Origin of the sequence: Chryseobacterium sp. BGARF1, assembly GCF_001677955.1 — a bacterium.
Lineage (GTDB): Bacteria > Bacteroidota > Bacteroidia > Flavobacteriales > Weeksellaceae > Chryseobacterium.
The window spans coordinates 57,672-115,342 of sequence record NZ_LELA01000092.1 but is presented as its reverse complement, the minus strand read 5'-3'; the positions used below and the strand labels follow the sequence as shown (position 1 = coordinate 115,342).

Here is a 57,671-nt window from a genome sequence, read left to right as displayed (position 1 = left end):
AAAAAAGACGGTACGTTCGAAACTTTATCTAAAAAAGAAAGATTACAGGTTGACAGACAAAGAGCTAACTTAGAGAAAAACTTAGGTTCTATCTCTGACATGGTACGTCTTCCTTCTGCGATTTTCGTTGTAGATATTATGAGAGAACATATCGCTGTAACTGAAGCTAAGAAATTAGGTATTCCAGTTTTCGGTATTGTTGATACTAACTCTGACCCTAGAAAAGTTGACTTCGTTATCCCAGGAAATGATGATGCTTCTAAGTCTATCGATATGATCTTGAGCGTTGTTTCAGAATCTATCAAAGAAGGTCAGACTCAAAGAAAAGCTGATAAAGAAAAATCTAAAGAAGAAGGTGAAGTAGTTTCTGCTGATAAAGATGCAGATTTCGACTCTGCTGAATAATCTAAAGATTATCTTTAAAATAATAAAACCGCTGAATGTATTCAGCGGTTTTTGTTTGTTATAGCTTAAAAAGAGACTATTTTTTCTTCTTTTTTTTAGTCATCAAAACTTGTTTATTTTGCGTGTTTTCTAAATTTTTGCCGGGTTTGTTTTCAGCAATTAGATCTTTAGTATCTGTTGCTTTGAATCCTGGATTTTGTAAGACGACAACAAGACTTTTATTAACATCTTTTGAGCTTTTATATTTTACATCACAAAGGTTTCCTGAAAAGCTATAAGTATCTTTATCTAAGACAATGAAATTTTCTCCTCTCGCCGGAACAGCAAGGTTGTAAAATTTCTTTCCTGATATTTCTAAAACCAAATCGCAGTCAGAATTATTTTTGAGCAAAAGAATAATCTCATTATTGCTAATGTCTTCATTAAACATGTTATTGAGGAGCATTTTTGTCTTTTCCTTATGTTCTTCTGAAGTTTCAGATAGAAGCTTTCTGAAAACTTCCTGATTAGCTTCACTGTCTTTCTTATGACTTAAAGCATCGGGTAATTCCATGAAAACAGGTCTTGCTTCCATTGGTTTTGCATTTTTCGCACCTTTTGTCCACTCTGCATTTTTCAATGCGATGACATGCTGTTTTAGAATTCTTTTTTTCGGATCTTCAGGATGTGTTTTCCCGAGATATTCTTCAATCTCATTGATATTTGTACTTTTCAGGATATCACCTTTGGCAGTACTATTACTGGCGCAGGATGAAAAAATGAGATTAAAGAAGAAAAAAGCAAGTGTTTTTTTCTTCATCAAATTGTGTTTTAATAAATTCTGACTACTAATCAAAACTTTTTGTTAATCACAAAGTTAAACAATTATTGTAATAATTGTTTAGTTTGATAATTTTATACTGAAAGAATTTGTAATAAACTTTGTTTTCTCATACAGGGAGTTGCAAAGCATTCCTGATAAGTTGTAATTCTGATTTTTTGGGACCATTGCTGCACCTGTTTTATGAGCTGCAATAGGAATTTTTTTGAAATAATTTTTACCACTGATCGTTAAAACCATATTGCAGTTCGAATTATTTTCTACAGAAATCGAAACGGTTGGACTGTTTGAAGAATCATTCAACAGACTGTTTAAAACTTCTGCAGTTTCAGGTTTGTAGGTCTTTATTAATGCTTGAAACTCTCTTTCTGTTTGTGCATTAGGATTAATATGTATGCCGCTATTTGGATTGACTGGAGAAGACTTATATATTGGTCGTTTGGAATTATAATTTGTAATGCTGCAACTATTGAGAAATAGGATGATAAAAAGAGAAAAGAGAAGAAGCTTTTTCATGTTAATATTTTCTGGAAGTAAATTTAAACTTTTTATTAAACTCAGAAAAGCTTGCTTTATTGTCGTAAAAAAAGCTGCAAAATAACTTGCAGCTTCAATATCGATTTAATTGATCTTAAATTTTATATAAGTAATTGTTTTTCCTTTTGCTGAAAACAATTCTTCATAATACGTTCGGATGTCTCTTAGATGAGGCGTGTTGGGCTCGTATTCTAAAGCTCCGTAGATGTCATGATGCGCTGAGATAATTTCGTAGCCTGCCCCTTGTAAATATCCCAAAGTATAACCGTGCAAAAATTCTGAATCGGTTTTTAAATGTACAATTCCTCCTGGTTTTAAAAACTTCTTGTATCTCTCAAGAAAGTCAGGGTGGGTTAATCTATGCTTGGTACGTTTATATTTGATCTGCGGATCTGGAAAAGTAATCCAAATTTCATCCACTTCATTTTCGGCAAAATAATATTCAACCAATTCAATTTGAGATCTTAGAAAGCCAACATTGTTCATGCCGTTTTCTGCCGCTTCTTTAGCTCCGAACCAGAATCTTGCGCCTTTAATATCTATCCCGATAAAGTTTTTATCGGTAAAAGTTTTTGCAAGACCTACTGTATATTCTCCTTTTCCACAACCTAACTCCAAAACAATAGGTTGGTCGTTTTTAAAGAAATCTTTTCTCCAGTTTCCTTTAAGTTCAAAACCGGTAAGGGCTTCATCTCTTGTCGGTTGAATGACGTTTGATAATTTTTTATTTTCAGCGAATCTTCTTAATTTGTTTTTGCCCATGAAATATATATGAAATGCTGCAAAATTACGAAAATTATGCAGCATTTAAATTTTTAATTGAAACGAAAAGTAACAGATTCCCAGATCTATTTTGATGAGCTTCCCAATGCTACCAATAGTGGCTTCTGAATTGTTTTTTGTGAGGCATATTGTGCTCCGCAAACAATACTTGTGAATAGGTAATCTCCTTTTTCTACCACGATAGAATTGTCTCCGTGAGCCGGAACCGGAAGCCTGTATTTTGTATTTCCGATACCTTCAATCCTTACAATGATATTACAGTCAGACTTATTTTCAATCATTACGATGCATTCTTTTGCATTAGGATCATTGTCAAATAAAGAGTTCAGGATTTTTACTGTTTTATTTTTATGCTCCAGAGGGTTTTCTCCCATCAACATATTAAATTCTGATGCTTCTGTATCTGCAATCACTTTAGTATTCTTTGCTCCCGAAGCGGTAACATATACACTTTGGGCAGAACTGCGTGTATAGACTATTGCTGATTGACCAACTTGTAATTGCTTTTGATATTTTAAAATTTGTTTCTGCTTGATTGCAGCATTCATCTCCTCGAAAGAGACTTTTGTAGACGGTCCGGTTTTTAGCCTTGCAAGATTTTCTTGCATCTCGCGTACTTTTTTATCGCCCGGTGGAGCATTTTTGATATACTCTTTCATAAAATCCATTACTCTCGGTTTTAAAACAGATCGGCGAGGGTCGTCTGGATGGGCATCTCTCAGGAAAGCATTGATTTCATAAATATTCTTGCTTTTAAGGATGTTACTGTAATCTTTAGCCTTATTCTGCGCCGAAAATGTAAGAAATAGTAAAGTAGTGAAAAGTAAAAAGAACTTTTTCATTGAATAATAAATTTAGTTTTTACGGTTTGAACCAACTTTTAAATTGTTTAAACTCGTGATGAATAGACGTTTTTTGTAAAATTAAACAAATTTAAAAAAAGACTACTGCTTAAAATGTTATGTTTTTTTGTTAATGATTTTTTTTAACGGGAAAACTCTTTACAATATTATTTTACAATATCTTGAAGATGAGAATTTTTTAATCTTCTTTGATAAATTGGAAGATATTTTTCGATAGGTAATTTTATGGCTTCAAAATTTCCTGCTTGCACATATACTTCAATGTTTTCGGAAGTATAGATAAACTGTAAAAAGTTATCAATAAGATTTTCAGGAATTTTAAGCCTTGTAAAATAATCAGTACCCAAGTAGTTTTTAATACTGGTTACAGAGTTATTCATTCTTTCATAAGCCACCAGTCGCTGCTTTTTCTTACGATCACCCGAAAGAATATCAAATATACTTTCAAGACTAAAGGTAAGACCTCCGTCTCTCAGGCCTGCAACAGGAAGAACAGGTGAAGTACCATCGCCTTTAGGCTCGGGAAGGCCAATTACCTTTTTTAAGGCAAGAGCTTTATCTTCTTTGCGGATAGAGTTGACATCATATCTCAAATTTCCGGTAGGTCGGAATCTGCTGATAACAACTTCCTGAATATCGTAATATGCTACTTTTAATTCAACTAGGTTTTTAGTGGTCAACATTTGTGGCGTTAGTTTTACATCTTTTCTTTCGGTAATAATTGATGTAAAGCGAATGATATCTCCGGGTTCTGCTTTTATATTAAATTCTCCGCTATAGCTAGTTAATACTGTTTTGAGTGTGGTAAGATTGGTGACATACACCTGATTAAGGTAAAGCACGGAATTGTCTCGTAAAAAGACTTCACCGGAATAATTCTGTGCATTCATCTTACTTATAATAACCAACAATAAAATGATAAAAAGTTTCTTCATATGTCTTGCAAAATTACATAAGAATTAGGTGAGTTCTTATGTGAGATTTATCAATACGTGGTTAAAGTTATATTAAACTTTATATTAAACTGTTAATGTATGTTATAGAATATCGTTTTTTAGGATTAAAATTTTTAATTATTTGTCCCAAAGACTGTTATTTCTGTGTTTCACCAATAACCAACTCGAGTATTTTACACTCGTTACATTGCCAAGCTCTGTCCAGCTAATGAAATACCAATATGTTGCTGTAGAAACAGGTCTTCCTTTCATGTTCCCATCCCAAGTAAATTTATTGGAAGGCGTACCACGGAAAAGTTCAGCGCCATATCTATCGAAAATTCTAAATTCAAGATTGTCTTTACCCATTAATGCGGAATAATCTATTTCGTCATTTCTGCCATCACCATTGGGTGTTATTGTATTAATTAAATTAATGATGACGAAGTCTTGTTTCACTATACCGCAATTCAGAGAATCTCTCACATAGATGGTGTACGTTCCTCTTTTTACATTGGTAAATATATTAGACGGCTGCCAAAAAAAGCCATCTAAAGAATATTCATAAGCAGGTGTACCGCCCGTCACCGTGATTGTTATGGTAGATCCGTTAATATCAATTAATGTAATTACAGGTAATGTAGAGGCAGAAACATTTACAAATTGTCTGTAAACGCAACCGTCAAAAGTAAGTTCAACCCAATAATTACCAGCTGGAACATTGGAAATCGATGGTGTTGTATCTCCTGTGCTCCAAAGATAGGCGTCAAAACCAGAGCCTGCGTCTAAGGTTGTGGTGGTATTTGGGCACACTACTTTATTTAATAAAATGTCAGATTTTTTAGGGGTTTTAAGAGTGATTCTTAGTGTTGCTACATCGGGGCAGAAACCACTTTTTTCAAATCTTATGTAGTACACATGAGATCCGGTAAGTGTCACAGCACTACTAATTGGTGCAACATCATTTTGGGCATCTGCAAGAGTTGTATGATAGCTAACTCCTACCAAAGGGTCTATGGTAAACTGATTTAAGAAAAATGATAAATCCATTGGTTTTACTCCATCTAAATCATCATCGCAAAAAGTAGTGGTAAGCGTATTTCTAATTAAAGTAAGCTTTGTTCCTACGGTAAAATTAACCTGCTGAATCACCGGTGCGCATCCATCGGGAGAATCTACTCGAATGTAAATTGTAGTATTGGTGTTGTAACTCCAGTTATTGGGAAGCGTAGCAGCATTTCCTAAATTGGCATCGGCTAAAAGGGCATAATATCTTACATTGGTAAAATAGGTAGGGTTATTTAATATCAATTGTGTAATGTCTGATAGTACGATATTTACGGTTCCATCCATATTTTCATCACACTGATTTCCCATATTTGCAGGAATTACTATCGCTAAAGGGAATAAATTTAAAGTAATCTGTGCAATACTTTTACAGCCTGTAGCATTTTTTACTACAGCATAAACGATAGTTCCATTCGGAGCAGAATAGGTAGTGGGAACAGCTATTAATGCAGTTAAATTTTCATTTTGTGCGTCAAGTAAAGATGGATAATAAGTAATGGTTACCGGTGTGTTTGTGGTAACAATCGCTGAAGTAAGATTAAAAGTTCCGTTTCCGTTTATATTACAAGCACTTAATGTTGCATTATTTACGGTTACCGGACGAATATTAAGGGTTACAGTAACCGTTTCGCAATCCGGAAAGTTAGGATTATTTCCGCAGAAGGTGTAAACAAGAGTGTCTGTTCCTGTAACAGAAGGATTGGTTACGGTATAGGTGATAACTCCTGTAGTTGTATTAATGGTTGCGGTTCCTAAAGTTGGTGCGGTGGTAATGGCAACCGTTGAGGCAACTGGAGTTTGTGTAGAAGTCGTAAATACAGGGGTAATAACTTTTGTCTCACAGATATCATAAGTGACAGCCGATTGCTTCATACAGTTTAAAACCTTGAAAGGTGCTGTAATCAATGGAGCACAGGTTCCCATAGTTACCGAACAGGTGTAATTTCCAGAGCCGGTAGGAGTGTAACTAGGTGAGTTGGCTCCCACAATAAGAACTCCGCCTACATACCATTGATAAGAATCATAGATAATCGGGTCTACAGTAAGTACAATCCCAGGTACACAATCTCCACCAGATTTTAAAATGATGGGTTGTGTTGAGAATCCTGCAAAGAATCCACCATATCCTACGGCATCACTTCCTGCTGTAATTCCTGCTGTAATTGCTTTTGTTGAATTTACGGTAATTGTTCCGGTTGTATTGGGAATACCGTAGGTTACCCAGTTGGTGGTACCTGTCATATCAAAAGGGCCTGTTCCTGCTGGAGGAGGAGCTCCATTTACAAAAACGGTAGCACCTCTTTCGGTAATAAGATTTAGTTTTGTCGGAATTGCTAGAATTCCTGCAGGATTAACATTGGTATGTACAAAGTTTTCGTTAATAAGCCCAATCTCATCGATTTGCTTTGGAAGATAGCAGTTAAGCGCTGGAATGAAATTAAAACCACCAGTTGCGACCTCGTTTCCTGTAGTAGCTGCTCCGGCAAGTATTTGGTAAACGTAAGCATTTTTGCTTGTGACAACATAAAGATTGTAATGAGAAGTTCCCTGAAGTTGGTATTTTGTATCAGGTATTACAAAATACTGTCCGGTATTCAGGTTGGCAACGGGTGTTAATTCATTATTTACATACACTAGAGTATTGTCTTGGGTGGCTATTACCAATGCGCCTTCCATATTGCTTCCGATATTTCCGTTACCTTTTACAAGTGCAAAAGTAGTCCCAAGCTGGCTGACCGGTATCGACTGATCCATCAAAATATCAGAACTGGTAGGATTGTTTCCGGCATATTGTCCGTTGAAGTTTCCGTTGGTGATGTTAACTGGTTTTGTGGCGACAATTTTAGCTCCAATAAATCCGTCAAAATTTCCGGTAAGATCACCAATACCATCAATGATATAAGACTGACCTTTGTTTAAAGTGAAAGTAAGAGTAGGGGTAGTTGCTCCTGTTGTCCCATTCGAAAACTGTACTGTGTTTTTGTAGCCGGATATGGTAACTGTTGTATTGTCTTCAGTTGCCAAAACACTCGTCATAAAATTAAGAATACTATTAGCCACGGTAATAGGAGCTGTTGCAACATGAAAAGTAGTGCCGGTAGAGGCGATTCCTTTTGATGTAATAATCTCGGCGTGATTAAAAACCGAAAATCTTAGATTGACATAAAAAGGAAAATCTGCCTTTACATATAAACCTTTTGAGGTTGGAGTAAACAGATCTGTTTGCTGAGTCGTAATAATGTAATCTCGAAGGACATCAAATTTTTGCGGATTATTTTTACTAATGGTCACTGTACCAATAACAATGTTGTTATTGTATATTGTAACAACAAATGGAGTCGTACGATTGGTTGATAGATAAAGTTTTTGATAAGGATTTGGGTTTCCTGTACGATCTACCATAGGAGCAAACCAATGTTCCCTATCCAATTGAGCAAGTGAAGTAGAGAATATATAAAAAATAAGGAAAAAAGATAGAATTTTCTTCATTTTGGACTCGATTTTACCACAAATTTAATAATAAAATACGTTAATAGTTTTAAAAATAAACAAAAACCACGATAAGCTATCGTGGTTTTTAATAATATTTGATTTAAAAAATTGATTATTCTCTGTTTTTTACTAAAATCCAGCCTGAGAATTTAATTGGAGTTTTGGTTTTTGGCTCATTCCAAGTAATACTGAACCAGTAATTTCCTGTAGAAACTTTTTTGGTTTTATTAATTGTTCCGTCCCATTTATAACCGGTTTCTTTATTTCCTTCAAAAATTTTCACTCCATAACGGTCAAAGATTCCTAATACCAGATTAGATTTATTCGCAAGGGCAGAATAATCTAAGATATCATTTACTCCGTCTCCGTTTGGCGTAATTACGTTAACGATGTTAGGGATTGTAACTCCTACTTCAATCGGGATACATTTATAGGTATCTCTTACATATACTTTAATATCACCTCTCGGAAGATCTGTAAATATGTTTGAAGGCTGAAAATCGATATTGTTTATTGAATATTCGTAAGGAGCAACACCTCCTGTAGCATACACTGTAATGGTTGTACCAGAAACTTCAATGTTTGTAATAACTGGCTGCTCAGAAGCATAAACTTTTACCGCTTGTTTTGTCGTACAGTCTCCTGTTTTCAATTTTACCCAGTAGGTTCCTACTCCAACGTCTGAGATTGTTTGTGTAGTAGCTCCTGTGCTCCATAGGTATGATGCAAACCCTGGCCCCGCGTCTAATACTGTTTTGTCTTCGATACATATTATTTTATCAACCAATATAGCAGACTCTACAGGTGCTAAAACTACTAAGGTTACTTTTGCCACACGATAACATCCGTTTGCATTAGTTACTCTGATGTAAACGACACCATTTGGAGCAATATAATGATCAGGAACCAAGATTTCATTCGTTTGGTTATTAGCATCCGTTAATGATGGATAATATGTTTTAGTAATTCCAAGTTGACCGGTTACGTTAGCATTTGTAAGATTAAACAATCCTGTTGCGATATTTTCTTCTAAGAAACAAGTTCTTAATGTAGCATCATTTACCACAGGGCTTTCTGTTACAGTCAGTGTAAGGGTAATTTCTTCACAATCTACAAATTCTGGATCGTTTCCGCAGAATTTATAAACAATTGTATCTGTTCCTACAAAGCCATTGCTTGGAGTATATCCTATTACTCCAGTTGTAGGATTGATGATTGCCGTACCATTGGCTGGTGGGGTAATAATCTGAACGCTGCCTGGTGTAAATAACTGTGAAGACGTCGTAAATTGTGGAACAATATTTAAATATCCTTCACACACAGTTCTAGTCTTAGCAGTTTTCTCAAGACAAGTGAATACTTTAAATACAGGAGTAATTGCCGGAAGACAAGTTCCTACTGTAATTTTTACGGTGTAATTACCTGAAGTAGGTGGGGTATACGTATTCCCATTGGCTCCAGGAATTGCAATGTCGTTTTTGTACCACTGATAAGTATCATAACTGTCATCTACTTCTAAAATCAATCCAGGGATACATTCTCCTGTTTGTCTTGCAATAAGCGGAATTGAAGAGAAACCTGCAAAATATCCTCCATATCCTGCAGAGTTATATCCTCCATTAATTCCTGCAGTAACTGCTTTTGTAGAAGTAATCGTTAGGTTTCCTGTAATGGGTTGTATTGCATACGTTACCCAGTTGGTGTTTCCTGTAAGTGGGAATGGGCCTTGTGCGGCAGTAGGAGTTATTGGTGCACCACCATTAGTAGAATAAGTAACAACTGCCCCTGCTTCGGTAAGGATATTAAGCTTTAAAACAATTGGTCCTGATGAGCCAGGCATTTCTTGTACTTTACCAATCTCATCGATTTTTCTTGGCAAAAAGCAGTTCAATGGGGGGATATAGTTATAACCTCCTGTTTCTGTACCTGTTCTTCCAACTAATTGATATAAATAAATATTTTTAGTTGCTTTTATATACATGTTGTAGTGCCCGCTTGTACCCTGCTGTACATAATTATTCTCTAGAATTCTATAATAGTCTCCTTCAGCTAGCGTTGCTACTGGCGTTCCATTCCCATTAAGGTAAATTTCGGTATTGTTTTCGGTTGCAACAATGATACCTCCTTCAGTATTGAATGAAGGAATCGGAGATAAACTTCTTACCATGGCAAACTCGTCTCCAAGACGGTCTACGGGAACAGATTGATCCATAATAAGATCGGAGCCGTTACTTGTTTGTCCTGTAGCATACATTGCATTTGCATTTCCATTGGTTACGGAAATTGGTTTTGTGGACACAATTTTTGATCCAATAAAACCATCTCTATTTGCTACAACATTGGCTTGTCCTGCTAAAATATAAGACTGTCCTTTATTTAAAGTGAACGTTAATGTAAGTGGAGGGGTTGTATTATTTACAAACTGAACATTTGCGTCATATCCCGAAACTGTTACTGTCGTAGCATCTTCGGTTGCCATAATTCCGGTTGTGAAATTATGAGTGCTAGATGTGGTTGTGATAGGAGCCGCCGCTGCATAAAATTTTGTTCCTATTCCTGCTTTACCTTTTGATGTGATAATTTCACCATGTGCACCCATAGCAGCTCTTAATGATGCAAAATAAGGCTTGGTACCTTTGGTATAAACTCCCATATTGACTGGAGTAGATGCATTACTGTCATTATCTGTCCAAATATACTGTGCTGGTAGAGGAAATGATTGTGGGTTATTTTTACTGATTGTAACTGCTCCTATCTGGGTATTGTTATTAAAGATTTTTACTTCAAAAGGGGCGACTGCATCTGTAGAAAAATAAAGGGTGTGAATGTATGGAGTGCTGTTTTGACTATCAAAATAGGGCGCAAACCAGTGGTCTGTATCTCTCTGAGCAAAAAGTATATTGCTGCTAAAAAGCATTAATAAAAAAGTGAGTAAAAGTTTTCTCATAATGTAGAATTAGGATTTTTACAAAAATAATAGAATAATTTAAAAGGACTGTAAAAAAAACATGAAAAATAAAAAAATAATTAAGAAATAGGCAAAAAAAAGCCACAACCGTTAAGTTGTGGCTTGATATTAAAAAATGATTCTTATTCTCTATTCTTTACTAAAATCCAACCGGTATATTTAATTGGAGTTTTTGCTTCGTTAGGTTCATTCCAGCTGATGTGGTACCAATAGGTTCCGGTAACAATCTTTTTATTAGCATGGGTTCCGTCCCATCGGTAATTATTAGATTTATCCCCTGTGAATATTTTGTTACCATATCTATCATAAATTACGAAGATAAGATTATCCTTATATGCTAACTCTCTGTAGTCAACGTAATCATTTACGTTGTCTCCGTTAGGGGTAATTGCATTCACTAAATTAGGTACCGTAACTTCCACAGAAATAGGGGTACAATTGAAAGAATCTTTTACATAGAATGTATGCTGTCCTCTCGTAAGATTGGTAAACACATTAGAATCTTGCCAAGTTACTCCGTCTGCTGAGAATTGATATGGAGCTACTCCTCCAGTTACAATCACGGTAGCTGTATTGTTAGAAATCTCAATTGAAGTAATGACTGGGTCTTGCGCCTTCTTCACGCTTACAAATTGTTTTACAGAACATCCAGAATCTTGAAGAATTACCCAGTAATCACCTACGGCTAATCCTACGATTGATTGTGTAGTTGCCCCAGTGCTCCAACGGTAAGATTGGTAACCAGGACCGGCATCTAGCGTTGTTCTGTCATCAATACAAATGTATTTATCAACCAATATCGGTGATCTTTTTGGTGGAGTCACTTTCAGATTGATTTTAGCGATTGCATAGCAGTCATGCGAGTTGAAAACTCTTGCATACACTGATCCGTTTCCAGAAATATAAGTGTCAACTCCTACAATTTCATTGGTTCCATTGCTTGCATCTACCCATGTAGGATAGAATTTTTTTGTAACTGGTAATTCAGCAGTTATATTAGCACTCACTAGATTAAATCTACCTTTGGTTTCGTTGTTTTCTAAGAAACATTCTGTTAAAGTATCTTCTTTAACTACCGGAGTAGGGAAGAAATCTAAAGTAATTTTAGCATTTCCTACACATCCTTCAGCTGTTAAAACCCTTACATATACTGAACCTAAACCTGAGAAATAATTTGTTGGATTAGTAATTTGATTTGTATTAGCTTCTAAGTTTGCTAAAGTAGTATAGAATTTTTTTGTTGTTGGTACTACATTGTCAGTAACATTTGCGGTAGTTAAATCAAAAAATCCGTTTCCTGCGTATTGACATGCATAGATAGTTCTGTCTGTAAGTACAAATGGAACTACGTTTAAATTTAAAGTTATTTGCTCACAATCTACAAATTCAGGAGCATTACCACAGAATTTATAAACAATTTGATCAACTCCTATAGATCCTACATTTGGAACATATGTTATTACTCCTGTAGCTGGATTAAGCGTTGCTATTCCTTTTGTAGGTTGTGTAATAATCTGAACTGTACTTGGTACAGGAACCTGAGTTGAGTTTGAAAATGCTGGAACAATTGCTTTGGTACCACAAATATTGATATTTTTTGTAGTTTGCGCCAAACAATTGAAGACTTTATATATTGGTGTTGTTAGCGCTGGACAAGTTCCCATCGTTACTTTCACAGTATAGTTTCCAGCAACTGTTGGAGTGTAGGTGTGAGAAGTTGCCCCTGGAATTGCTACTCCATTTAAATACCATTGATAGCTGTCATAACCGTCATCCACTTCCAGAATAATTCCTGGAATACATTCACCTACTTGTTTAGAAATAATCGGAATTGATGAAAATCCTGCAAAATATCCTCCATATCCGGATGTACTGTATCCACCATTAATACCGGCAGTAACGGCTTTTGTAGACTGAATGGTTAAGTTGCCCTGTACGCCTTCAATCGCATAGGCTTCCCAAGCTGTATTTCCTTGGAGCTGGAAAGGTCCTTGCGCAGCAGTAGGAGTTATTGGTGCACCGCCATTAGTCGTATAAGTAACAGTAGCACCAGCTTCTGTGATAATGTTAAGTTTAATTAACATATCCGTAGGTGTAGGGCCACCGGGAAGTGGCATTTCGTTAATTAATGCTATTTCATCAATTTTTCTAGGAAGGAAACAGTTGAGTGGTGGAATATAGTTAAAACCACAAGTAGCACTGTTGTTAGTTACAGAAACCAATTGATATAAATAAACATTTTTAGAAGTACTTATGAACATATTAGCGTGAGTTCCTGTACCTTGAGGAATATACTGATCTCCTAGGATTCTGTACCATTGTCCTTGTTGTAACGTTGCCACTGAAGTAGTAGACCCGTTAAGGTAAACTTCAGTATTGTTTTCTGTAGCTACAATAATACCTCCTTCAAGATCGGGGGCGGTAGATCGTGTTCTTATCATTGCAAAAGTATTCCCTAATCTTTCTGTGGGAACAGATTGATCTAAAATTGCATCAGATCCTGAACCCGTACCAGTGTCTCCAAAATTACCGTTTACGTTTCCGTTGGTAAGAGTTATAGGTCTGTCTGCAACAATTTTTGCTCCCATAAAAGGAGCATTGGTTCCTGCATTACCTGCAAAAATGAAAGATTGGCCTTTATTTAATGTAAAAGTGTGGGTATTAGTAGGAGCAGGATTAGTAGGAGCTCCAATAAATGTTATAGCGCCATTCCATGTTGCGGTGACAACAGTATTGTTTTCAGTTGCCAAAACTCCGGCAGTAAAACCATTAGATGTTGCAATAGATGGAGTATTGGCTACAAAAAATTCTTTTCCAAGACCCGCCTTTCCTTTACTGGTAACAATTTCAGCATGTGTTTGGCCGCTTACCATTCTTAATGTACAGTAGAAAGGTTTTGCTCCTTTAAGATATAATCCTTTTGTGATTACATTAAATGTCTCAGACGCAGCATTCGTTGAGATATTTGTTACTGGGATTGGAAAGCTCACCGGATTGCCTTTACTGATTGTAATAACTGTCCCTACGGGTACAATAGAAGCATTATTGCTGAGAATCTCAACATTGAAAGGTATTACTGAGTCAGTAGATAGATATACAGCTTGTGTATAGCCTGTTTTATAATGAAACGGGGCTATCCAATGTTCTGTATCTCTCTGCGCATGCAGAGACGTAAACATGCTGAGTATTAATACTAAGCTAAGTAGAAATCTTTTCATAAAATTATGGAATTAGGATTTGTACAAAATTAAAATAATATTTAATATATTGTTAATAAATCATAAACAAAATTTAATATTTACTCTCGATTCTTTATTAAAAGCCACCCAGAGTGTGAAACTGGTAATTTTGTATCAGGCTCAATCCACTTAAGAATATACCAATATGTCCCTGTTGATAGATTTCTTCCACTAGATTTTCCATCCCATTTGTAATTGTTGCCAGAAGATTTATAAACGGCTGCTCCATATCGGTCAACTACTTCAATGCTTACCTGCTCTTTTATTTTTAAATCTGAATAATCTAACATATCATTTCTTCCGTCTCCGTTTGGCGTGATGGTATTGATTAAATTTAAAATTAAAAAATCTTTGATAACAGGTTGACAAGCATCTCTTCCAATGACATACACTTTGTATGGGCCTCTCGTTAATCCGGTAAATACATTAGAATTTTGATAATCTGAACCATTTAAAGAATATTGATAAGGTGCAGTACCTCCTGTAACATTGATTGTGGCACTGGTTCCTGTAACGATAATGCTTGTAATAGTCGGAGTTTGTGCCGCAGTTACCGTTACGGTTTGTCTGTAAACACAGCCGTTAAAACCTAAATCTACAAAATAAGTTCCTACACCTACTGTAGTGGTAGAAGTTGTAGCGCCTGTACTCCATAGATAAGATGTAAATCCGTCACCAGCATTTAAAGTTACTTTGTCATTTGAACAAATCACCTGATCTTTCAAAACAGTAGATTTTTTTGGATTTCTTAAACTGATCTTCAATGTTGCAGTATTCGGACATCCGTTATTACTCGTGAATCTAATATAAAATGTAACCGGACTTGTGATGATCGGGTTTACTGCTAATCCATTGATTCCTGATTGTGCATCAGTCAAAGTTGCATGGTAAGTTAATGTCACAGAAGGGTCTGTAGTAAACTGATTTTTATAATCATTAAGATTAGCACTTTGCGAACCGTTTAAATCATTATCACAAATTTCAGCAGTAAAGTTTGTAGCTAATAAAGTAATTTTATTACCGATTTTAAAATTGATTTGTCCGAAAGATGAAGGGCAAACCGTACTTGATCCGTCTACTCTTACATAAACAGTCGTGTTTGCTGTATAGGTCCAGTTGGTTGGAAGTGTGTTGTTATTTCCTGCATTTGCATCAGTTTGATTTAAATAATATCTTACTGTAAAACTTCCTGAGTTTGCTACAATTTGAGGAGTAATAGTAGAGAAATTTACATTTACAATTCCATCCAAATTATCATCACAAAGATTACTATTAAAATTCGCAATATTGATGGTAGGTACAGCATTCACTTTGATTGCTAAATTAGCAGTATTAAAACACTGTGTTGCATTCGTAAATCTTAAATAAAAAGTTCCCGTTGTTCCATTATTGATGGTTTGTGTTGTAGGAATTGCGTTGGCACCAGATTGTGCATCTGCCAAACTATTGTGGAAGGTAACGGTGGTTACAGGATCTGTGGTAAAAATATTTTTATAATTATTTAGATTGACTGTTTCAGATCCATTCATATCGGTATCGCAAATTTCTAATACGTTCGTTGGAGTTAACAAAGGAACTTTGTTTTTAATAACAAAATTAATTTGTCCAAATGCAGGAGGACATCCGTTGGTACTTTCAACTCTTACATAAACTGTTGTATTCGAAGTGTAGCTCCAGTTGGCAGGCAATGTATTGTTATTTCCTGCGGTTGCATCAGTCTGATTTAAATAATATTTTACGGTAAAATTTGCTGAATTGGTAACAATCTGTGGCGTAACTGTTGCAAAGTTTATATTAATAACTCCAGAAAAATTATCATCACAAAATTCTGCATTATAAGTGCTTGTGTTGATGTTTGGAGCTGGATTCATAATCAACGTAATCTGGGCAACTTTAGAACATCCGTATGCCGAAGTTACATTGGCATAAATAATTCCTGCAGGGCCTGTATAATTGGTTGGATCAGTAATTTGACCTGTTAAATTTGCATTGGTAAAATATGTAATATTGGCTCCGATAGCTGATGTGATGTTTGCAGCAGTTAAATTATAGGTTCCATTTCCTGTAGCGCTATTACAAATGCTTATTGTGGCATTGTTTACCTGAAGTACGTCTGTATTAATTATAATTTTAAAATATTCAAAAGCAAAAGGGTTTCCGTTTCCTTGGATATAATAAATAAATTGGTCTGTTGTATTTACATTCGTCGCATTGGGTGTATAAGTAATCTGTCCTGTGGTTGGATTTACTGTTGCAGTACCATTCGTTGGCTGAGAAATAATTGCAGTTAATGATGGAATAATGGTTTGTGTAGAAGTCGTAAATACCGGAGTGATCACTTTGGTGTTACAAGACCCGATTGTAAAAGTTGTGGTGGAAATTGGCGGACAAAGGGTATAATTGTATATTGTTGTCAATTTTGTTTCACAGTTGTTCTTAGTAACTGAGCAAGTATAAGCTCCTGCACCATACAATTCAGGATTAATAGAAAAAGTAGTTGCTCCCGGTATTGCAACTCCATTTAAATACCATTGATAACCATCGTAATTATTATCGACTTGCAAAAGAATTCCTGCATAGCAATCACCGGTTTTACTAATTGCCGGAACGGAAGAAAATCCAGCAAAATATCCACCATATCCTACAGCACCGCTTCCTGCAGCAATTCCTGCAGTCATTGCCTTCGTGGAATTTAATGTTACATTTCCAGTAACATTTTGAATAGAATAACTTACCCAGTTAGGATTTCCTGTCACAGGATAAGGTCCGTTTCCGGCTGTAATAGCTCCTCCGTTTAAAGTTACCGTAGCTCCTGCTTGGGTAATAATATTTAATCTTGTAGCAAATGTTTGACCTCCAATTCTGTTGATAAATCCTATTTCGTCAATTTTATTAGGGAGAAAACAACTTAATGGCGGGATGAAATTCATTCCTCCAGAAGCGTATTCATTTCCGTTGGTAGCACCCGATAGAAGCTGGTAAACATATACATTTTTGTTTGAAGAAATATTCATATTATAATGACCATTTCCTTGATTTTGGTATCGTGCACTAGGGACTAAATAGTATTGTCCTTCATTAAGAGTCGTTGTAGCTCCGGTTCCATTAAAGGTAATCTGTGTATTATTTTCTGTCGCAATAATCAAAGCCGTTTCCATTTGAGAAGTCACCGTACCATTTCCTTTTACAACAACAAAATCTTTTCCTAAACGATCTACAGGAACCGCCTGATCCATCAAAATATCATTATTGGTAAGGTTTTGAGAAGTATAAGCTGCATTAAAGTTCCCATTAGTCACAGAAATTGCTTTTGTAGCAACAATTTTTGCTCCTACCAGCCCTGTTTTATTGATATTTGAGGACGAACTAACGACGTCTAGAATATAAGACTCCCCTTTATTAAGTGTAAATGTTCTTGTTGGTGAAGATATTCCGTCTGAAAATATGATATTAGGGTTGTAACCAGAAATAGTAACGACCGTGTTGTCTTCAGTCGCTATAACTCCAATTGTAGCATTCATGTGATCTTCTGATCCCGAAATAGGAGCTACGCCGGCATAAAATGTTGTCCCTAAACCTGCTGCACCTTTTGAAGTAAGAATCTCAGCATGATTTGACATTGCAAATCGGTAATTGGCAAAGAACTTTTTAGAACCTTTCACATTCAATCCCATGTTATTCGGAGTAAACAACTGGCTTTGGGCAGAAGCAATCAAAAAACTATTGGGAATAATTACTTGTGCCGGATTGTTTTTGCTTACCTGAACCGTTGTATACAAAGCATTATTATTGAAAATTTGCACCGGAAAAGGAGTGGTTTCATTGGTTGACAAGTATAGATAGCCTTCAAGACCGCCAGTTCCTGCTTTTGCAGACATTGGAGCAAACCAATGCTCGGTATCGAGCTGAGCATTGAATAATAAACAATAAAACGTGCAAATAAGTAGTAGATATTTTTTCATGCCTAAATTTAAGGGGCGACAAATCTAAGTATTAATAATCAATTTTTTAGAGTATTTTTTTAACACTTTTTTATTATTCCTGGAAATGTGGAAAAGTTAAAATTGCCTTCATATATTGTTAATATTCTAATGTGGAAATAATAGGCAAAAAAAATCCCGATGAAAAATTCATCGGGATTAATATTTTAAATCTGAAAAGTGATTATAAGCTAACTCTTACAAATCCTGTTACTTTAAGGTCTCCGTTTACAGATTTTACATAGTCAGCTACAGAAATAGAGCTGTCTTTGATGAAATCTTGGTGTACCAAAGTGTTGTCTTTGTAGAATCTCTGCATTTTACCTTTCAAGATATTGTCGATAATGTTTGCAGGTTTTCCTTCTTCAGTTAATTTGTGTCTTTCGATTTCCAATTCTTTGTCAATCGTTTCCTGAGAAACAGAAGTTTCGTCAAGAGCGATTGGGTTCATAGCAGCAGCCTGCATAGAAACCGATTTAGCAGCTTCGTCAGCTCCGTCTACTTTAGCAGAAAGTGCAGTGATTGCAGCGATTTTGTTTCCAGCGTGGATGTAAGCTCCCAAGAAAGGACCTGTAATTCTTTCGAATGCACCAATCTCGATTTTCTCACCGATAACTCCAGTTTGCTCGATCAATTTTTCAGCAACAGTCATTCCGTGGAAATCTGTAGCTAATAATTCTTCTTTAGTAGCAGCGAAAATAGCCATTTCAGCAATTTCGTAAGCTAGCTCGATGAACGCTTCGTTTTTAGCAACAAAGTCAGTTTCGCAGTTTAGAGAAATAACAACACCTAAAGTGTTATCTTCGTTTACTCTAGCGATTACAGCACCTTCAGAAGAATCTCTGTCTGCTCTGTTAGCTGCAACTTTCTGTCCTTTTTTTCTAAGGATATCAACTGCTTTTTCGAAGTCTCCTTCTGCTTCAACTAAAGCTTTCTTGCAGTCCATCATACCTGCACCTGTTTGGTTTCTTAATTTTGCTACGTCTGCAGCAGCTGGTGAATAAGACATAATATTTATTATTTTTTTATTTAAAATTATAATTAACTTTAATAGTTTATTTTTGAGCAGGGCAAAGATAATGATTTTAATGATAAACTAAAAAATGACTTTTAACGTTATAGTATTTATTTAATAATTTTTTATTCCATGAACAAAATATTTCTAATCCTATTTCTATCCATTTTCAGTTTGGGGTTTTCTCAAAAAAAGAAAAAAAGTAAGTCTAAAGTAGTTGCAGAAAAGGAAACTGTAATTATTTATACGCTGGAAGAAGCACAGACAAGTGCAGAAGCAAGAATAATTGCAGGCTTTATTAAACAAAATCCAGGGCACGAAAAAAATGATGAACTCAAAAGAAAATTGATTACCATCATCATGGCAGATAACTCTATTGAAGCTAAGCCTACGATAAAACCAATCAGCAAAGATAAAATTGAGAAAATTGTAAGCAATAGTGAACTCAATAAAGGCAAAGCGATAGTTTCTAATTCTAAAACAGCTACTACGCCTGAAAGATCAGTTTCTTATGCTTCGATGGGAAGTTCTAGTAAAAAATCTGAACCAAGTGCTGAAGCAAAGAAAACAGCTTCTTACCTGACTCATCTTTTTAATAATGATCCAAGCGATAAAGAAGCTTACATCAATATCAGAAATAAATCAAAATGCAGATTGATTGTAAAAATAAGCGGAAAAAAATATTATAATCTTGATGTTCCTGCTAGCGGACAAAACTTTATAATGGTAGAGAAAGGCGATTATGTTTTAACAACCTCAGTTTGCGACGCCAAATACTCTTCTTTAAAGAAAATAAATAAAGATATCGAGATTCAGCTTAATGTAGCTGAGTAAACATAAAAAAGCGGTTAAGAATTTTCTTAACCGCTTTTTTTTATCCTTTAAATTGCCCCATCGCAATAAACTTGTCTTGTCTGTGAGTTTCCAGTTCCTTACCTGTAAATTTAGAGAAAGCTTTTATGTTCTGTAAAATAGAAGCCTTTAAATTTAAATAAGCAACTTCCGGGTCATAATGAGCTCCACCAAGTGGCTCTTCTACAATTCCGTCGATGAATTTTTCTCTCAATGCATCTTTCGGCGTAAGATTCAATGCATTTGCAGCATCTTCTTTATGATCCCAGTTTCTCCAAAGAATTGAAGAACAGCTTTCTGGTGCAATTACGGTGTACCAAGTGTTTTCCAACATATATACTTTGTTACCAACACCAATTCCTAATGCACCACCACTTGCTCCTTCACCAATAATGTAAGTGAAAATAGGAGTTTTAAGCATGGTCATTTCAAAAATGTTTCTTGCGATCGCTTCACCTTGTCCTCTTTCTTCAGCTTCCAAACCAGGGTATGCTCCCGGTGTATCAACTAAAGTTACTACAGGAATTTTGAACTTCTCTGCTAATTTCATTAGTCTTAAAGCTTTTCTGTAGCCTTCCGGATTTGGCATTCCGAATCTTCTGTATTGTCTTTCTTTGGTTGTTCTCCCTTTTTGGGTTCCCAAAATCATGATTCTTTGACCATCCAATGTAGCCAAACCACCAATCAATGCAGGATCATCTGCAAAGTTTCTGTCACCGTGAAGCTCAAGGAAGCTTCCTTTATCTACCATACCTTTGATGTAATCTAAAGTATATGGGCGATCCGGATGACGCGATAACTGTACTCTTTGCCAAGGCGTAAGATTTCCATAGATTTCTTTTTTGGTATCTCTGATCTTATCTTCGATTTGACTGCATGCTAATTTTACATCAACACCACTTTCTTCTCCTACTAAAGAACATGTTTGATATTGATCCATCAGCTCTTTTATAGGAAGTTCGAAACTTAAATATTCCATTCTTGAAGTAAATTAAATCTTTCAAATGTATGAAAAATTATGAAAACCTATTTAAAATTATTTACAGCATTGCTTATTCTGGCGATACTTTCTTCTTTTCCAATGAGTTCCAAAATATCTGGAACGTCTGGCCCTTTCAATTCTCCTACCAAAGCTAAACGAAGAGGCATCATTACTTTCCCCATTCCCAAACCTTTGTTTTCTGCAAAGTCGTGCAAGCTTTGTTTGATGTTTTCTGAAACGAAATCATTTATTGAATTTAAATTTTCAGCAAATTCAGTCAAAAGATTTGAAGTTTCGTCATTCCAAGCTTTTTTTGAAGCTTTTTCATCATAAGAAGTTGGCGCTTCAAAAAAGAATTTTCCGTTTTCGTAAATGTCTTTCGGAAAAGTTGCTCTTTCTTTCATCAGATGAATAATTTTCAACAATTTTTCATCGTCAATATTTAAACTTAAATCTGAATTTTTAAGGATTGTTAATAATTCTTCATCAGAAGTTTTTTGAATATACTGATGATTAAACCACTCAGATTTTTCTTTACTGAATCTTGCTCCGGCTTTATGAACTTTATGCAAATCAAATTCTTTCACCATTTCATCCAAAGTCAAAATTTCTTTATCATCTGCAGGAGACCAACCTAAAAGTGCTACCATATTGATGAATGCTTCAGGCAAATATCCACTTTCTCTATATCCTTTAGACACGTGTCCTGTTGCAGGGTCTGTGAAGTTTAAAGGAAATACCGGGAAACCAAATTTATCACCATCTCTTTTGCTTAATTTTCCTTTTCCTTCTGGTTTTAAAATTAAAGAAAGGTGAGCAAACTGGGGAGCTTCCCAACCCATTGCTTCATATAATAAAGTGTGTAAACCTAAAGAAGGCAACCATTCTTCACCACGGATAACGTGAGAAATTTCCATCTCATGGTCATCAATAATGTTGGCGAAGTGGTAAGTTGGCATTCCGTCGTTTTTTACCAAAACTTTATCATCTAAAATATCTGTGTTTACTGAAGTATTTCCACGGATAATGTCGACCAAACCTAAAGTTCTGTCAACAGGCATTTTAAATCTTACAACGTAAGGTGTTTTTGCATCCAACAACTTTTGAACTTCCTCTTCAGAAAGGGCAAGGCTGTTTCTTAAACGGTTTCTTGTTTTATTGTCATAAGAGAAAACATCACCTTTAGCTTCATATTCAGCACGAATAGCGTCTAGTTCTTCCGCAGTGTCAAAAGCGATGTAGGCGTAATCGGTTTTAAGGATTTGCTCTGTGTATCTATCGTAAATATCTCTTCTTTCAGATTGTCTGTATGGAGCAAATTTCCCACCTTTTTTAGGGCTTTCATCGGGGATGATCCCGCACCATTCTAAGGCTTCCTCAATGTATTCTTCGGCTCCTTCTACATATCTTGCAGTATCGGTGTCTTCTATTCTTAACACAAATTCTCCGCCCTGATTTTTAGCAAAAAGATAATCATACAATGCGGTTCTTACGCCTCCCAAATGCAAAGGTCCTGTAGGACTTGGTGCAAAACGGACTCTTACTTTCTCCATTTTAAATAAAATTTCTGCAAATTTACTTAAAATTAAATATTTTAATGATGTTTAATGTTTTCTATATTGGGTTTTTTAATCTTAATATATACATTTGTATAAATTTAGAATTCAAAGAATATGTTAGAAATTGGTGAAAGACCTTGGGGGAAATATTATGTTTTGGCAGACGAACCTAATTATAAACTGAAAAGAATTGAGGTAAATCCAGGGCAAAAGTTATCATATCAATATCACCACAAAAGACAAGAGCAATGGACGATTATTGAAGGTGATGCTACTATTATTTTGGATGATAAAGAAATAAAACTGTCTTATGGCGAAAGTATTTTCATCCCTTTAGGAGCTAAGCATAGAATCATGAACCTTTCAGAAAAACCAGTTGTCTTCATCGAAGTACAGACAGGAACTTACTTTGGGGAAGATGATATTGTGAGGTTGGATGATGAGTATGATAGAAGCTAATTGAATTATTAATTCTTACTAATAAATAAAGCCAAAAATAAAACAAATATTATTTTATTTTTGGCTTTATTATTTCAAACTTCCTATTGAGGTAAAGTTTAAAAAAGTTTCTTTACTTTAAATTTTATTTTTTCTAATAATTTTTTTTCGGTCTTGTGCTTTTCAGTTTCAAAAAAGTAATTAACCCGCCATGGTTTTTCAGATTTTGTAACCAATTCGAATAAGATTCTATTTTTTTCGGCTAATTGTAATCGTTGTTGATAGGTTTCATCATCTAAAAGATTTTTATCTGTGGTATAAGATATTTTAGAATAATGATTTTGATGAAGTACAATTGGGGCTTCCACAATTTGTATTTCAAGACCTTTTAAATTTACTCTATATAAAAATTCGTTATCATCAAAAGCAATTCCTTTTGCAAACCTTTCGTCAAATCCTCCCAAATCGTATAAGTTTTCTTTTGTAATAGCCGCACAAAAATGATATCCCTTAGGATTTATAACGGGGTGATTGTACCAACAGTCTAATCCGTCTCCGATGTAGCCTACATTATTTTTTTGCATAAGCTCATTCAGCTTTTCAGAATCATTCAGAAAAGTTTCAATATTATTTGTGCTCTCTATACCGAGAGAAAAACATGCAAAACTTATATAGTTTTCATTAGTGATATTTTCTAAGGTATACTTTAAAATGTCTCCATGATGAGTACATTCAGGATTCTGTAATATGATAATATCTCCTTTTGCTTCTTTAAATCCTATGTTAAAAGGAATACAAGAATTAGAGTACCATTTGTCTTTTTTTTCTAATCTGATGATTTTTAAAAATGGATACTTATTGGTAAGTTCTTCTAATCTTTCGTCTTCATCACTACCGTCATCTACAGCAATTACTTCAATATCTAATCTATGATTTTCAATTTGTTTTGAAATACTTAAAAGGGTAGTGTCAAAAAGTTTTTTTCTGTTGTAATATGCTGTTACTATTGATATTTTCATTTGAATAATAAGAATTTTTTCTTTTTTATCTCCCAATTACTTTGGAAAATAATGCCTAAATATACTTTTTTAAATTTCTCAATATCATGGAATTTTTTTTCAAGCTGATATTGTTTTTCGTAATGATATACTTTAAAAAAACCTTCTATAGGATACAAATCTATAAGTTTAGTCTTAAGAAGATATTCTCCGTATATCACACATTCCGATGGTGGCGTTACTTTATCTATTTCCTGGAAAAAATCTAAAAAAGTTTTATTTTCATTTTTTAAATAAACTTCTACAAAATGTTCCCAAACCTTACAGCTCCAAAGATACGGAGACGGGCCGTAATCCCATTCTTTTCCTTTGTTCCCAAACAATGGGCGAGTTGCTCGTAATGCTTCTTTAAAGAAAATGTTTTCAGAATCTAATCCAATGTTTTCCATTGTTTCCAAAAAGGGTTTAGATTCATGCATGATCGTGTAAGGCGTATTTTCATCATATAGAAAGTCTGAATAATAAAAATCCGTAATAAATTCTGAATCAGAATCGATACACAAATAATTTTTGCAAAGGTTCAACTTATAAACGTGAGCTTTTATGATTTGTTGATATCTCCATCCATCAGAACTGTCAGCCGTAATGATATCTGAATCTTTAATAATATTATAATTTTTAATATTTTCTTTAAAAAAATCAAAATCATTGTCATTGACAGATATAACGATAGGGATATTGTCTTTATTATGCTTTTCTATTGATGAAAGAAGCTTTTTTACCCTTTCAAAATCGGGTTTATATGTTTTAATGAATAAAATAAGTGAATGCATAATGTCATTAAAAATTTAAAGTTTTTTTCCAAAGTTTAATTGATTTCTCTTCAGAAAAATTATTTTTGAAAAACTCAGTGGCCTCCTGTTTTTGTTTTTCGTAGTCTGATGAATTGTTTAAGAGATTGTTGATAATATCTGCAAATATTTTTTCATCATCACTTACTTTACAGCCGTTATTTTTTTTGTCTAAAAACCCATCAACCGCTTTTTCAGTTCCTACTACAGGCAGTCCGAAAGATAAGGCTTCAACGACTTTAATTTTTATACCGGTTCCTTTCAGCATTGGGCAAATTGCAATTTTGCTTGCATGATAATAGGTTTCTAAGTCGTCTGCAAAAAATACTTTTTCAATATTTTCACGATCTGGAACGTGTTTACAGATTCTTCCAATAATACAAATTTTTATTTCTTTAGTGAGAAGGGGCAAGACTTTTTCGACAAACCAGTTAATCGATAATATATTAAAAGGGTTGTCACTTCCTACAAATATAAGATCATATTTTTTTTCGGTGTTTGTGTCTTCGAAATTTTCTTGAAAACTTGGCGGAATATTAATCACTTTATCTCCTAAAAAACTGTTGAAAATAAAGTATTCGTCCTGAGAAATAGTAACCACTTTATCATAAAACGAAAGATTGTTGATTTCTTCACCGAATCTTTTACCCAAATCAAGGTTTTGATTGTTATAAAACTCATTCAGCGTAATCCAGTCGTGAGTATCAACGATGGTTTTGGATCCTTTTAGATCCTGATCACGGATGAGGTCTGTCCAGAACTCGTAATTGATAAAGATATAATCGTATTTTTTCTTATCAAGAATAGCTCCAAAATTATTTTTTAAATAGGTGGTAAGATATTGATTTGGATTTTTTTTCTCAATTTTTTTCAGAAATTTGTATTTCCAATATTCAAGGGTTAGTTTTTTCTTTGGTGGTTTGGTTTTCAGAACAAAAACAGCGTCAATAATTGTAGAATCAGTATCTTCAGGAGAATCTCCAAAACTATTGTAATAATCTTCTACCCCTACAAGGTCAATATTCAAGCCTAAAGACTTCAATTGTTTGAGATTGGTGTAAGTACGTAAAACATTTCCGGCTCTTTTGGAAAAAGGACTTTCGGGAAAGAAAAATAATAAGTTCTTATTAGAAAAATTCATTAATGATCTTGGTTTAGGATGAGGATTCTTGAAAGTTGAGGAAATAAATGCTTAAATTCGTTTTCGCAAAAAAAACTTAGACAAAATAATAAATTTAAAATGGGAATTAAAAGGTTTTTTAAAAATAAAATCAAGGATTATCACTTTATCAAAAATAGGAGAAAGGTGACTGCCAATCTTCAAAATCTTGATTTTTTTAAAAGTTATCCCTTTAATTTTTCTACAGAAGTCAATCCTGAAGTTTCAATTATTATTTATGACGTTGATGATTTGAAAACGATTCTCAATTGCCTTTATCATATTCAAAAATATGACCAAAATATTTCCAGAGAAATTATTGTTATTAATGATAAAAATATTGATGAAATACGCAGTTATTTAGGAAATATAAAAGGAATAATCTTGATTAATTCTGAAGAAAACCTTGGTTTGGTTAAAGGTATAAATCATGCCATTGAAAAGGCAAAAGGAAGATTTATTTATCTTTTAGATTCTCATGCTTTGGTTCAGGGGAATTATTTGTCAAGTTTGATGGAGGTTTTTAATTCCAAAGAAAATGTAGGAGCAGTGGGCTCTAAATTGATTTCTACTGAGAATACTATAATCGAAGCTGGAAATTTAGTTTTTGAAAATTCTGAAATCGTTGAATTAGGTAAATCTGAAGCAATTGATACTCCTCAATTTAATTTTGTAAGAAAAGTAGATTTTTGCACCGGAAGTCTATTGTTCCCTAAAATCAATAAAACCGGAGATTTAAATTTACTGAATGAAACATTTTCTTCATCGCATTTTGCAGAAGCTGATTTGTGTTTGAAATTGAAAAAAGAAGAAAATTTAAATACTTATTATCAGCCAAATTCAGAAGTTGTTTGTTTTGATAATTCTTTTACAGCAAAAACGAACAATGATAAGGAAGGTTTTGCTAATCATTGGAATTCTTATTTCACAGATAGAAAATATTTAAAAAGCGAGAAAACCTACTATAAAACTTACAAAACTCCAAATTTTCTCTTTTTAGAGGAAAATATGCCAAAGCCAGATCAGGATTCCGGCTCAAGAAGGTTTATGGAAATTTTAAAGATCCTTCAGAGAAACGGTCATCACATTGTTTTGGCGGTTAAACATTTTGATGAAACTAAAGATTCTGATTATATTCCTTATTTTCAAAATGCTGGGATTGAAATTTGCAGGGATTATGTAAATGCCCAAAATAAAATTGTAAAAGTCGCCGATCAGGTTGTAAACGCTTTATCGTATGTTGATGTAGTCTGGATTTTCAGACCTTTAGGCTTTGATTATTGGTATAATTTGATTCAAGATAAAGCAAGCGGGAAAAAGATTATTTATGATATGGTTGACCTTCATTATCTGAGAATGGAGCGCGAAAATAATTATATCGATGTTGTCACAAAAGAAAGAGAACAGGAAATAAGTTTCTTCAAAGAAAAAGAATATGCTGGAATGAATATTTCAGATGCGGTGATTTCTATAAGTGATGAAGAAAAAAATACAGTTTCTGAAAACGGGGTCAAAAAAGATAAAATTTTCACGGTAAGTAATATTCACAAACCGGTAGAAAATGTTCCGTTAAGTTTTTCTGAAAGAGAAGGGTTGCTTTTTATTGGGGGTTACAATCATTTGCCGAATATTGATGCTGTGAAATTTTTGCATAACCAGATTATGCCTTTAGTTTGGGCAAAAAATAATCAGATTAAAATCTTTATTTTGGGACCAGATTTCCCTGCCGATCTGAAAGAAAAATACCATTCTGAGCGTTTTCAGATTTTAGGTTATCAGGAAACCGTAGATTTTTGGTTTGAAAATTCCAGAGTTTTTGTAGCACCACTTCGTTACGGAGCCGGAGTAAAAGGAAAAATCGGACAGGCTTTAGAATTTAAATTACCTGTAATTACCACCGGAATTGGCGCCGAAGGAATGAGCCTTGAGGATCAAAAAACAGCATTGATCTCTGATGAAAATCCTCAAAATTTTGCAGATAAAATCCTTGAATTGTATGATAATGAAAGTATTTGGCAGACTTTACACGATAACAGCCTTTTGCCGCTTTCAAAATTCTCTATAGAAACTCAGGAGCAGAATATTAAAAAGATGCTTCAGTATTTAGAATTCGAAAATTAATTTTTATAAATTTTCTGATATTTTTTAGGCTTAAAAAATTTATAAATCAATTTTCTGTACCATTCATTATAATACTTGGCTTTATACTTTTTATTCTCGCGGATTAAACTCATAATGTTATGAAAATCTAACCCATTTTGTTTATAAAAGGTATAATGTTTTTTATAGATCTCAAAGAAATTATCAGACAGTCTGGAGCTGTTGTCTATGCTTGTATTGGTAAGCGAATCTGCCGTATTTCTTATTCTGTAGAAGAATAAAAATTCATCAATTTTATGAACTTTCACGCCCATTTCAATTAAATAAATCCAGAAATCCCAATCTTCGTAGTAGTTTAATTGAGTATCAAAACCTCCGATTTTATCAAAATCTTCTTTGTAAATAAGAGCGGTAATAGGAATACAGTTTTCAATTAAGAAATCAAAAGTGTTGAAAGGCTGAAGAACCCATTCTTTATCTGTTTTTTCGAAGAATTTTCCTTTCGTGTAGCAGATTCTAACCTCTTTGTTTTTTGAAAGAATCTGATGTGTTTTTTCTAAAAATGTTTTGTCGATAAGATCATCACAATCCAGAAAGAGAATATATTTTCCTGTGGCAGATTTCACACCGTTATTTCTGGCAGAAGATTGTCCTTGGTTTTCCTGATGAATGATTTTTAGATTTTTAAAAGCTTCATTTTGTTCAATTAGATCTAAAGCTGCTCTTTCAGAACCATCATTCACAATAATAACTTCAAAATCCTGGTAGGTTTGATCATAAACACTTTTTAAGGTTTCATGAATGTAGTCTTCACCTTTGTAGTAAGGAATAATGATAGAGATTGTTTCGTTCATGTCTTAAGAAATAAGTGTTTTGAACCAGTTTTCAAAACTGTATTTATTTTTGATTTCTGCAGGAATTTCCTGATAAGGATTTTCAATAAAACTATTCAGATTCTCTTCAGAATCTTCGCCAATGATAAAGATGTTTTCTGGGTTGTAAAAATCGTAATTTTTTACATCCGGATTATCAGTAATTAATTTCTTTTCGTATTTTAATGCTTCAAAAAAGCGGAAAGATAACCCGTTGTGTTCTTTCAGTTTTAAATCTAAAAGTGCTTTAGAGCTTTTAACCCAGCCCATATTTTCATCGTATGTCAGAAATTGATTGGTGAAATTGATTTCTCCTTCAGCTTCTCTTTTGTCCCAACTGAAAAGCAGTATTTTTTGACTGATTTTTTTCAGACTTAAAATTGCTGAAATGTTTTTTAATTTTTTAAATCGCTCTTCCACATATGTTCCGATATAGAAAACATCGTTTTTTATGGTTGGTTGGGCTTTCTCTTCTTCAAAATTAAAAAAGAAATTGGTGAGGAAGAAAATGTTTTTCTTTTCATCAACATCATTTTTGTCAAATACGAAAAACCTGTCAAAGAACTTAAGTTTAGGATAAACATTCGGTGTTCTGTTAAGTCCGTCCCAATGATTTCCGACTAGTTTTTTAGTTTTGGTTCGGATAATGCTTAAGAATTCTTCGGAAAAGAAATCTGTTGTCATTACCAAAATCGTTTCGTATTCAGGTAATCTTTTAGCCTTCTCTATCAATGTGTTTTCTATAAAGGCTTTCCTCAGAATCTCTTTGTACTTTTTATCTCCTAAAACTGTTTTTCGGTAAACATTATTAAGTTGCTCACGCCAGTTTTTGTATCTGAATTTTTCATCAGAATACAGTAAAAAATCTACATTGTCATAATTCAAAGACTCCAGATTTTTTTTGATGAGGTCTGAAATTCCTGCATAGTTATGCATGATGATGAGGATTCTGTTCATCTGTAAAAATATTTAAAGAATAGGAAAAGAGCAAAATGCTCAGATTTTAATTTTTGGTATAAAGCTAATTTTTCATTCTGAACTTCTTTCAAAAATCTTTTCGCATTTTCATTAGAATCTTTTTCAAGATAAGCTGTGAATTTTCTTTCTTTATCATTAAGCGTTCTCAGTTTTATTTTAAAATCTCTGAACGTTTTAGGGGCTTTATCATAATCGAAACGGCTAATCAGTTTTTCTTTAGAAACTTCATCTTTAGAATAACAGATTCCTCCGACTTGTTGTTCGCTGTGAATACGATAGGAAAAGAGTTTTTCATTTAAAAAGGCAAACTTTTTTTGTTCGGAAGAAACCAATGCGATCCACTCATCGTGATGTAAACCTTCGACAGTTGGAAAGGGGAGAATCTTATTAACAAATGATTTTCTGATGCCCATTGAAGCTCCTGTTGCAAAATTTCCAATGGTTGCAAAAATTTTAAAATAGTTGATTTCTTTTTTGTTTTCGCTTAAAAATCTTGGAACATCCCAAACTGTATATAGATTTTGCTGTAGACTGTTCTCATCGATAATAAATCCGTTTGAGCATACAACATCAACATTTTGGTTGTCTTCGAAAAAATCACTGAAAATTTTCACTTTATCATTTTCCCAAACATCATCCTGGTCACTTAAAAATATAATTTCGCCATTACAAAGTGAGATTGCTTTTTCAAAGTTTTTTACACTGCGTAAATTTTTTTCATTGATATGGATTTTAAAAATATCGGGGAATTTATTTTCGTATTCCGATAAAATATTTAGGGTTTGATCTGTTGATCCGTCGTCGCACACTACAATTTCATCTACTTTCAAAGATTGCTCTAAAATAGAATCTATTTGTTCTCGGATGTATTTTTCGCCGTTATAAGTACAAAGTGCGACAGAAATTTTTGTCATTTAGCTTAAATTAAAAACAGTATTCACCCAATTACATAAGGTGTATTTGTAATAGATTTCGTCCGAAAGTTTTTGATAATCAGTTTCAAAAAAAGACTTTTCAATATTACTGAAATCATCATTAAGAATCAAAATGTTTTCCGGGTTATAAAAATCGTAATTTTTAATGGTACGATTGTCAGTAATAAACTTTTTTTCTAAAGCCATTGCCTCAAAAATACGGAAACTTAGCCCCATTTGATTATCTCGCTGAAGATCAAGAATCACTTTTGTGTTTTTGTATAGTTTTGGTAATGATTGTTGAGGAATATTTTTGGTTCTGAACTTAATGATATTGATGTTTTTGGAGTCAACAATTTGTGTAATCTTATTTTTCCAGCTTTTCTTTCCGGCAACAATTGTTTTAAAATTGATGTTTAAATCATCAATTTGATTAATTAAAATATTAAGTTTCTGTAATCTCTGCGTATCGTACGAAGTGATATAAAAAAGATCAAGATGAGGGTGCTGCTGCTCATAAGGGCAGTGTTTCAGATAATTATAATTGGTTATTTTTTTGAATCCATGTTCTTTCACATCTTCGTCATCAAAAGAAAAAACGGTGTCAAAAAAATGTAAAATATGATGGGCAGGGTTTCTTGACATGCTGTCGTATAAATAGGCAATATTTCGGTCTGTATATTTTCTGATTACTTTATGTACATGTTCTTCAATACCTTCGGGATTAATAACTAAAATTTGGTCCTGCTTTCCTATTTTTTTTAGAGAATTGATGATGAATTCTTGTCTTTTCTCGTGCTTCAGATTTTTTCCAATAAAAACTTTACTCATTGCATTCTTAACCCTTGCCCCTAAATTTTTGTGCGTAAAAGCCCCAATGTTGATGTGGTATGCATCTACACCTTTCTCTTTCAGTTTATTTACGATATGTTCATCATAATGCCAGAAATCAAAACTGATTAAACAAATTTTCATAAAACAAAAGTAAAGATTTTAAAGTTTAAATTTCTAATTTTGGGGAAAAGCCCGTGTTTTTCATGAAAAAGAATATCCTTATCGACGTTGAACGACTCAAATATCCTAAATCAGGAATTGCAAATGTTTGCATTTCATTAATCAAAGGAATAGACGAAAAAGTGTGCCATTTCCATTATACACTTTACGGCCCAGAGAAAAATATTCCCACGACACAATCTGATTTTAAGATTATTAACTGGAAATTTTGGCATAAAAAAATTACAATAAGTACCTCGTCTTTTTCATTAATTCATGTAACGCATCAACTTTCAGATTATTTTCATTCTAAAAAAAGTCATCAGAAAAAAGTAGTTACATTACATGATTTGAATTTTCTTCATGATAAAAGTTCTGAAAGAAAAATTGAAAAATCTAAAAAACTCGTTCAGAAAAATATAGGAAATGCAGATGCCATAGTTTGTATTTCAGAATTTGTAAAAGATGATTTTCTTAAAAATAAACATTTGTTTACTTTTAAAAACGACGTAGAAGTTGAAGTGATTTATAATGGATTGATTTTTCCTGATAATGAAAACTTTAGTTCTGAAAAAAAATATGAGTTTATCAATAGAAAATTCATTCTAAATATTGGGGTGCTTTTCCCCAAAAAAAATCAGGAAGTTTTGCTCAATCTCATCACAGGAAATGAAAGAGAATTGGTGTTAGTAACCTCTTCAGCAAAATCTGAACACAAAGAAAAATTTCTTGAAAAAGTGAAAAATTTAGGCTTAGAAAAGAAAGTTCATATTCTTGAAAATGTTGAGAATAATGAAAAATATTTTCTTCTTCAGCATTGTGAATCGTATTGTCACCCGTCGCTTGCAGAAGGTTTTGGTATTCCTCCTGTTGAAGCAATGTATTTTGGAAAGCCTGTTTTTCTAAGTAATTTAACCAGTCTTCCCGAAATTGGTGGAGATTTGGCTTTTTACTTTAATGATTTTACATCAGATTCGATGAAAAGAGTTTATGATGAAGGTATTGAAAAGTTTAATGCTGATAAAGAAAATTATATTATAAAATTAAAGGAAAGAGCTTCAAAATTTAGTTATAAAAGCATGGCTGAAGCCTATGAAGGTTTATATAAAAGATGGCTGAGTTAAAGCTTTGTTTTTCCAAATTTGAGTTTCCATTTAAAGGTTTTTAAAGAATCTCCGTACTTGATGTCGATACGGTTGACTTCAAATCTCTTTTTAAAGGGGTAAAATGCTATATTATTGCCAATCCTCATTGCTGAGACAATTCCGATTCTGGCGAGCATTTTGAAAAACTCTTTTTTACGCTCTTTTTCTTTTGGAAATTTGCCATACGGATAAGCCAAAACTTTTGTGAAACTAATTTGATTTTGTTCTAAAATTTCAATGTTTTTTAAAAGGTCTGTTTCAGCTTCTGATAACGTCATTTGCGAAAAATTCTTGTGAGAATGACTGTGCAAGGCAATTTCAACTAAATTAGGATTCAGAGATTTTATTTCATCAAAATTCATATAGACTCTTTCTTCTCCATTCAGATTGTTTTGAATAAACTCTGTAGGAATGAAAATTGTTGCTTTCAACTGGTGTTTTTCGAGCAGTGGAATCAGATATTGTAAGTTATTGTAATACCCATCATCGAAGGTTAAAATAATTTTATTATCAACAGATTTTGAATCTTCTAAATCTTTGAAAAATACAGTTTTGAAATTGTTTTTGATGTATACTAGCTGTTCATCAAGATTTTCAACCGTTACAATCAAATCATTTTTATAAGCAATCGATTGTGGTAACACCTGATGATACATCAAAATTCGAATACTTTCTTTCTTTGAAAGTCCCAAAACTCTTTTAAAAAAAAGAACCATATTCTATCTGAATTTATGAATTTCGTGAAGTTTTTTATATTTAAGAAAAGTGTAGAAAGCTGCTGTTGCTGCCGCATAATAGCCAACCAAACCGTCAAGAAATCCTAAACGTAAAAAATAAGATTTAAAGAACTGAAAAATAGGCTTAAAAAGAATTTTAAAAATGTTTGATTTTTTGCCATTCTTATACATTTTTTCTGCCATCATCGAGGTGTATTTATTAGACTTTTCGATGTGGTGATAAATGTCTTTGTAAGTGTAATGATTTATTTTCCCTTTCAGTTTTCCTTTAGATTCTGTCGTAATGAATACTTCATGTACAATGTCTTCAGAGTATTTTCCGTGGCCTTTTCTGAAAAGTCTTTCTCTTTTTATATTTCCCCAACCTCCATATTTTAAGGTTTCCCCCAAGAAAATATTATTAAATTCAGCGTCGTAAACATTAAATTCCGGCTGTGGTTCTGAGATTATTTTTTTGATTGACTTTTTTAAGTCTTCTTCAGGAATTTCATCAGAATCTAAAAACAAAATCCATTCTGATTGGCATTGTTCAATAGCGAAATTTTTCTGTTTTCCAAAACCCAAAAATTTTTGCTGAATAAATTTTACCTTTGGAAATCTAGAGCAAATCTCTTCTGTACAGTCTTTAGAAAAGCTGTCAACAATAATGATTTCGTCGGCTAAATCGTGAATTGCATTTAGATTTTTTTCGATTATTCTATCTTCGTTAAAAGTAATTATTGCTACAGAAAGCTTCATGGATGTATGACTTACTGATGCAAAAATACAGTTTATTTTCAGAATTTTAAAACTGTAAAAAAATAATCGTTATGCATATTCTTCTTTTAGAAATTCATAGGTTTTAAACGAACTTAGAGCGCTTAAGTAGGAGAGTATTAACCCTTTTTTGCCGTCTAAAATACCAAGTTTTAGAATATACGTTTTAAAGAAATTAAATGCGCTTTTTGATAATTGTTTCACCATTTTATAGTGAACCCCTTTTTCGTGTAAATCTTTTGCTTTCAGTTTTGAATAATGAATGACTTTTTTGTAGTAAGCTTCATAAGAATCAAAAGAAAAATGAAGAAGATAGTTTTGTAAGGTCCCAGGGTTGTCTACGTTACTTAGCCCTTCATGAACTCTTTTATTTTCGTCATAATGTGCCACTTCTTTTTTAAAAAGACGGATGTTCTTGTCATTCTGGGTACCCGAGTAATTTACTTTTTCGCCCATAAAGAAAAATTTGCGTTTAAAAAAGTAGGCGTTTTGAGTAACAGGTTTTTTAATTTCTTTTAAAATTTCATTTCTCAATTTCTGGGTAATTCTCTCATCAGCGTCTAAAAATAAAATCCAGTCGTTTTTTGCGTAAGAAATGCAAAGATTGCGTTGCTTGGTAAAATCTTCAAATTTATTTTGATAAAGTTTTACGTTGGGATATTTATTTTTTATAATGTCAACGGTTTTATCGGTACTGAAAGAATCCAAAACAATTATTTCGTCAGCAAACGCTACCGAGTTTAAAGCTTCTTCAATATTTTTTTCTTCATTAAAAACGATTAATAAAGCACTTATTTTAGGATTATCCATACCACTCACATTATAAAAAGGTTAGATAATAAACAAGTACAAAAGTTAAACAATCGTTTGTTCAATTTATTGAGTAAAAAAATAACGCTCTGATTTAGAGCGTTATTCATTTTAAAATATTAAAAAATATTTTTATTTATTTCTTATAATTCAAGATTGTTTGTTCAATAATCTTCACGCAATCTAATAATTGTTCTTCTGTGATAACCAATGGAGGAGCCAATCTGATGATATTTCCGTGAGTTGGTTTAGCTAAAAGTCCGTTTTCTTTTAACTGTAAACAAAGATTCCATGCGGTAGAGCTTTCAGGAGTATCATTAATTAAGATGGCATTTAATAAACCTTTTCCTCTTACTTTGGTAATTAGGTCTGATTTTTCGATTAATTTTTCAATTTCACTTCTGAATAGTTTTCCTAATTCTTCAGCTCTTTCAGAAAGTTTTTCATCAGCAACAACGTCCAAAGCTGCGATAGCAACTGCACAGGCAATGGGATTTCCTCCAAAAGTAGAACCGTGCTGACCTGGTTTGATGACATTCATAATCTCATCATTTGCCAACACTGCAGATACAGGATACATTCCTCCAGAAAGTGCTTTTCCTAAAATTAAAATATCAGGTTGCACGTTTTCGTGGTGACAAGCAATCAATTTACCCGTTCTTGCAATTCCTGTCTGTACTTCGTCTGCAATGAAAAGAACATTGTATTTTTTACATAATTCTAATGCATTCTTAAGGAAGTTTTCATCCGGAACATAAACTCCAGCTTCTCCCTGAATCGGCTCAACCAAAAATGCTGCAATATTTTGAGCGTCATTTTTTAAAACTTCTTCTAAAGCTGCAAGGTCGTTGTAAGGAATTTTTACAAATCCCGGTGTGAAAGGACCGTAGTTTTTATTGGCATCGGGGTCGTTTGAGAAAGAAACAATTGTTGTGGTTCTTCCATGGAAATTGTTTTCACAAACTACAATTTTAGCTGCGTTTTCAGAAATTCCTTTTACTTCATAACTCCATTTTCTAGCTAATTTTACTGCCGTTTCCACAGCTTCAGCTCCCGAATTCATTGGTAGAACTTTGTCAAAACCAAAAAGGGTAGTGATTTTCTTCTCATACTCTCCCAAATTTGAATTGTAGAATGCTCTTGAAGTTAAAGCCAGTTTTTTTGCTTGATTTACTAAAGCATCAACAATTTTTGGGTGTGAATGCCCTTGGTTAACTGCTGAATAAGCCGAAAGAAAATCGTAATATTTTTTACCCTCAACATCCCAAACAAAAACGCCTTCACCCTTATCTAGAACCACCGGAAGCGGATGATAATTGTGTGCACCATGTTTTTCTTCGAGTTCGATGAAATATTGTGAGTTTTTTGCTTGTTCTTGTATTGACATATTGTTTTTGCTTTTTTACAAATTTAAACATTCTGAATGAAAGAGATAAACAGTAAAATAATGTTTGAACGATTGTTAATTAAGTTTGTTTTAAGGTAGGTTACATAAGTTTCAGAAGAAAATTCATATAATAAACTTGGCAATCAGATTTTATATCTTTTTATAGGCTTTGATTTAATTTCTTATAAATAAAAAAACCGTCTTTCTAAAAGACGGAATGTTGTATAATTTAGGTTTAAAATATTGACTTTAAGGAGCTAAAGTAACTTGATTTTTAATAATATAATTATCAATATAAAATTTAAGCTTTGCTTTTTTTACAGGATCTTTTACTAAATCATAAATGATAACTAGACCGGAATTTCCAAAATCTACAAGAACTGAATTTTCTTTTGTTACCGTACTTTGCCAATCGATAAAGTTAATTGTCGGAGTTTTTTTATCAAGGTTAAATATGCCTGCTTTTGCTTTAGATTTATCACCACCTCTGGTTTTATAATATAATTTCTTTTCGTAGTTTTTTGAGGCTTCTATAGCATCAATTTCATTATTGTTCACGTCGTTTAAATATGTTCTTACACCAATTCTTGCAGCACGTTCACGGTCATGGTTTGTTGTTTTGGCCTGAAAAATCATATCTACTTTTGCTCCAGTGTATATATCTACTGAAACATGAGTTCCATAGTCTTGAACAATCTGTTCAGGAGTTTTTTCCTCAATATCGTTTAAGAAACTTGAAGTTAAATAATTACTCAATAGTTCTGCTGTAGCATTATATCTAAATCTTTTAAGCTTTATAATCATGTTATAACTTCCATAGATATATGAATTATCAAAAGTTTGATTATTTAACATGGCTGATGCAAATGGTATTGTTTTACCGTATACTTTTAAGAGTTTCGTTGCCTCAACTTTCTTAGATATCATTTCCGAAAATGAAGCAGCATCTTTCCCATATTCATCTTTTTGCTCCTGAGAGAGTACTGTTTCATCAGATAGCCGTGAAGGGTTTTCTATTTTAAACTTATCTGTATCTATAATTTTTAATGCGGTAGAGTTTGCATCTGCATATTCCCCTGTTACGTTATAACCATATCCCAAAGCATTATATACCCCAAATTTTTTGACAGGGTCTGTTATAGGAATTGTAATATGTTCTTGATTTTCAAAGTTTTCTGTGTTTTTTTCAGCTATTATGTCTTCATCTGTTGATGTACATGATGAAACGATGGCCAATAAGGTTGCACTAAAAAAAATGAAGAGCTGTTTTTTCATAATTTAATTATATTTCTCTAAGATATGATTAAATAGTTTTACAGAAAAGTTTTCTTTTATGATAAAAATCATTGTGAAGCTTTACTTAAAGGGTGCTTCAAGTAAAGCAGTTTTCAATTTTATTATATTTTCAATCCATTATAAAACTCACCATGAATTTTATAGTGTCGTTTTCAGAAATATGACCCTTATTTTCAATCAATTATCTGTAATGAAATATAGTTTTTAGCCCTTCAGCATAGAATTCTTCCAAAGCACGTTTTATTTTTGCAACTGCTTCTTCACGGGCTTGAAAAGTTCTCATCAATTTTACAAGATGTTAATGTGCCAAAGTTTTTGCATTTCGAATACATGTGAACTTCAACAATTAATTTTTATTTGTACCCTTTTTCAAGCAAGATAAAGTATTGAGAGTTTGTTATTTATTGTGCTGTTAGGTATTTATTTTTTATAAAGTTTAAAATTTCTTTGATATATTTTCTAAATTTACTTTTAATATAGTGGTGATGAAAGTACTATTAATTTTTCTTTTTTCCTTTTTTATAATTTGTATTTCGGGGCAAAGGAACAGGGAAGCTGAAGATTCTGCCAGAATAATATTGCGGCAGAAATTTTTTTATGAAGAAAATGGAAAATTTGGAGTTAAAGACAGTCTTGATAAGAAACTAACTAATGCGACATTCGACAACATTGATTTTTTTGATGAAAATTTATTTGTAGTCGAAAAGAATTCGCTGTTTGGAGTAATTAATCATTTAGGGAAAACAATCGTTCCGGCTCAATACAAAAGTGTGAAAAATAGCAAATCTAATTTTGCAAACGCAAACGCAAATACCAAAGAAAAATTAGAAAAATATTTGAAAGATGTAATCTTTTCTTATACCAATGAAGATTTGTATGATGAGCAATACGGAATTTACTCTAAAAATGGAAAATTGCTGTATCCTCCTATAATTCATCGTTTTTCTGAGATTAAAGAATATAAAAATATTGTCTATTTTATTGTTATTGAGTATCCTAAAACAGAAGGGTTTTCAGGAAAATACAACGAGAATACATTAAAAGTGAGCCAAAATAGACTGGTGAAGTTTGAAAATAACCAATTTAGTGCCCAATCTATAAAAGTAGATTATGACGATTTAGGTTTTTTGCCTATTAAAAATATCTTATTCTACAAAGAAGGTTTTAAAGGAGGCTTTTATAATATGGAAACCGAACAGAAAACCGAACGAAAGTATAAACATTACCGAGTTTTTAATAACAAGATATACGCAGCCAAAGAAAATTTTTATAATTATATTCTTGATGAAAATTTCAACGAAACCATTAGTAAAGACAGCATTAGCAATATAGCAAACGGTTATATTTACCTTAAAGAAGGAGTGAATTTTCGCTTGATGAAAAATGGTATGAAATCGAAATTTTCTTACCCATTAATTGAATCTGTTTCTCATTATTATGATTACGGGAATTATTCTAAGAACGAAAATTATGAAAATTATTTATCCCAACTATTCAAATTTCATCCTAGTAAAGGCAAATATGGACTGATTGATTTTAATGGTAACATATTCGTAGAACCAAAGTATGAAATTATAAATGTTTATCCGTTGCGAAAATATGTAGAAGAAAGTTATGATGAAAAAATGGAAGATTATTACAAGAAAAATCATCTTGATTATTTGATTATTCCTGGAGGTTTTTTTGGACCCGAAGGAGCCTATTTTAAGGAGTTTAAAATCATAAATTCTGTTGGCAAAGAAATCGTTTATCTGGACGAAAAAAATTATAATACATACGTTACGGATAATAATTTTGGAAGGTATAGTAAAAAAGGAATAACTAAAGATTTTTTTTATAGTAGTTCTAATCTTCAAAATGGTTTCTTTGTGTACGATATAAGAAACCAAAAGATAGTTTTGGCATCAGATAAAGGTTATTTTTCTCTTAGAAAAAACTTTGGTTTTGTAAGGCGATTTTATGATGAAAAAAAACAAGAAAATACGGTTACTTATTACAGTAACAAGCTGAACAAACTTTATGAAGAAAAAACAGCGATAAAAGAATATGATGAAATAGAGAGAAGTGTTATAAAAAGCAAAGCAATATACTTCTTTAACAATAATAAAGTAGGGTTGATTGATTTTGAAGAAAAGGAAGTTTTGCCTGCGAAATATGACAATATTAAAATCGTAAATTTTCATTATTATAATAATTATTATAGGAGTGAAGAAGACCTTATTACTTCATTTATCGTGACTAAAAATGGGAAAGTCGGTTTGCTTAATGATGTATATAAAAAAGTAATTCCACTAGAATATGATGAAATAAAATACCTGAGTAATCCGTATTTTGAAGCTTATCTTGTGAAGAAAAATAATAAGTATGGTTTGGTATCTAAAAATAATTTATTGCTTGTACCCATCATTTATGAAAATGAAATTTTCTTTGATTCGGAAAGAAAAAGGTTTGATATAAAAAATGAATATAAAACCGTTTTTATGCTTGATTATAGGCAGTCACACAAGAATAGTTGGTATAATGTTTACAATGACAATAATTCTTATATCATTACAAAAGGTGTTATTACAAAGGTTGACAAATAGTATGGATTAAAATTCTAACATCAATTAATGATTGGCTTTTAACAATGAAGAAATTTCAATAAAAAGATTATTTTTTTCTACTCCAAACACCTCATTAAAATCCAGCTTCTCACAAAAAAACCGCCTCATAGGTGAGACGGTTTAAGTATTTATCTAAAATAATCTTAGTGATTATCATATTTTCTATCCATTACAAAACTCTCCATGAATTTTGTCGTGTAGTTTCCTGAAAGATAATCTTCATCTTCCATCAACTGTCTATGGAAAGGAATTGTAGTTTTTACACCTTCAACATAGAATTCTTCCAATGCACGCTTCATTTTTGCAATTGCTTCTTCACGGGTTTGAGCCGTTGTAATTAATTTTGCAATCATTGAATCGTAGTTAGAAGGAATCGTGTATCCTGAATAAACATGCGTGTCTACTCTGATACCGTGTCCTCCAGGAATATTTAATCCTGTGATTTTTCCCGGTGAAGGTCTGAAATCAGCATAAGGATCTTCCGCATTGATTCTACACTCAATTGAATGTAATTTTGGATAATAATTAATTCCTGAAATTGGAGCTCCAGAAGCTAATAGAATTTGCTCACGAATCAAATCGTAATCTACAACTTGCTCCGTAATAGGGTGCTCAACCTGAATTCTTGTGTTCATTTCCATGAAATAAAAATTTCTGTGCTTGTCAACAAGGAATTCAATAGTTCCTACCCCTTCATAACCGATAAATTCTGCTGCTTTTACCGCTGCATCACCCATTTTCTCACGAAGCTCGTCAGTCATGAATGGAGAAGGAGTTTCTTCAGTTAATTTTTGGTTTCTTCTTTGTACAGAACAGTCTCTTTCAGAAAGGTGACAAGCTTTACCAAATTGGTCACCTGCAACCTGAATTTCAATATGTCTTGGTTCTTCAATCAGTTTCTCCATGTACATACCCCCGTTTCCGAAGGCTGCAACAGCTTCCTGAATTGCAGATTCCCAGTGTTCTTTTAGGTCTTCAGCTTTCCAAACAGCTCTCATCCCTTTACCTCCACCACCTGCGGTAGCTTTAATCATTACCGGATAACCTGTTTCTTCTGCAGTTTTTACGGCATGCTCGTAAGATTCAATTAAACCTTCAGAACCAGGTACACAAGGTACGTTTGCCGCTTTCATGGTTGCTTTAGCGTTTGCTTTGTCTCCCATTCTTTCAATTTGCTCAGGACTTGCACCAATAAATTTGATACCGTTTTTCTGACAGATTCTTGAGAAATTAGCATTTTCAGATAAGAAACCATACCCAGGGTGAATTGCATCTGCATTGGTAATCTCTGCAGCAGCAATAATATTAGGTATTTTAAGATAAGAGTCTTTACTCATTGCAGGACCAATACAAACAGCCTCGTCAGCAAATCTTACATGAAGACTGTCTTTGTCGGCAGTAGAATATACTGCAACGGTTTTGATTCCCATTTCTTTACAAGTACGTAAAATACGCATTGCAATTTCGCCACGATTGGCAATTAATATTTTTTTGAACATCTTCTTCAATTTGAAAATTAGATAATTTGAAAATTAGATAATGTTATTTTAATGTAGAATTTAATCTAACATCTAATGTCTAACATCTAACTTCTAATTAAGATGGATCTACTAAGAATAATGGTTGGTCGTATTCAACAGGAGTAGCATCATCAACTAAAATCTTAACGATTTTACCGCTTACTTCAGACTCAATTTGGTTGAATAACTTCATTGCTTCGATTACACAAACTACTTTTCCGTTAGAAACTTCATCACCTACGTTTACAAAAACATCTTTATCTGGAGATGGTTTTCTGTAGAAAGTTCCGATCATTGGAGACTTAATAGTTACATATTTACTATCATCAGAAGCCGCTTCTGTTTTTTCTGGAGATGCAGAAACCGGAGCTGGAGCGTGGCCTGGAGCTACCTGTTGTGGAGCTTGCTGATACATTGCAGGCTGAGCAACATAGCTTACTTCATTACCTCCAAGTGGAGTTTTAATAGTAATTTCGAAATCTTTAGTCTTGTATTTTACTTCTGAAACTTCAGCTTTAGATACAAACTTGATAAGATTTTGTATGTCTTTAATGTCCATAAAATTGATATTTGATTTGCTGTCAAAGATACCAAAAAAACACAAAAAACAACAAAAAACCGCCGAAATTTATAAAAATTGGGCGGTTTCTGTATTAAAACGAGTGTTTTTCGATGAAAAGCGACTCTTAGTTTTCTTCAGTAGTAGCTACTTCTTTTTCCATTACTACTTTACCTCTGTAGTAAAGTTTTCCTTCATGCCAGTGAGCTCTGTGGTATAAATGCATTTCTCCTGATGTTGCATCTTTTGCTAATTGAGGAACTACAGCTTTATAATGAGTTCTTCTCTTATCTCTTCTTGTAGACGATTGTCTTCTCTTTGGATGTGCCATTTTGTAATAACTTTTTTAATTGATGAGTGATGAGATTCGCCATCTCATCATTAAACTATTTAATTTTTATTCTTTAAATTTTTTAGTGCGTCCCATCTTGGGTCACTTTTTTGTTCTTCCTCTTCTATTTCTTCTGGACTGAATTTTTCAAGGATTTCCAAATCTTCATCACTTATATTGGGTGATAATTTTTTCATGGGTATTGAAAGTGCCACATTTTCATATATCAATTGTGAAATATTAAAAGCATGGTCGTTGGTAGGAATGGTGATAACGTCTTCTTCGCTGTCATCATATTCTTCCCCAAACTTTACCAAAATACCGATTTGGTTTTCAATAGGGTACATAAAATCTTCGTTGGTGATATCACAAACCAATTCTACTATACCATCTACTTTGATTTCAAATTCTAAAAAAGTAGTGTGTTTATCAAGTAAAACATCTACTTTGATTTTAGGATTTGTAAATTCTTGATCAGTCTCAAATAATTGAAAGAACTCTTTATCTATCTCAAATTTGAACTCGTGTTTGCCGGTTTTTAAACCAGAAAAGCTTACGTCGTAGTTTCTTAACTTGTCCATAAAATGAGTGTGCAAAAATATGCATTTTTTTTAATATTACAAATTAAATTCATAACAAATTAATTTTAATTCGTTTACAGATTTTATATTTCGTTTTCTACAGGTAGGTCTTCATCTATTCCATTGTCGGAAGGCATTCTTTTGGGCTGCAGACGATTGCTCATCAAATCTTTATAGTCATTTCTATGATTGAAAATTTTAATGGCCGTAAAAATTGCCTCTACAAAGCTTCGTTCATCGGCAATGTTTTTTCCCGCAATATCATAAGCCACACCATGATCGGGAGAGGTTCTGATAAAAGGAAGTGCTGCAGTGTAGTTTACGCCTTCTTCATAAGCTAATGTTTTGAAAGGAGCTAATCCCTGGTCGTGGTACATTGCTAAAACGGCATCGTAATTTTTATATTTTGAAGGCTGGAAATAGCTGTCTGCAGGAAAAGGGCCAAAAGCGAGAATTCCGCTGTCTGAAAGTTCTTTTATTGCTGGAGAAATGATTTCTATTTCTTCATTTCCGATAACTCCACCATCACCGGAATGTGGATTTAAACCTAAAACTGCAATTTTGGGTCTTCTGATAGCGAAATCTTCAATTAACGTTTGATTTAAAGCGCGGATTTGTTTTTTTATTTTTTCTTTAGAAATGTTTTCAGCAACCTGCGAGATAGGAATGTGGTGTGTAGAAACTGCTACTTTCAAATCCTCTGACACTAAAAACATTAATCCTTTTTTATTAAATTTTTCTTCAAAATAACCAGTGTGACCTGCATGTTTGAAACCCATTTTTACCATCTCATCTTTGTTGATGGGCGCAGTTACCAAAACATCAATTTCACCTTTCATTAAAGCTTCAGTTGCGGCTTCTAATGAATCTATTGCCATCTTTGTAGATTCTTCTGTTGGTTTTCCCAGTTCTACATTAGAATTTTCTTTCACAAGATTCACCATATTGAGCTTTCCGTTTTGGGCTTGCGAAGCTTCAGTAATGTAGTTGAAGTTTAAGTTTAGCTTAAAAAGATTTTTTTGATAGGTGAAAAGTTTACCTGACCCAAAAATAACTGGAGTGAAAAAATCTGTAATGGTTTTGTCAATCAGAGACTTCATGATGATTTCAGGGCCAATGCCGTTGAAGTCACCAATTGAAATTCCTACTCGTACTTTATGGTTTTTTGGGCTCATTTTGATTATCTTTGAAGATTATAATTTTACAAATTTAGCAAAAAATAATATGTTCACAGGAATTATTGAAGCAGTAGGAGTTATTGAGAAGATACAAGAAAACGGAACGAATATAGACTTTACCCTAAGTTGTCCCTTTACGAACGAACTAAAGATCGATCAAAGTCTTGCTCATAACGGCTGTTGTTTAACGGTTGTTGAGATCAAAGATGATCAGTATGTGGTTACGGCAATCAATGAAACTTTAGAAAAAACAAATTTAGGTAAATGGAAAGTAGGAAGCGTTGTTAATTTGGAGCGCTGCATGATGATGAATGGAAGGCTTGATGGGCATATCGTACAAGGTCATGTAGACAAAACCGGAGAAATTGTGAGCATCGAAAACAAAGATGGCAGCTATTTTGTTACTGTAAAATACAATTCAGAAGGTAATTTTGTTACAGTGCCTCAAGGCTCTATCACGATGAATGGAATTAGTTTGACGGTAGCTAAAAGTGAAGATTTTCAGTTTTCTGTAGCGATCATCCCATATACTTGGGAATTTACCAATATGAATACTCTTCAGGTAGGCGATAAAGTCAATCTTGAATTTGATATTATTGGTAAGTACATTTCAAAATTAATTAGCAGGCAGAATGGCATTTAATAAATATAAAGGATATAGCTTAAGAAACCGTGTATTTTTCGGATTCTTATTAATATGTCTTTTAAGTGTTGCCGCATCTTCTCTGGTTCCTTACTTTGTTTTGCGAAATAACGCGTTGGAGCAGAGTAAAATTGACATGCAGGAGAAGACCAATGCGGTGATGGCCTATTTTGATTATGCTTTAAGTCGTACGACGGTACAAACGCAAGACCTTAGGAAGGTGTTGGGAAATAAAATATTTGAGATTGCAGATATTAATCAACATGATATAATTGTTTATGATCTGAAGGGAAATTATTTACTGTCAAATAAGGATTTGAATCTGGTTGATCGTAAAAAGGTTCCGATGGATATCGTTAATAAACTTTTGTCAAAAGAGACGAGATATGACGTTCGTGGCTATGATGCTACCAAAGATGCAGTCTATACTTCGTCATATCTCGTTCTGAAAAATAATATGTGGGAACCTATCGGAATTATCTATATTCCTTTGTATCATAATGAGTCTGCTTATATGGAAGTTTTACATAAGTATGTGATTTATATTCTTTTAATAGACTTAATTATTATTGTTTTCAGTATCTGGCTTAGTTGGGTTACATCAAATAATTTAGCTAAAAATATTACGAAATTCTCTGATATGATTACGCGTATCACTCTTTTTGAAAATGAAATGCGCCCTATTAAATATTATAAAAATGATGAGTTGAATGCTTTGGCGAGAGCGTATAACAGGATGATTCTTCAAATTCAGGATCAAAAAGAAAGGCTTCGTTTTAAAGCGTCAGAAGAAGCGTGGCGAGAAATGGCAAAACAGGTTGCTCATGAAGTGAAAAATCCTTTAACGCCAATGAAGCTGACTATTCAGAATTTTGAAAGAAAGTTTGATCCCCAAGATCCAAATATTACAGAAAGAGTAAAGCAGATGAGTAAAACAATGGTTGATCAGATCGATGTTATTGCGACAGTAGCTTCTGCCTTTTCAGAATTTGCAAAACTTCCCGAAAAAAATAATGAAGTCATCAATCTGAATAATGAGATAGAAGATATTTTAAGGGTTTTCAACGATGATCAGATATTTGTTCATTCTAATAAGAGCAATATTATGATTACGATGGATCGTGTTTTCCTTTCGAGAATTATTACCAATTTGGTTACTAATGCTAAGCAGGCAAAAAGTGATGATAGAGATTTGTTGGTGAATGTAGATATTGAGCAGCATCAGAGAAGGGTCATAATTTCTGTGCAGGATAACGGAATCGGAATTCCTGAGGGTATGTATGAAAAGATTTTTGAGCCTAATTTTACCTCTAAAAATAGTGGGATGGGACTTGGTTTATCAATGGTTAGAAAAATGGTGGAAGACTATAAAGGAGAAATTTCTGTGAAATCTGAAGTAGGAAAAGGTTCTACATTCATCATTACTTTACCGACTAATTTATAGTGAAACCTTTTACATTTAAACAGTTCGAAATTCACCAGTCAAAAAACGTCTTCCGTGTAGGAACAGACGGTGTTTTGCTGGGGGCTTTAGCGAATGTGCAAAATGTTTCTAAAGTATTGGAAGTAGGGACGGGAACGGGTTTAATTTCCCTAATGTTGGCGCAAAGGAACTCTCAGGCAGATTTTTTAGGAATTGATATTAATCAAGAAGCGGTAAGCCTTACTCGAAGTAATTTTGAACAGTCTCCTTTTTATTTAAGACTAAAAAATATTCTCCAGGATTTTAAAGTTTTTCAATCTGAAGAAAAGTTTGATCTAATTGTTTCAAATCCACCTTATTTTGAAGAGTCGGATTCTGAAAAAGATAAACTGGCACGTCAAACAGTTGAGTTAAATTTCTTACAACTGATTTCAAAATCTTCAGAATTACTTTCTGAAAATGGTATTTTATCTGTAATTATTCCTTCTGAAGCTGGAAGTTGTTTTGTTAGAATAGCTATTGAAAATCAATTATTTATGATTCGGAAGGTTAGTGTTAAGGGAATTGAACATTCAAAAGTAAAACGATTGGTCTTAGAATTTTCTTTAACGAAAAAAGAAGTCGAAGAATCTGAATTTATTATAGAAAAAAGTCCGAGAAAATACTCGGACCAATATCTTGAACTCACCAAAGAGTTTCATGTATTTAAAGAAGTTAGAAGTTAGTGTTTTCTAAATTTCTTAATCTTTTAATTTATTCAAATAATTCTGCTGTATCCAATACAGAAACTTTTCCGTCCTCACATCTGATTGCTTCTCCCGGGAAATTTTGAATCATGTGATAATCGTGAGTTGCCATTACGACAGCAGCGTGATTTTCTTCAGCTACTTTTTTTAACAGCGTCATAATTTCGTTAGAGGTTTCAGGGTCTAAATTTCCTGTTGGCTCATCTGCTAAGATTAAGTCTGGGTGATTAAGAAGAGCTCTTGCAATGGCGATACGCTGTTGTTCTCCACCAGAAAGTTCATGCGGCATTTTATGCTTTTTCCCCTTCATGTTTACACTTGAAAGTACTTCATTGATGCGCTCATCGATTTTGTGCTTGTCACTCCATCCTGTAGCTTCCAGTACAAATTTTAAATTTTTTTCAACCGTTCTGTCAGAAAGCAACTGAAAATCCTGGAAAACAATTCCTAGCTTCCTTCTTAGGTTAGGAACGTCTGATGCTTTTAATTTAGCCAAATCAAAACCTACGACCTCAGCTTTTCCTGCAACCAAAGGAATATGTCCGTAAAGAGTCTTCAAAAGAGAACTTTTTCCAGAGCCTGTTTTTCCGATAAGGTAGCAGAATCTTCCTTTTTTAATAGTAAGGTTAACATCGGAAAGTACCGTAAAGCTTTTTTGGGCAATCTTTGCGTTTTGCAGAGTTACAATAATGTCTCCGGTGATATTTGTATGTGGCATAAATTTAATTTTTATTGGCTTTACAGAAAGCGCTTTTTTCAGATTTTAAAAATAAAAAAAGATATTCTATAAACCTAAAAATTAATATATTTTAACAACAAAAAATGCCTGAAAAAGTACTTTTCAAGCATAATCTGTATATTGTAACTAAAGAATTATCTTTTAGCTCTTGCAGAACTTACTGAAAGGCTTTTTCTGCCTTTAGCTCTTCTTGCAGCTAAAACTCTTCTACCGTTTGGTGTAGACATTCTTTCTCTGAAACCGTGTTTGTTTCTTTTCTTTCTTTCTGATGGCTGGAACGTTCTTTTACTCATTACTATATATTTTAGTCGTAATTATCTATTAATTTTCAGGTTGCAAAGATATCATTTTTTTTATTAGATACAAATATTACCTTTCTTTTTTTGAAATATTTTTAATTGATTTATAGAGGGGTTAATGAAAAAAACTGTATGTATGCTATTTTATATTTACTATTCATTCCGTTTAAAACCTCTATCTTTGGAAACTCAAATTTAAAGAAAATGTTTACACCTTCAGAACTTTTAGAAATCAATCAGCTTCTTGTACCGGAAAATAAAATTGTTATTCTTACCCATTATAACCCGGATGGAGATGCTATTGGCTCAAGTTTAGGGTTGAAACATTACTTAAAAGCAAAAGGTTTGGAAGCTGAGGTTGTTGTTCCCAACGATTTTCCTAAGTTTTTGAAATGGATGCCGGAAGCGAAAAAAAATATTGTAGGCGAATACAAAAGAAAAGTAGCCTTTGACATGATTAATGAAGCCGATGTTATTTTCTGTTTAGATTTCAATTCTCCTGCAAGAATCGGAATTTTAGGAGATTGGCTGATGAGAGCAAAGGCAAAAAAAATTCTTATCGATCATCATCAACAACCTGAAGATTTTGACTTTGTATATTCAGATACGGTTATTCCCGCAACTTGCCAGATGGTTTATCATTTCATTGAAGCAATGGGTGATGAAAACTTAGTGAATAAAGATATTGCAGAATGTTTGTATACGGGTATTATGACAGATACTGGTGGTTTCCGTTTCCGTTCTACAAGTGCGACTACGCATAGAATTGTTGCTAATTTAATTGAAAAAGGAGCAGACCCGTCTGTGATTACATCCAATACTTGGGATACGAATACCGTTTCACGTTTACATTTATTAGCACTGATTTTAGGTAGAATAGAAGTAGTAAATGACGGAAAAGTTGCGGTATTATATTTAACGAGAACAGAACTTAAGGAATATGGTTTTCAGAAAGGCGATACAGAAGGTTTTGTAAATTACGGATTGAGTATTGTTGGGGTAAGAATGGCAGCATTCTTCATGGAAGATCTTTATGAAGATTTCATTAAAATTTCTTTCAGAAGTAAAGATGATGTTGATGTAAATCAGTTTTCAAGAAAATATTTCAGCGGTGGAGGTCACATCAATGCAGCAGGAGGAAAGTCTATGGAATCTTTACCAGACACGATTGAAACTTTTAAAAGCAGAATTGCCGAGGAGAATTTGTAGTTAAATAGTTAGTTGTAAAAATTCATAACTAATAATTCTAAACTTATAACTTCTTATAGCCTCGTTCCTCAAGGTTATTACAAGTATATTCATACACTTCCTGAAACATCACGTCCAGAAACTTTTTATTGAAAAGGCTGAATTTGGTCATTTTGGGAGGGTCTAAAAATATGTCGCAATGACTTGCCTTAGAATAAACAGATTTTGCAATGGCTAAATGTAAGATACGGTCAAATTCTTTCATTAAACTCATGTTTTCCAATCCGTCATAACTGATGGAATTTACGTGTGAGGCAATCAAAAAGTCACATTTATCGATAATGGGTTCTATCGGAAGATTGTCTAAAACTCCACCATCTACATAAATTTTTTCACCAATTTTTACAGGAGGTAAAACAAAAGGAACGCTTGAAGAAGCTAAAAGAGGTCCGAAAAGTTCACCTTCAGAGAAGAAATCAACAATGCCATGGGTCATTTCTGTGGCAGCAACATACATTGGGATTTTTAAAACTTTAAAATCGTCTTCAGGAAAATGATCAGTAAAAAGTTTTAGAATAAATTTTGAACTGAAAATCCCGTTTTTAGAAAGCTTTAGATAAGAACGTGAGAAAAAAGTTGTATTTCTTACAATTTCCATCATTTCATCAGGCGTTTTTCCGAACGAATAGAATGCACCTACAATAGATCCTGCACTTGTTCCCGAAATAATATCCGGTTTAAGGTTGTATTCTTCTAATGCTTTTAAAACAGCTATGTGAGCAATTCCGCGCATTCCGCCGCCGGAAAGTGTAAGTCCTATAATGGGTTTCTTTTTTTTGAAAGAAAATAAATTCATTGAAAAATTTAAGCCTTACTAAGATATGATTTTAAATATAAACGGTATCCAAGTTTAATAAATGATTTTAAAGGACCAATTTTTTTGGTAAATGATGCAGAAGCTCGGTGTTGATAATTTCGGCGCAGATAGAAGGTTTTTCCCAATGTCCGTTGTGTCCGCAGTCAAGAACATAAGATTTGATATTGGTGCGGTCTGGAAGGTTTTTAATAGTAGTTTCTGTTTTTACTGCATTGTCATGTTTTCCGGCAAGAACTAAGATTTTACATTCCAAATTTTCTAAAATATGTTTTTTATCTGTTCTTTCTACCATTCCTTTTACACAGGCTAAAGCTCCAAGATTATTCGTTGAAAGGGCGACTTCCAAAGCGGTCTCTATTTTCCCTTCCAGAACGTCTCTTTCATTAGGATTAAATAAATTCGGAACTCCAGCTCTTGCATAATGAGCAAAGGCATCTTTTATGATTCTGTAGCTTTTTTTGCGCTGTTCTTTTTTCTCTTCATCATCCGGAAAATAAGTAGAGAAAAATAAAGTCAGACTCTTTAAATATTCAGAAAATTGCTCGGCAAATGCTAAAGAAACGTAACCGCCCATCGAATGACCGAGCAAATGGATGTTCTTTAAATCTTGATGATCTAAAACTTTTTTTACCTCTTCAGCCATCATTTCCATGGTGTGGATTTCGGCTAAAATATCAGATTTTCCATGTCCGGGAAGGTCTATTTTTAGTAGAGTAAAATCTTGGGAAAGGTATTTTTCAAGGTCGCTCCAGATTGAAATATTTTCCATAAAACCATGAAGTAGAACCAATGTCTCTTTTCCGTTGCCTTTTTTTTCAAAATTGAGCATAATCTTAGAATTTTAGTATTTAATATCAATATAGTCTACAAATCCTGAACCATTCACCATATCCTGAAGTCTGTACGTTTTTCCACCGTCTTTAGAAGCAAAAGTTTTGGTACCTTTTCTTGTGTAAGGTTTTCCATTGTCATTTTCTGGAATTTTTTGGGTGATTTCTCCAGTGAAATTCATGTGTTTTGCAGAAACTACTTGTACAAAACCTTTAATAGTTACCGAATTATTTCCTGATTTAATACTTCCTGAAACATTATAATTATCTCTTTCGCCTTCAATTTTTGTGAAATTTACAGTTCCTGAATATTTGGGTGAACTGTCATTCTGATAGAAGAATTTATGACTTCCGCTGAAATCTTTAAAACGGTTTTCACTGTTTTGTGCTTTAATGCTGTCGTTCAGTTTTGTTCTTGCAGCATTGATGGAGTCTACTATTTTTGTACTGTCAACTTTATTGTTAACTTCTGTAGTTTCTTTTTTTGAGCATGAAAAGCTAAGGATTCCGATTCCGGCTAAAATTAAAACGTTTTTCATCATGGTTTGAAATTTACGCTCAAATTTATAAAAAAAGAGCATTATAAAAATGCTCTAAGGTTTTATTTTATTACGTTTTCGTAAACTTTCTTTTCCCAAGGTTTGATGTCGCTTATTCCGTATCGTTCTTTTTTAGAAATTGAAATATTATCCATCATATCTACAAAATTTTTGTAATTCGCATCATCGGTCGGTTTTACAATGATGGTGAAAATTTCTTTTTTCGGAGCCTTTTCATAAGCCTTAGAAATTATTTTTGAAACATTCAATCCGTTGTAGTCTGTTTCTTTTAACCCTGCTTCTGTAAGGTCTTCTTGATTGCTTTGATGATAAAAAATTCTGTTGTTTTCTCCAATGATAAAGGTGATTTGATTACGTTGGTCAATATCATAGTTTGTGGGAATTGGATTAGTATCTTTTCCAGGCAATCCCAAATCCATTACATTAGGTTTTGTAAAACTTGAGGTAAACATGAAAAACATCAATAATAAAAAATTTAAATCGACCATTGGTGTCATATCGATTTTAATCGGTTTCTTGTTTTGTTTCCCTCCGGATTTTTCTTTGGTAATAACTTCAGCCATAATTCAGTTTTTTTAATATTGAACAAATTTTTAAAATCAGTGAGATTTTATTTCACTTTAAATTGATTCGATGCAAAGTTTATACCTAAATTTTGTTAATGTTAAAAATTTAACAAATGAATTATGCTTTTGGTTGTAAATGTATTATTTTGAGATAATAATTTTTTTACACACAATAGTTGTTCCCTGATGTTCAACTTGTATGATGTAATTTCCGTTAATTAAACCAGAAGTATTCAGTGAAACATTTTTTCCGGAATATTTTTTAGATGAAATTTTTCTTCCTGATGCATCAGTAATGCTTATTGTGGTTTCAGACGGGAGGTTGTCTATATTCACAAAATCTTTTGTAGGGTTTGGGTAAATAGATATGTTGTTTTTAATGCTGCTTTCGTTAGTGCTTAAAAATGCTCCAAGCTTTACAATCCATGCATCACCATTTCCATGGTATCCTGTAACGTCTCCATCTGCAGACTGGGTTATTCCCGCAATAATAAACCCTCCGTCATTGGTTTGTTTTATAGAATACGCATCTTCAAAACCGCTTCCGCCTAATGATTTTTGCCATTCTATAATTCCAGAGGAACTTAGTTTTAAAATCCAGTAATCGTTGCTTCCATGGTTTCCTGAGACATCTCCGTCTAAAGATTGAGATCCGCCTGCAACAATGTATCCTCCATCTGAAGTTTGTTGGATAGAAAAAGGATAATCATTTCCTGAACCACCAAAATATTTTTGCCATAGTGTATTGCCATTAGAGCCTAATTTTGCTATGCAATAATTTGATGTTCCAAAGGTTGTAGGAACTTCGGAATTTTGAGAGTTAGATGGTCCAGCCACAATATATCCTCCTTCAATCTGTTGAATAAATTGTGCGGTATCTGCAAGATTACCGACTAATGATTTTTCCCACTGTATAGTTCCTAATGAATCTAACTTCACAATCCAAAAATCGTCGTTTCCATTATTGTGCGTAACGTCTCCATTGGAAGAAGAAGCTCCACCAGCAACAATATAGCCCCCATCTGAAGTTTGCTGAATAGAATTTGCTGCATCATGAAGACTTCCGCCCAAAGATTTCTGCCATTGTATAGTTCCTGAAGGGTCTAATTTTACAATCCAATAATCAGAATTTCCATGATTTCCTGTGACGTCTCCGTTTGTGGAATTAGATTCACCTGCTACAATATATCCTCCATCAGAAGTTTGCTGAACAGAATTTGCGGCATCTCTATTACTTCCACCTAGAGATTTTTGCCATTGTATAGTTCCTGAAGGGTCTAATTTTACAATCCAGTAATCAGCATTTCCATGATTTCCTGTGACGTCTCCATTAATAGAATTAGATTCACCTGCTACAATATATCCTCCATCAGAAGTTTGTTGAATAGCATTTGCAATATCACTATAACTTCCACCCAAAGATTTCTGCCATTGTATAGTTCCTGAAGCATCTAATTTTACAATCCAAAAATCAGTATTTCCATGATTTCCTGTGACGTCTCCGTTTGTGGAATTAGATTCACCGGCAACAATGTATCCTCCATCAGAAGTCTGCTGTATCGATTTTGCAACATCGCTATAGCTTCCGCCTAAAGATTTTTGCCATTGTATGGAAGGAGTTGTCTGTGCATTCAGAGCTGAAAAAGAAATAAGAAAAAAAGAAAAAGTAAATTTTGAATATTTCATAAGCGATTGATTTTAGGTTGGTTGTCTAAATATAAATAATTTTATTTATATGAATAATGATAAGCCATATTAGATTGTTAAAAACAAAAAACTCACACTTTTCAGTATGAGTTTTAAATATATTTAAAAAAAAAAATTATTTATTGTTCTTGAAGTAATTGACACCACATTCCAGGAATTTTTTAAATTTCTCTTTTTCCATATAACCAGAAACCGGAGTATTGATTACTTTTCCATCAGGAGTTAAAAGAACGTAATGAGGCTGCGAATTATTATTAAAATTAGCGGTTTGGAATAAACTCCATCTGTCACCAATTGTTTTCACTTTCTTCACCTGTCCGTCTCCTAAATCGATTTTAGTTTTTTGGTCTTCAGGAAGCTCTTCTTTGTCGTCTACGTAAAGAGAGGCAAGTACAACATCATTCTGAAGAATTGGTAAAATATCCGGCTCGCTCCAAACAAATTCTTCCATTTTTCTGCAGTTTTCACAGCCGTACCCTGTAAAGTCAATTAGAATTGGTTTGTTTTCTTTTTTGGCGAGTTCAATAGCATTAAAGAAATCATGTTCAGGGTGCATTCCCAGAATTCCGTCTTTTTCGTCATGGAAATAACTAACATTCAAAGGAGGCAAAATTCCGCTTAATAGTGCTAGTTTTGGTCGTTCTGCAGGAATTAAACCCTGAATTAAATAAACAACAAAGCCAATTCCTAAAACTCCAATAATCTTTCTTGTAATAGAAATTTTCGGTTTCTTGTCATCGTGAGGGAATCTTATCAATCCGAATAAATAAATAACCAATCCAATCGCAACTACGATCCAGATTGCGATAAACAGTTCTCTTTTAATTAAGAATGTTTTAGAAACTAAATCTGCTTTTGATAAGAATTTTAAAGCCAAAGCCAATTCCACAAAACCTAAAACTACTTTCACGGTATTCATCCATCCTCCCGATTTTGGAAGACTTTGTAAAGCCTGCGGGAATAACGCCAGTAATCCGAAAACAATCGCCCAAGCCAATCCGAAACCTGCCAAAGCAAACGTTAGTAACATTGGAACGTTTGCCGAACCTGTAATGGCACTTCCCAATAAACTTCCCAAAATAGGACCTGTACAAGAGAAAGAGACAATTACCAAAGTTAAAGCCATAAAGAAAATACCAATCATTCCACCTGCTTCTTCTGCTTTTGAAGATTTATTGGCAATCGAACTTGGTAATGTTATGTCGTAGTATCCGAAGAAACTTCCTGCAAAGAAAATAAAGATGATAAAGAAAACGATATTCAGCCAAACGTTGGTAGAAATTTCGTTGAAAATATTTCCTGCGATTCCATCAATTAAATGGAAAGGAAGACTTAATAAAACAAAAATTAAAAGAATGAAAAACCCATACACCAAAGCGTCTCTTTTCCCTTTTGCCGGATTTTTATTTCCTTTTGTAAAGAAAGAAACCGTTAATGGAATCATAGGGAAAACGCATGGCGTAAGCAAAGCGATTAATCCTCCAATGAAACCTAATAAAAGATACGTCCAGTAATTTTCATCAATTTTAGATGAACCCGTTCCGCAATCTGTTAATGGTTTTGAGATATCAATCGAAGCTACTTTTAATTGTTTAGGATCTAATTTTGCAGTCTCAACAATTGTAGAATCTCCTTTTACAGGATTTCCGGTAAGCGTTTCAACAACTTTAGCAGAATCTTTAGTTGCCTCAGTTTTATCATCAGCTACAGCTTCTTCTGTTACTCCTGTTGGAGTAATTTTTTTGTTGAATTCTAAAGTATTCGGAGCAAGACAAACTCTGTCATCACAAGTCTGATACGTGATTTCAGCAACGACGTCTCCTGCTTTTGTAGGATCTTTTAATTTAAATTTTTGCTTAAAACCAGCAGAATTGGAATAATAAATAATCGTTCCGCCAAAAGCTTCAGAAAATTCTTCATGTTTTTTTCCTACTTCCTGAAATTTTCCAATCAGTTCTATGTTTTTTCCAGAAACGACATATTCTGTTGGGATTCCTGTGTCTTCCGGGATGTCTCTCGAATAAATGTGCCATCCACTTTCAAGCGTTGCATTCAAAACGGCTTCGTATTGGTTGTTACCCAATTCGTTGACGGCGAATTTGAATTTTACAGGATTTTTGATCTGAGCATTAATTCCTGTTGCCAAAAACAGGAGAATTAGTAAAAACCAGTTTTTAAATTTCATTGTACTTTTAATTAAAAATTGTGAGAACCTTTCTAGATTTCTCATCTTTTGCGTATCGCCTATTTTATTCAGGAAATAATGCCTTCCACAGCGTTGTTTCCGTCAATCATTGGCCTATTTTTTTTTGCTTCGCTAAAATAGCTAATTTTTTGTCCTTAAAAAAACTAAGAAACTTTCTTTTTGCTTAAGAACTTAATCTCTAAAAGTCATTTTTTGATACATCTGTTTTTAATAACAATTTAAAAGCATTTTTTTTGTGCTGACTTTTCATTAAAATCAAATTGATTTTCTAAATACGTTTAATTTGTTTAAAACCTTAAATTTTAAAAATATTTTTATAATTGGCTTAAAATGTCCTCCAGTGAAGCTCTTTCTTTGTAATCTGGATTAAAATGTCTCCACGCAATTTCTTTATTTTCATTAATAATGAACGTAGCAGAAACCGGAAGTCTTCCAGATTGGTCGGATCTACTGTTTGTAAAATCATCTTTTAATTTTGAGTTGTAAAATTCCAACGTTTTTTGATCAGGAGTGTACAAAACATCAAATGCCTCTGCTATTTTGTAGCCTTCATCATACAAAACCGTATATTTTGTATTGGTTTTCTCGATTGTTTTTTCAATAAACTCTGGCTTTTCGGGTGAGATGATGACCAGTCTTGCATTTTTATTTTCTAATTCGGGAGAAAGATCCTGTAGATCTTTCACATACTTATTACAGTAGGGGCACCATTGCCCGCGGATAAATACCAGAATGATTTTCTGCTTTTGATCATTCAAAGAAAACGATTCGCCAAACTGATCTTTTGCGGTGAAGTTTTTTATTTTGTCACCCACCATTTTTCCTTTTACCTGATCAATAGATTTTATTGCATTTTTGGTCTTTTTGTTGGTCATGCTTTTTTGGAGTACCGCATTTCCTACCTGTAAAAATTGCTGGGCATTATAATATCCGAAATCATATTGTACAAGTTTACCTTTGCCATCTAAAAACAAAAATGAAGGATAATTGACGATTTTGAATTTCTTCACCAGTTCAATACCGTCTTTATTATTTTCGGCATCTATGGCGAGATTTATAAAATGTTCATTAAAAAATTCTCCCAGTTTCTCATCGGGAAATGTATTCTTCTTCATCAATTTACATGGGCCGCACCAGGTTGTAAATAAATCGATGAAGATGAGTTTGTTTTCTTTCTGG

At 33.3% G+C, this 57,671-nt stretch carries 48 protein-coding genes (2 of these 48 cut by a window edge); 10 read left to right on the top strand and 38 right to left on the bottom strand.

The window, feature by feature from the left end:
- Positions 1 to 405 carry the 3' portion of a 30S ribosomal protein S2 gene (gene rpsB, locus AB671_RS17830; protein WP_066674803.1) on the top strand. Its footprint begins 360 nt before the window's first position, so only the last 405 of its 765 coding nucleotides appear in the window; the start codon falls outside the window, past its left edge; it ends in the stop codon at positions 403 to 405.
- A 76-nt stretch (positions 406 to 481) separates the two neighbouring features.
- Here the strand turns inward: rpsB and AB671_RS17825 are convergent, their stop codons facing one another.
- The 10 genes from AB671_RS17825 to tsf form a co-directional block, all read right to left on the bottom strand.
- Complete coding sequence (locus AB671_RS17825; RefSeq protein WP_066674802.1) at positions 482 to 1,204, bottom strand: DUF6759 domain-containing protein; 723 nt, start codon at positions 1,202 to 1,204, stop codon at positions 482 to 484.
- 81 nt (positions 1,205 to 1,285) lie between these two features.
- Complete coding sequence (locus tag AB671_RS17820) at positions 1,286 to 1,741, bottom strand: DUF6759 domain-containing protein (protein WP_066674800.1); 456 nt, start codon at positions 1,739 to 1,741, stop codon at positions 1,286 to 1,288.
- A gap of 105 nt (positions 1,742 to 1,846) precedes the next feature.
- The gene (trmB, locus tag AB671_RS17815) at positions 1,847 to 2,524 is read right to left on the bottom strand and encodes a tRNA (guanosine(46)-N7)-methyltransferase TrmB (RefSeq protein WP_066674798.1); all 678 of its coding nucleotides are present in this window, start codon (positions 2,522 to 2,524) and stop codon (positions 1,847 to 1,849) included.
- Between the two features lie 86 nt (positions 2,525 to 2,610).
- A complete protein-coding gene (locus AB671_RS17810) occupies positions 2,611 to 3,387 on the bottom strand; it encodes a DUF6759 domain-containing protein (RefSeq protein WP_066674796.1) in 777 nt (258 codons plus the stop codon).
- A 167-nt stretch (positions 3,388 to 3,554) separates the two neighbouring features.
- Positions 3,555 to 4,343, bottom strand: coding sequence for a hypothetical protein (locus tag AB671_RS17805; protein WP_066674793.1), 789 nt, complete (start codon positions 4,341 to 4,343; stop codon positions 3,555 to 3,557).
- Positions 4,344 to 4,481: 138 nt separating this feature from the next.
- Positions 4,482 to 7,901 carry a T9SS type B sorting domain-containing protein gene (locus AB671_RS17800; RefSeq protein ID WP_066674791.1) on the bottom strand — a complete coding sequence of 1,140 codons (3,420 nt, stop codon included), beginning with the start codon at positions 7,899 to 7,901 and terminating at the stop codon, positions 4,482 to 4,484.
- Positions 7,902 to 8,016: 115 nt separating this feature from the next.
- Entirely contained in the window at positions 8,017 to 10,851 is a 2,835-nt protein-coding gene (locus tag AB671_RS17795) for a gliding motility-associated C-terminal domain-containing protein (RefSeq protein ID WP_066674789.1), read from the bottom strand.
- 143 nt (positions 10,852 to 10,994) lie between these two features.
- Positions 10,995 to 14,090 carry a T9SS type B sorting domain-containing protein gene (locus AB671_RS17790; RefSeq protein WP_066674782.1) on the bottom strand — a complete coding sequence of 1,032 codons (3,096 nt, stop codon included), beginning with the start codon at positions 14,088 to 14,090 and terminating at the stop codon, positions 10,995 to 10,997.
- Positions 14,091 to 14,170: 80 nt separating this feature from the next.
- Complete coding sequence (locus tag AB671_RS17785; RefSeq protein ID WP_082987348.1) at positions 14,171 to 18,073, bottom strand: gliding motility-associated C-terminal domain-containing protein; 3,903 nt, start codon at positions 18,071 to 18,073, stop codon at positions 14,171 to 14,173.
- Positions 18,074 to 18,275: 202 nt separating this feature from the next.
- A complete protein-coding gene (gene tsf / locus AB671_RS17780; RefSeq protein WP_066674778.1) occupies positions 18,276 to 19,100 on the bottom strand; it encodes a translation elongation factor Ts in 825 nt (274 codons plus the stop codon).
- 138 nt (positions 19,101 to 19,238) lie between these two features.
- Here tsf and AB671_RS17775 point away from each other — a divergent pair, with 138 nt between their 5' ends.
- On the top strand, positions 19,239 to 19,940 hold the full coding sequence (locus tag AB671_RS17775; protein WP_066674776.1) for a DUF6759 domain-containing protein: 702 nt from the start codon (positions 19,239 to 19,241) through the stop codon (positions 19,938 to 19,940).
- A gap of 40 nt (positions 19,941 to 19,980) precedes the next feature.
- Here AB671_RS17775 and AB671_RS17770 read toward each other — a convergent pair whose 3' ends face one another.
- Both AB671_RS17770 and gltX read right to left on the bottom strand, forming a co-directional pair.
- Positions 19,981 to 20,937, bottom strand: coding sequence for an acetyl-CoA carboxylase carboxyltransferase subunit alpha (locus AB671_RS17770; protein ID WP_066674773.1), 957 nt, complete (start codon positions 20,935 to 20,937; stop codon positions 19,981 to 19,983).
- Positions 20,938 to 20,984: 47 nt separating this feature from the next.
- A complete protein-coding gene (gene gltX, locus AB671_RS17765) occupies positions 20,985 to 22,493 on the bottom strand; it encodes a glutamate--tRNA ligase (protein WP_066674764.1) in 1,509 nt (502 codons plus the stop codon).
- A 120-nt stretch (positions 22,494 to 22,613) separates the two neighbouring features.
- Here gltX and AB671_RS17760 point away from each other — a divergent pair, with 120 nt between their 5' ends.
- Positions 22,614 to 22,958 (top strand): phosphomannose isomerase type II C-terminal cupin domain, encoded by a 345-nt coding sequence (locus AB671_RS17760; protein WP_066674759.1) that lies wholly within the window; start codon positions 22,614 to 22,616, stop codon positions 22,956 to 22,958.
- Between the two features lie 98 nt (positions 22,959 to 23,056).
- Here the strand turns inward: AB671_RS17760 and AB671_RS17755 are convergent, their stop codons facing one another.
- From AB671_RS17755 to AB671_RS17745, 3 genes are read right to left on the bottom strand one after another with little or no spacing between them, the layout of a single operon-like run.
- The gene (locus AB671_RS17755; RefSeq protein WP_157444245.1) at positions 23,057 to 23,956 is read right to left on the bottom strand and encodes a glycosyltransferase family 2 protein; all 900 of its coding nucleotides are present in this window, start codon (positions 23,954 to 23,956) and stop codon (positions 23,057 to 23,059) included.
- A complete protein-coding gene (locus tag AB671_RS17750; RefSeq protein WP_066674756.1) occupies positions 23,953 to 24,768 on the bottom strand; it encodes a DUF6492 family protein in 816 nt (271 codons plus the stop codon). Before AB671_RS17750 ends, AB671_RS17755 begins: the two co-directional genes overlap by 4 nt.
- Before the next feature lie 7 nt (positions 24,769 to 24,775).
- Positions 24,776 to 25,927: a glycosyltransferase gene (locus AB671_RS17745; protein WP_066674753.1), complete on the bottom strand. Its 1,152-nt coding sequence runs from the start codon at positions 25,925 to 25,927 to the stop codon at positions 24,776 to 24,778.
- 99 nt (positions 25,928 to 26,026) lie between these two features.
- Between AB671_RS17745 and AB671_RS17740 the strand changes: the two genes are divergently transcribed.
- Positions 26,027 to 28,066 (top strand): glycosyltransferase, encoded by a 2,040-nt coding sequence (locus AB671_RS17740; RefSeq protein ID WP_066674751.1) that lies wholly within the window; start codon positions 26,027 to 26,029, stop codon positions 28,064 to 28,066.
- Here AB671_RS17740 and AB671_RS17735 read toward each other — a convergent pair.
- From AB671_RS17735 to AB671_RS17720, 4 genes are read right to left on the bottom strand one after another with little or no spacing between them, the layout of a single operon-like run.
- Positions 28,063 to 28,899, bottom strand: coding sequence for a glycosyltransferase (locus tag AB671_RS17735; protein ID WP_066674749.1), 837 nt, complete (start codon positions 28,897 to 28,899; stop codon positions 28,063 to 28,065). The two genes, AB671_RS17740 and AB671_RS17735, sit on opposite strands and share 4 nt — an antisense overlap.
- A 3-nt stretch (positions 28,900 to 28,902) precedes the next feature.
- Positions 28,903 to 29,874 (bottom strand): hypothetical protein, encoded by a 972-nt coding sequence (locus AB671_RS17730; protein WP_066674746.1) that lies wholly within the window; start codon positions 29,872 to 29,874, stop codon positions 28,903 to 28,905.
- Positions 29,871 to 30,809 (bottom strand): glycosyltransferase family 2 protein, encoded by a 939-nt coding sequence (locus tag AB671_RS17725; protein ID WP_066674743.1) that lies wholly within the window; start codon positions 30,807 to 30,809, stop codon positions 29,871 to 29,873. The genes AB671_RS17730 and AB671_RS17725 overlap by 4 nt, the downstream gene beginning before the upstream one ends.
- Positions 30,810 to 31,784 (bottom strand): hypothetical protein, encoded by a 975-nt coding sequence (locus AB671_RS17720; RefSeq protein WP_066674741.1) that lies wholly within the window; start codon positions 31,782 to 31,784, stop codon positions 30,810 to 30,812.
- 62 nt (positions 31,785 to 31,846) lie between these two features.
- Here AB671_RS17720 and AB671_RS17715 point away from each other — a divergent pair, with 62 nt between their 5' ends.
- Entirely contained in the window at positions 31,847 to 32,926 is a 1,080-nt protein-coding gene (locus AB671_RS17715; RefSeq protein WP_066674738.1) for a glycosyltransferase family 4 protein, read from the top strand.
- Here AB671_RS17715 and AB671_RS17710 read toward each other — a convergent pair.
- The 5 genes from AB671_RS17710 to AB671_RS17690 form a co-directional block, all read right to left on the bottom strand.
- On the bottom strand, positions 32,923 to 33,663 hold the full coding sequence (locus tag AB671_RS17710) for a polysaccharide deacetylase family protein (RefSeq protein ID WP_066674737.1): 741 nt from the start codon (positions 33,661 to 33,663) through the stop codon (positions 32,923 to 32,925). The genes AB671_RS17715 and AB671_RS17710 overlap by 4 nt on opposite strands.
- A gap of 3 nt (positions 33,664 to 33,666) precedes the next feature.
- Positions 33,667 to 34,422, bottom strand: coding sequence for a glycosyltransferase family 2 protein (locus AB671_RS17705; protein ID WP_066674735.1), 756 nt, complete (start codon positions 34,420 to 34,422; stop codon positions 33,667 to 33,669).
- A gap of 69 nt (positions 34,423 to 34,491) precedes the next feature.
- Positions 34,492 to 35,250: a glycosyltransferase family 2 protein gene (locus AB671_RS17700; RefSeq protein WP_066674733.1), complete on the bottom strand. Its 759-nt coding sequence runs from the start codon at positions 35,248 to 35,250 to the stop codon at positions 34,492 to 34,494.
- 136 nt (positions 35,251 to 35,386) lie between these two features.
- A complete protein-coding gene (gene rocD, locus AB671_RS17695) occupies positions 35,387 to 36,637 on the bottom strand; it encodes an ornithine--oxo-acid transaminase (RefSeq protein ID WP_066674732.1) in 1,251 nt (416 codons plus the stop codon).
- Positions 36,638 to 36,886: 249 nt separating this feature from the next.
- On the bottom strand, positions 36,887 to 37,912 hold the full coding sequence (locus AB671_RS17690; protein ID WP_066674723.1) for an MAC/perforin domain-containing protein: 1,026 nt from the start codon (positions 37,910 to 37,912) through the stop codon (positions 36,887 to 36,889).
- Between the two features lie 506 nt (positions 37,913 to 38,418).
- Here AB671_RS17690 and AB671_RS17685 point away from each other — a divergent pair.
- Positions 38,419 to 40,518, top strand: a complete 2,100-nt coding sequence (locus AB671_RS17685) for a WG repeat-containing protein (RefSeq protein WP_066674720.1) — start codon at positions 38,419 to 38,421, stop codon at positions 40,516 to 40,518.
- Positions 40,519 to 40,682: 164 nt separating this feature from the next.
- Here AB671_RS17685 and accC read toward each other — a convergent pair whose 3' ends face one another.
- The 5 genes from accC to pdxA form a co-directional block, all read right to left on the bottom strand.
- Entirely contained in the window at positions 40,683 to 42,038 is a 1,356-nt protein-coding gene (gene accC / locus AB671_RS17680; RefSeq protein ID WP_066674717.1) for an acetyl-CoA carboxylase biotin carboxylase subunit, read from the bottom strand.
- Positions 42,039 to 42,135: 97 nt separating this feature from the next.
- A complete protein-coding gene (accB, locus tag AB671_RS17675; protein WP_066674714.1) occupies positions 42,136 to 42,618 on the bottom strand; it encodes an acetyl-CoA carboxylase biotin carboxyl carrier protein in 483 nt (160 codons plus the stop codon).
- Positions 42,619 to 42,745: 127 nt separating this feature from the next.
- Positions 42,746 to 42,949 (bottom strand): 50S ribosomal protein L32, encoded by a 204-nt coding sequence (rpmF, locus tag AB671_RS17670; protein ID WP_066674711.1) that lies wholly within the window; start codon positions 42,947 to 42,949, stop codon positions 42,746 to 42,748.
- Positions 42,950 to 43,008: 59 nt separating this feature from the next.
- On the bottom strand, positions 43,009 to 43,530 hold the full coding sequence (locus AB671_RS17665; protein WP_066674708.1) for a YceD family protein: 522 nt from the start codon (positions 43,528 to 43,530) through the stop codon (positions 43,009 to 43,011).
- Positions 43,531 to 43,613: 83 nt separating this feature from the next.
- On the bottom strand, positions 43,614 to 44,705 hold the full coding sequence (gene pdxA, locus AB671_RS17660) for a 4-hydroxythreonine-4-phosphate dehydrogenase PdxA (RefSeq protein WP_066674706.1): 1,092 nt from the start codon (positions 44,703 to 44,705) through the stop codon (positions 43,614 to 43,616).
- A 49-nt stretch (positions 44,706 to 44,754) separates the two neighbouring features.
- Between pdxA and AB671_RS17655 the strand changes: the two genes are divergently transcribed.
- The 3 genes from AB671_RS17655 to AB671_RS17645 are packed head-to-tail and all read left to right on the top strand — an operon-like array spanning position 44,755 to position 47,499.
- Positions 44,755 to 45,351 carry a riboflavin synthase gene (locus AB671_RS17655; RefSeq protein WP_066674829.1) on the top strand — a complete coding sequence of 199 codons (597 nt, stop codon included), beginning with the start codon at positions 44,755 to 44,757 and terminating at the stop codon, positions 45,349 to 45,351.
- Entirely contained in the window at positions 45,341 to 46,795 is a 1,455-nt protein-coding gene (locus AB671_RS17650; RefSeq protein WP_066674704.1) for a sensor histidine kinase, read from the top strand. Before AB671_RS17655 ends, AB671_RS17650 begins: the two co-directional genes overlap by 11 nt.
- Positions 46,795 to 47,499: a tRNA1(Val) (adenine(37)-N6)-methyltransferase gene (locus AB671_RS17645; RefSeq protein WP_066674702.1), complete on the top strand. Its 705-nt coding sequence runs from the start codon at positions 46,795 to 46,797 to the stop codon at positions 47,497 to 47,499. The genes AB671_RS17650 and AB671_RS17645 overlap by 1 nt, the downstream gene beginning before the upstream one ends.
- Before the next feature lie 28 nt (positions 47,500 to 47,527).
- Here the strand turns inward: AB671_RS17645 and AB671_RS17640 are convergent, their stop codons facing one another.
- Positions 47,528 to 48,238, bottom strand: a complete 711-nt coding sequence (locus tag AB671_RS17640) for a cell division ATP-binding protein FtsE (protein ID WP_066674699.1) — start codon at positions 48,236 to 48,238, stop codon at positions 47,528 to 47,530.
- Positions 48,239 to 48,393: 155 nt separating this feature from the next.
- Positions 48,394 to 48,552, bottom strand: a complete 159-nt coding sequence (gene rpmH, locus AB671_RS17635) for a 50S ribosomal protein L34 (RefSeq protein WP_054511485.1) — start codon at positions 48,550 to 48,552, stop codon at positions 48,394 to 48,396.
- 210 nt (positions 48,553 to 48,762) lie between these two features.
- On the opposite strand from rpmH, the gene AB671_RS17630 reads away from it, so the two are divergent.
- Entirely contained in the window at positions 48,763 to 49,767 is a 1,005-nt protein-coding gene (locus tag AB671_RS17630) for a DHH family phosphoesterase (RefSeq protein WP_066674827.1), read from the top strand.
- Between the two features lie 43 nt (positions 49,768 to 49,810).
- Here AB671_RS17630 and AB671_RS17625 read toward each other — a convergent pair whose 3' ends face one another.
- The 7 genes from AB671_RS17625 to AB671_RS17595 all read right to left on the bottom strand — a co-directional run.
- On the bottom strand, positions 49,811 to 50,602 hold the full coding sequence (locus AB671_RS17625; protein WP_066674696.1) for a patatin-like phospholipase family protein: 792 nt from the start codon (positions 50,600 to 50,602) through the stop codon (positions 49,811 to 49,813).
- A 67-nt stretch (positions 50,603 to 50,669) separates the two neighbouring features.
- Positions 50,670 to 51,452, bottom strand: coding sequence for an alpha/beta fold hydrolase (locus AB671_RS17620; protein WP_066674694.1), 783 nt, complete (start codon positions 51,450 to 51,452; stop codon positions 50,670 to 50,672).
- Positions 51,453 to 51,464: 12 nt separating this feature from the next.
- A complete protein-coding gene (locus AB671_RS17615) occupies positions 51,465 to 51,995 on the bottom strand; it encodes a hypothetical protein (protein ID WP_157444244.1) in 531 nt (176 codons plus the stop codon).
- A gap of 59 nt (positions 51,996 to 52,054) precedes the next feature.
- Positions 52,055 to 52,576 (bottom strand): ExbD/TolR family protein, encoded by a 522-nt coding sequence (locus AB671_RS17610; protein ID WP_066674690.1) that lies wholly within the window; start codon positions 52,574 to 52,576, stop codon positions 52,055 to 52,057.
- 144 nt (positions 52,577 to 52,720) lie between these two features.
- A complete protein-coding gene (locus AB671_RS17605) occupies positions 52,721 to 54,265 on the bottom strand; it encodes a T9SS type A sorting domain-containing protein (protein ID WP_066674687.1) in 1,545 nt (514 codons plus the stop codon).
- A 136-nt stretch (positions 54,266 to 54,401) separates the two neighbouring features.
- Positions 54,402 to 56,471, bottom strand: a complete 2,070-nt coding sequence (locus AB671_RS17600; protein WP_066674684.1) for a protein-disulfide reductase DsbD family protein — start codon at positions 56,469 to 56,471, stop codon at positions 54,402 to 54,404.
- A 335-nt stretch (positions 56,472 to 56,806) separates the two neighbouring features.
- Positions 56,807 to 57,671 carry the 3' portion of a redoxin domain-containing protein gene (locus AB671_RS17595; RefSeq protein WP_082987347.1) on the bottom strand. Its footprint extends 110 nt past the window's final position, so 865 of the gene's 975 nt are visible here — the last part of the coding sequence; its start codon lies off the right edge, out of view; the stop codon is at positions 56,807 to 56,809.

Coding starts and splice junctions, on each gene's coding strand:
- AB671_RS17825 (WP_066674802.1), bottom strand. CDS start 1,204: ATGAAGAAAAAAACACTTGCTTTTTTCTTCTTTAATCTCATTTTTTCA.
- AB671_RS17820 (WP_066674800.1), bottom strand. CDS start 1,741: ATGAAAAAGCTTCTTCTCTTTTCTCTTTTTATCATCCTATTTCTCAAT.
- trmB (WP_066674798.1), bottom strand. CDS start 2,524: ATGGGCAAAAACAAATTAAGAAGATTCGCTGAAAATAAAAAATTATCA.
- AB671_RS17810 (WP_066674796.1), bottom strand. CDS start 3,387: ATGAAAAAGTTCTTTTTACTTTTCACTACTTTACTATTTCTTACATTT.
- AB671_RS17805 (WP_066674793.1), bottom strand. CDS start 4,343: ATGAAGAAACTTTTTATCATTTTATTGTTGGTTATTATAAGTAAGATG.
- AB671_RS17800 (WP_066674791.1), bottom strand. CDS start 7,901: ATGAAGAAAATTCTATCTTTTTTCCTTATTTTTTATATATTCTCTACT.
- AB671_RS17795 (WP_066674789.1), bottom strand. CDS start 10,851: ATGAGAAAACTTTTACTCACTTTTTTATTAATGCTTTTTAGCAGCAAT.
- AB671_RS17790 (WP_066674782.1), bottom strand. CDS start 14,090: ATGAAAAGATTTCTACTTAGCTTAGTATTAATACTCAGCATGTTTACG.
- AB671_RS17785 (WP_082987348.1), bottom strand. CDS start 18,073: ATGAAAAAATATCTACTACTTATTTGCACGTTTTATTGTTTATTATTC.
- tsf (WP_066674778.1), bottom strand. CDS start 19,100: ATGTCTTATTCACCAGCTGCTGCAGACGTAGCAAAATTAAGAAACCAA.
- AB671_RS17775 (WP_066674776.1), top strand. CDS start 19,239: ATGAACAAAATATTTCTAATCCTATTTCTATCCATTTTCAGTTTGGGG.
- AB671_RS17770 (WP_066674773.1), bottom strand. CDS start 20,937: ATGGAATATTTAAGTTTCGAACTTCCTATAAAAGAGCTGATGGATCAA.
- gltX (WP_066674764.1), bottom strand. CDS start 22,493: ATGGAGAAAGTAAGAGTCCGTTTTGCACCAAGTCCTACAGGACCTTTG.
- AB671_RS17760 (WP_066674759.1), top strand. CDS start 22,614: ATGTTAGAAATTGGTGAAAGACCTTGGGGGAAATATTATGTTTTGGCA.
- AB671_RS17755 (WP_157444245.1), bottom strand. CDS start 23,956: ATGAAAATATCAATAGTAACAGCATATTACAACAGAAAAAAACTTTTT.
- AB671_RS17750 (WP_066674756.1), bottom strand. CDS start 24,768: ATGCATTCACTTATTTTATTCATTAAAACATATAAACCCGATTTTGAA.
- AB671_RS17745 (WP_066674753.1), bottom strand. CDS start 25,927: ATGAATTTTTCTAATAAGAACTTATTATTTTTCTTTCCCGAAAGTCCT.
- AB671_RS17740 (WP_066674751.1), top strand. CDS start 26,027: ATGGGAATTAAAAGGTTTTTTAAAAATAAAATCAAGGATTATCACTTT.
- AB671_RS17735 (WP_066674749.1), bottom strand. CDS start 28,899: ATGAACGAAACAATCTCTATCATTATTCCTTACTACAAAGGTGAAGAC.
- AB671_RS17730 (WP_066674746.1), bottom strand. CDS start 29,874: ATGAACAGAATCCTCATCATCATGCATAACTATGCAGGAATTTCAGAC.
- AB671_RS17725 (WP_066674743.1), bottom strand. CDS start 30,809: ATGACAAAAATTTCTGTCGCACTTTGTACTTATAACGGCGAAAAATAC.
- AB671_RS17720 (WP_066674741.1), bottom strand. CDS start 31,784: ATGAAAATTTGTTTAATCAGTTTTGATTTCTGGCATTATGATGAACAT.
- AB671_RS17715 (WP_066674738.1), top strand. CDS start 31,847: ATGAAAAAGAATATCCTTATCGACGTTGAACGACTCAAATATCCTAAA.
- AB671_RS17710 (WP_066674737.1), bottom strand. CDS start 33,663: ATGGTTCTTTTTTTTAAAAGAGTTTTGGGACTTTCAAAGAAAGAAAGT.
- AB671_RS17705 (WP_066674735.1), bottom strand. CDS start 34,422: ATGAAGCTTTCTGTAGCAATAATTACTTTTAACGAAGATAGAATAATC.
- AB671_RS17700 (WP_066674733.1), bottom strand. CDS start 35,250: ATGGATAATCCTAAAATAAGTGCTTTATTAATCGTTTTTAATGAAGAA.
- rocD (WP_066674732.1), bottom strand. CDS start 36,637: ATGTCAATACAAGAACAAGCAAAAAACTCACAATATTTCATCGAACTC.
- AB671_RS17690 (WP_066674723.1), bottom strand. CDS start 37,912: ATGAAAAAACAGCTCTTCATTTTTTTTAGTGCAACCTTATTGGCCATC.
- AB671_RS17685 (WP_066674720.1), top strand. CDS start 38,419: ATGAAAGTACTATTAATTTTTCTTTTTTCCTTTTTTATAATTTGTATT.
- accC (WP_066674717.1), bottom strand. CDS start 42,038: ATGTTCAAAAAAATATTAATTGCCAATCGTGGCGAAATTGCAATGCGT.
- accB (WP_066674714.1), bottom strand. CDS start 42,618: ATGGACATTAAAGACATACAAAATCTTATCAAGTTTGTATCTAAAGCT.
- rpmF (WP_066674711.1), bottom strand. CDS start 42,949: ATGGCACATCCAAAGAGAAGACAATCGTCTACAAGAAGAGATAAGAGA.
- AB671_RS17665 (WP_066674708.1), bottom strand. CDS start 43,530: ATGGACAAGTTAAGAAACTACGACGTAAGCTTTTCTGGTTTAAAAACC.
- pdxA (WP_066674706.1), bottom strand. CDS start 44,705: ATGAGCCCAAAAAACCATAAAGTACGAGTAGGAATTTCAATTGGTGAC.
- AB671_RS17655 (WP_066674829.1), top strand. CDS start 44,755: ATGTTCACAGGAATTATTGAAGCAGTAGGAGTTATTGAGAAGATACAA.
- AB671_RS17650 (WP_066674704.1), top strand. CDS start 45,341: ATGGCATTTAATAAATATAAAGGATATAGCTTAAGAAACCGTGTATTT.
- AB671_RS17640 (WP_066674699.1), bottom strand. CDS start 48,238: ATGCCACATACAAATATCACCGGAGACATTATTGTAACTCTGCAAAAC.
- rpmH (WP_054511485.1), bottom strand. CDS start 48,552: ATGAGTAAAAGAACGTTCCAGCCATCAGAAAGAAAGAAAAGAAACAAA.
- AB671_RS17630 (WP_066674827.1), top strand. CDS start 48,763: ATGTTTACACCTTCAGAACTTTTAGAAATCAATCAGCTTCTTGTACCG.
- AB671_RS17625 (WP_066674696.1), bottom strand. CDS start 50,602: ATGAATTTATTTTCTTTCAAAAAAAAGAAACCCATTATAGGACTTACA.
- AB671_RS17620 (WP_066674694.1), bottom strand. CDS start 51,452: ATGCTCAATTTTGAAAAAAAAGGCAACGGAAAAGAGACATTGGTTCTA.
- AB671_RS17615 (WP_157444244.1), bottom strand. CDS start 51,995: ATGATGAAAAACGTTTTAATTTTAGCCGGAATCGGAATCCTTAGCTTT.
- AB671_RS17610 (WP_066674690.1), bottom strand. CDS start 52,576: ATGGCTGAAGTTATTACCAAAGAAAAATCCGGAGGGAAACAAAACAAG.
- AB671_RS17605 (WP_066674687.1), bottom strand. CDS start 54,265: ATGAAATATTCAAAATTTACTTTTTCTTTTTTTCTTATTTCTTTTTCA.
- AB671_RS17600 (WP_066674684.1), bottom strand. CDS start 56,471: ATGAAATTTAAAAACTGGTTTTTACTAATTCTCCTGTTTTTGGCAACA.